At 35.7% G+C, this 57,671-nt stretch carries 60 protein-coding genes, 1 pseudogene and 2 riboswitches; of the genes and pseudogenes, 44 read left to right on the top strand and 17 right to left on the bottom strand.

Annotated elements, in window-relative coordinates; all coding sequences use genetic code 11:
* Positions 1–66: 66 nt before the first annotated feature.
* Positions 67–765, bottom strand: coding sequence for an SIMPL domain-containing protein (locus ACSVDA_RS02830; protein ID WP_485880666.1), 699 nt, complete (start codon positions 763–765; stop codon positions 67–69).
* Between the two features lie 100 nt (positions 766–865).
* On the opposite strand from ACSVDA_RS02830, the gene ACSVDA_RS02825 reads away from it, so the two are divergent.
* Complete coding sequence (locus tag ACSVDA_RS02825) at positions 866–1,111, top strand: YusU family protein (protein WP_320257795.1); 246 nt, start codon at positions 866–868, stop codon at positions 1,109–1,111.
* 153 nt (positions 1,112–1,264) lie between these two features.
* Here ACSVDA_RS02825 and ACSVDA_RS02820 read toward each other — a convergent pair whose 3' ends face one another.
* Together ACSVDA_RS02820 and ACSVDA_RS02815 are read right to left on the bottom strand one after the other, a co-directional pair.
* The gene (locus ACSVDA_RS02820; RefSeq protein WP_320209591.1) at positions 1,265–1,600 is read right to left on the bottom strand and encodes a spore coat protein; all 336 of its coding nucleotides are present in this window, start codon (positions 1,598–1,600) and stop codon (positions 1,265–1,267) included.
* 16 nt (positions 1,601–1,616) lie between these two features.
* On the bottom strand, positions 1,617–1,883 hold the full coding sequence (locus ACSVDA_RS02815; RefSeq protein ID WP_485880665.1) for a hypothetical protein: 267 nt from the start codon (positions 1,881–1,883) through the stop codon (positions 1,617–1,619).
* Positions 1,884–2,451: 568 nt separating this feature from the next.
* Between ACSVDA_RS02815 and ACSVDA_RS02810 the strand changes: the two genes are divergently transcribed.
* Complete coding sequence (locus tag ACSVDA_RS02810; RefSeq protein ID WP_485880664.1) at positions 2,452–3,369, top strand: proline dehydrogenase family protein; 918 nt, start codon at positions 2,452–2,454, stop codon at positions 3,367–3,369.
* 460 nt (positions 3,370–3,829) lie between these two features.
* Here ACSVDA_RS02810 and ACSVDA_RS02805 read toward each other — a convergent pair whose 3' ends face one another.
* The 3 genes from ACSVDA_RS02805 to nagA are packed head-to-tail and all read right to left on the bottom strand — an operon-like array spanning position 3,830 to position 6,476.
* Positions 3,830–4,555 carry a GntR family transcriptional regulator gene (locus ACSVDA_RS02805; RefSeq protein ID WP_485880662.1) on the bottom strand — a complete coding sequence of 242 codons (726 nt, stop codon included), beginning with the start codon at positions 4,553–4,555 and terminating at the stop codon, positions 3,830–3,832.
* Between the two features lie 20 nt (positions 4,556–4,575).
* Positions 4,576–5,304: a glucosamine-6-phosphate deaminase gene (gene nagB, locus ACSVDA_RS02800; RefSeq protein ID WP_485880661.1), complete on the bottom strand. Its 729-nt coding sequence runs from the start codon at positions 5,302–5,304 to the stop codon at positions 4,576–4,578.
* A 20-nt stretch (positions 5,305–5,324) separates the two neighbouring features.
* Positions 5,325–6,476 (bottom strand): N-acetylglucosamine-6-phosphate deacetylase, encoded by a 1,152-nt coding sequence (gene nagA, locus ACSVDA_RS02795; protein ID WP_485880659.1) that lies wholly within the window; start codon positions 6,474–6,476, stop codon positions 5,325–5,327.
* A gap of 620 nt (positions 6,477–7,096) precedes the next feature.
* Between nagA and ACSVDA_RS02790 the strand changes: the two genes are divergently transcribed.
* Entirely contained in the window at positions 7,097–7,828 is a 732-nt protein-coding gene (locus ACSVDA_RS02790; RefSeq protein WP_485880657.1) for an SIS domain-containing protein, read from the top strand.
* A gap of 17 nt (positions 7,829–7,845) precedes the next feature.
* Positions 7,846–9,213 (top strand): N-acetylglucosamine-specific PTS transporter subunit IIBC, encoded by a 1,368-nt coding sequence (gene nagE, locus ACSVDA_RS02785; RefSeq protein WP_485880655.1) that lies wholly within the window; start codon positions 7,846–7,848, stop codon positions 9,211–9,213.
* Positions 9,214–9,496: 283 nt separating this feature from the next.
* Here nagE and ACSVDA_RS02780 read toward each other — a convergent pair whose 3' ends face one another.
* Complete coding sequence (locus tag ACSVDA_RS02780; protein WP_214481091.1) at positions 9,497–9,646, bottom strand: YuzL family protein; 150 nt, start codon at positions 9,644–9,646, stop codon at positions 9,497–9,499.
* 523 nt (positions 9,647–10,169) lie between these two features.
* Between ACSVDA_RS02780 and ACSVDA_RS02775 the strand changes: the two genes are divergently transcribed.
* The 19 genes from ACSVDA_RS02775 to ACSVDA_RS02685 all read left to right on the top strand — a co-directional run bounded on the left by ACSVDA_RS02775 (position 10,170) and on the right by ACSVDA_RS02685 (position 30,507).
* On the top strand, positions 10,170–12,554 hold the full coding sequence (locus tag ACSVDA_RS02775; protein ID WP_485880652.1) for a 3-hydroxyacyl-CoA dehydrogenase/enoyl-CoA hydratase family protein: 2,385 nt from the start codon (positions 10,170–10,172) through the stop codon (positions 12,552–12,554).
* A 157-nt stretch (positions 12,555–12,711) separates the two neighbouring features.
* Positions 12,712–13,887: an acetyl-CoA C-acetyltransferase gene (locus ACSVDA_RS02770; RefSeq protein WP_485880651.1), complete on the top strand. Its 1,176-nt coding sequence runs from the start codon at positions 12,712–12,714 to the stop codon at positions 13,885–13,887.
* Positions 13,888–14,009: 122 nt separating this feature from the next.
* Positions 14,010–15,794, top strand: coding sequence for an acyl-CoA dehydrogenase family protein (locus tag ACSVDA_RS02765; RefSeq protein WP_485880649.1), 1,785 nt, complete (start codon positions 14,010–14,012; stop codon positions 15,792–15,794).
* Positions 15,795–16,524: 730 nt separating this feature from the next.
* Positions 16,525–16,878 carry an arsenate reductase family protein gene (locus tag ACSVDA_RS02760; RefSeq protein WP_485880647.1) on the top strand — a complete coding sequence of 118 codons (354 nt, stop codon included), beginning with the start codon at positions 16,525–16,527 and terminating at the stop codon, positions 16,876–16,878.
* 83 nt (positions 16,879–16,961) lie between these two features.
* Positions 16,962–17,345 carry a glycine cleavage system protein GcvH gene (gcvH, locus tag ACSVDA_RS02755; RefSeq protein ID WP_214481184.1) on the top strand — a complete coding sequence of 128 codons (384 nt, stop codon included), beginning with the start codon at positions 16,962–16,964 and terminating at the stop codon, positions 17,343–17,345.
* Between the two features lie 398 nt (positions 17,346–17,743).
* Positions 17,744–18,091, top strand: a complete 348-nt coding sequence (locus ACSVDA_RS02750; protein ID WP_485880888.1) for a toprim domain-containing protein — start codon at positions 17,744–17,746, stop codon at positions 18,089–18,091.
* A 14-nt stretch (positions 18,092–18,105) separates the two neighbouring features.
* Positions 18,106–18,411: a thioredoxin family protein gene (locus ACSVDA_RS02745; protein ID WP_485880645.1), complete on the top strand. Its 306-nt coding sequence runs from the start codon at positions 18,106–18,108 to the stop codon at positions 18,409–18,411.
* A 544-nt stretch (positions 18,412–18,955) separates the two neighbouring features.
* On the top strand, positions 18,956–19,123 hold the full coding sequence (locus ACSVDA_RS02740; RefSeq protein WP_485880643.1) for a hypothetical protein: 168 nt from the start codon (positions 18,956–18,958) through the stop codon (positions 19,121–19,123).
* Between the two features lie 9 nt (positions 19,124–19,132).
* Positions 19,133–19,489: an SCP2 sterol-binding domain-containing protein gene (locus ACSVDA_RS02735; protein ID WP_485880641.1), complete on the top strand. Its 357-nt coding sequence runs from the start codon at positions 19,133–19,135 to the stop codon at positions 19,487–19,489.
* The gene (locus ACSVDA_RS02730; RefSeq protein WP_485880639.1) at positions 19,482–20,786 is read left to right on the top strand and encodes an O-acetylhomoserine aminocarboxypropyltransferase/cysteine synthase family protein; all 1,305 of its coding nucleotides are present in this window, start codon (positions 19,482–19,484) and stop codon (positions 20,784–20,786) included. Before ACSVDA_RS02735 ends, ACSVDA_RS02730 begins: the two co-directional genes overlap by 8 nt.
* A 154-nt stretch (positions 20,787–20,940) precedes the next feature.
* Positions 20,941–21,049: riboswitch (SAM riboswitch) on the top strand.
* 442 nt (positions 21,050–21,491) lie between these two features.
* Positions 21,492–22,517: a methionine ABC transporter ATP-binding protein gene (locus ACSVDA_RS02725; protein ID WP_485880638.1), complete on the top strand. Its 1,026-nt coding sequence runs from the start codon at positions 21,492–21,494 to the stop codon at positions 22,515–22,517.
* Positions 22,510–23,178 carry a methionine ABC transporter permease gene (locus tag ACSVDA_RS02720; protein WP_214481081.1) on the top strand — a complete coding sequence of 223 codons (669 nt, stop codon included), beginning with the start codon at positions 22,510–22,512 and terminating at the stop codon, positions 23,176–23,178. The genes ACSVDA_RS02725 and ACSVDA_RS02720 overlap by 8 nt, the downstream gene beginning before the upstream one ends.
* Before the next feature lie 12 nt (positions 23,179–23,190).
* Positions 23,191–24,045 carry a MetQ/NlpA family ABC transporter substrate-binding protein gene (locus ACSVDA_RS02715; protein WP_485880636.1) on the top strand — a complete coding sequence of 285 codons (855 nt, stop codon included), beginning with the start codon at positions 23,191–23,193 and terminating at the stop codon, positions 24,043–24,045.
* A gap of 299 nt (positions 24,046–24,344) precedes the next feature.
* Positions 24,345–25,130, top strand: coding sequence for a Fe-S cluster assembly ATPase SufC (gene sufC / locus ACSVDA_RS02710; RefSeq protein WP_214481079.1), 786 nt, complete (start codon positions 24,345–24,347; stop codon positions 25,128–25,130).
* A 17-nt stretch (positions 25,131–25,147) separates the two neighbouring features.
* Positions 25,148–26,461 carry a Fe-S cluster assembly protein SufD gene (sufD, locus tag ACSVDA_RS02705; RefSeq protein ID WP_485880634.1) on the top strand — a complete coding sequence of 438 codons (1,314 nt, stop codon included), beginning with the start codon at positions 25,148–25,150 and terminating at the stop codon, positions 26,459–26,461.
* A complete protein-coding gene (locus ACSVDA_RS02700) occupies positions 26,461–27,681 on the top strand; it encodes a cysteine desulfurase (protein ID WP_320209569.1) in 1,221 nt (406 codons plus the stop codon). Before sufD ends, ACSVDA_RS02700 begins: the two co-directional genes overlap by 1 nt.
* Positions 27,671–28,108 carry a Fe-S cluster assembly sulfur transfer protein SufU gene (sufU, locus tag ACSVDA_RS02695; RefSeq protein WP_485880632.1) on the top strand — a complete coding sequence of 146 codons (438 nt, stop codon included), beginning with the start codon at positions 27,671–27,673 and terminating at the stop codon, positions 28,106–28,108. The genes ACSVDA_RS02700 and sufU overlap by 11 nt, the downstream gene beginning before the upstream one ends.
* A 67-nt stretch (positions 28,109–28,175) precedes the next feature.
* Positions 28,176–29,573, top strand: a complete 1,398-nt coding sequence (sufB, locus tag ACSVDA_RS02690; RefSeq protein ID WP_214481075.1) for a Fe-S cluster assembly protein SufB — start codon at positions 28,176–28,178, stop codon at positions 29,571–29,573.
* 88 nt (positions 29,574–29,661) lie between these two features.
* Positions 29,662–30,507: a DUF72 domain-containing protein gene (locus tag ACSVDA_RS02685; protein ID WP_485880630.1), complete on the top strand. Its 846-nt coding sequence runs from the start codon at positions 29,662–29,664 to the stop codon at positions 30,505–30,507.
* Positions 30,508–30,631: 124 nt separating this feature from the next.
* Here the strand turns inward: ACSVDA_RS02685 and ACSVDA_RS02680 are convergent, their stop codons facing one another.
* Entirely contained in the window at positions 30,632–30,970 is a 339-nt protein-coding gene (locus ACSVDA_RS02680) for a hypothetical protein (protein ID WP_485880629.1), read from the bottom strand.
* A gap of 729 nt (positions 30,971–31,699) precedes the next feature.
* Between ACSVDA_RS02680 and ACSVDA_RS02675 the strand changes: the two genes are divergently transcribed.
* From ACSVDA_RS02675 to ACSVDA_RS02645, 7 genes are all read left to right on the top strand, one after another.
* Positions 31,700–32,236 (top strand): hypothetical protein, encoded by a 537-nt coding sequence (locus ACSVDA_RS02675; protein ID WP_485880627.1) that lies wholly within the window; start codon positions 31,700–31,702, stop codon positions 32,234–32,236.
* A gap of 179 nt (positions 32,237–32,415) precedes the next feature.
* Positions 32,416–32,718 (top strand): YunC family protein, encoded by a 303-nt coding sequence (locus ACSVDA_RS02670; RefSeq protein ID WP_320209560.1) that lies wholly within the window; start codon positions 32,416–32,418, stop codon positions 32,716–32,718.
* A 154-nt stretch (positions 32,719–32,872) separates the two neighbouring features.
* On the top strand, positions 32,873–33,997 hold the full coding sequence (locus tag ACSVDA_RS02665) for an HD-GYP domain-containing protein (RefSeq protein ID WP_485880625.1): 1,125 nt from the start codon (positions 32,873–32,875) through the stop codon (positions 33,995–33,997).
* Positions 33,998–34,049: 52 nt separating this feature from the next.
* Positions 34,050–34,808, top strand: a complete 759-nt coding sequence (gene yunB / locus ACSVDA_RS02660) for a sporulation protein YunB (RefSeq protein WP_485880623.1) — start codon at positions 34,050–34,052, stop codon at positions 34,806–34,808.
* A 63-nt stretch (positions 34,809–34,871) separates the two neighbouring features.
* Positions 34,872–35,065, top strand: a riboswitch (Lysine riboswitch).
* Positions 35,066–35,191: 126 nt separating this feature from the next.
* Positions 35,192–36,793, top strand: a complete 1,602-nt coding sequence (locus ACSVDA_RS02655; RefSeq protein ID WP_485880621.1) for a Na+/H+ antiporter NhaC family protein — start codon at positions 35,192–35,194, stop codon at positions 36,791–36,793.
* A gap of 380 nt (positions 36,794–37,173) precedes the next feature.
* A complete protein-coding gene (locus tag ACSVDA_RS02650) occupies positions 37,174–38,682 on the top strand; it encodes a sodium-dependent transporter (protein ID WP_485880619.1) in 1,509 nt (502 codons plus the stop codon).
* Positions 38,682–38,786, top strand: coding sequence for a methionine/alanine import family NSS transporter small subunit (locus ACSVDA_RS02645; protein WP_485880617.1), 105 nt, complete (start codon positions 38,682–38,684; stop codon positions 38,784–38,786). The genes ACSVDA_RS02650 and ACSVDA_RS02645 overlap by 1 nt, the downstream gene beginning before the upstream one ends.
* A gap of 203 nt (positions 38,787–38,989) precedes the next feature.
* Here the strand turns inward: ACSVDA_RS02645 and ACSVDA_RS02640 are convergent, their stop codons facing one another.
* Complete coding sequence (locus ACSVDA_RS02640; RefSeq protein ID WP_485880615.1) at positions 38,990–39,976, bottom strand: M23 family metallopeptidase; 987 nt, start codon at positions 39,974–39,976, stop codon at positions 38,990–38,992.
* Between the two features lie 482 nt (positions 39,977–40,458).
* Here ACSVDA_RS02640 and lipA point away from each other — a divergent pair, with 482 nt between their 5' ends.
* Complete coding sequence (gene lipA, locus ACSVDA_RS02635; RefSeq protein ID WP_320209554.1) at positions 40,459–41,352, top strand: lipoyl synthase; 894 nt, start codon at positions 40,459–40,461, stop codon at positions 41,350–41,352.
* Between the two features lie 54 nt (positions 41,353–41,406).
* On the opposite strand, the gene ACSVDA_RS02630 is transcribed toward lipA, so the two are convergent.
* Positions 41,407–42,024, bottom strand: a complete 618-nt coding sequence (locus ACSVDA_RS02630) for a YhcN/YlaJ family sporulation lipoprotein (protein ID WP_485880613.1) — start codon at positions 42,022–42,024, stop codon at positions 41,407–41,409.
* Positions 42,025–42,152: 128 nt separating this feature from the next.
* Between ACSVDA_RS02630 and ACSVDA_RS02625 the strand changes: the two genes are divergently transcribed.
* A complete protein-coding gene (locus tag ACSVDA_RS02625; RefSeq protein WP_214481063.1) occupies positions 42,153–42,437 on the top strand; it encodes a YutD family protein in 285 nt (94 codons plus the stop codon).
* 263 nt (positions 42,438–42,700) lie between these two features.
* On the opposite strand, the gene ACSVDA_RS02620 is transcribed toward ACSVDA_RS02625, so the two are convergent.
* Positions 42,701–42,952, bottom strand: a complete 252-nt coding sequence (locus ACSVDA_RS02620; protein WP_320209552.1) for a cytosolic protein — start codon at positions 42,950–42,952, stop codon at positions 42,701–42,703.
* Positions 42,953–43,033: 81 nt separating this feature from the next.
* Entirely contained in the window at positions 43,034–43,300 is a 267-nt protein-coding gene (locus tag ACSVDA_RS02615) for a DUF3055 domain-containing protein (protein WP_485880611.1), read from the bottom strand.
* Positions 43,301–43,466: 166 nt separating this feature from the next.
* Here ACSVDA_RS02615 and ACSVDA_RS02610 point away from each other — a divergent pair, with 166 nt between their 5' ends.
* The 3 genes from ACSVDA_RS02610 (at position 43,467) to ACSVDA_RS02600 (ending at position 45,496) form a co-directional block, all read left to right on the top strand.
* Complete coding sequence (locus tag ACSVDA_RS02610) at positions 43,467–43,910, top strand: DUF86 domain-containing protein (protein ID WP_485880610.1); 444 nt, start codon at positions 43,467–43,469, stop codon at positions 43,908–43,910.
* Positions 43,911–43,996: 86 nt separating this feature from the next.
* The gene (locus ACSVDA_RS02605) at positions 43,997–44,641 is read left to right on the top strand and encodes a helix-turn-helix transcriptional regulator (RefSeq protein WP_485880608.1); all 645 of its coding nucleotides are present in this window, start codon (positions 43,997–43,999) and stop codon (positions 44,639–44,641) included.
* An 81-nt stretch (positions 44,642–44,722) separates the two neighbouring features.
* A complete protein-coding gene (locus ACSVDA_RS02600) occupies positions 44,723–45,496 on the top strand; it encodes a TIGR01457 family HAD-type hydrolase (protein WP_485880606.1) in 774 nt (257 codons plus the stop codon).
* A 209-nt stretch (positions 45,497–45,705) separates the two neighbouring features.
* Here ACSVDA_RS02600 and ACSVDA_RS02595 read toward each other — a convergent pair whose 3' ends face one another.
* A complete protein-coding gene (locus ACSVDA_RS02595; RefSeq protein ID WP_485880604.1) occupies positions 45,706–46,095 on the bottom strand; it encodes a hypothetical protein in 390 nt (129 codons plus the stop codon).
* 208 nt (positions 46,096–46,303) lie between these two features.
* Positions 46,304–46,801, bottom strand: coding sequence for a phosphatidylglycerophosphatase A family protein (locus ACSVDA_RS02590; protein ID WP_485880603.1), 498 nt, complete (start codon positions 46,799–46,801; stop codon positions 46,304–46,306).
* Between the two features lie 321 nt (positions 46,802–47,122).
* Between ACSVDA_RS02590 and yutH the strand changes: the two genes are divergently transcribed.
* From yutH to thrB, 4 genes are all read left to right on the top strand, one after another.
* Positions 47,123–48,133 (top strand): spore coat putative kinase YutH, encoded by a 1,011-nt coding sequence (yutH, locus tag ACSVDA_RS02585; protein WP_485880601.1) that lies wholly within the window; start codon positions 47,123–47,125, stop codon positions 48,131–48,133.
* 304 nt (positions 48,134–48,437) lie between these two features.
* Entirely contained in the window at positions 48,438–49,736 is a 1,299-nt protein-coding gene (locus tag ACSVDA_RS02580) for a homoserine dehydrogenase (protein WP_485880599.1), read from the top strand.
* Complete coding sequence (thrC, locus tag ACSVDA_RS02575) at positions 49,736–50,797, top strand: threonine synthase (protein ID WP_485880597.1); 1,062 nt, start codon at positions 49,736–49,738, stop codon at positions 50,795–50,797. The genes ACSVDA_RS02580 and thrC overlap by 1 nt, the downstream gene beginning before the upstream one ends.
* A gap of 2 nt (positions 50,798–50,799) precedes the next feature.
* Positions 50,800–51,720: a homoserine kinase gene (gene thrB / locus ACSVDA_RS02570; protein WP_485880886.1), complete on the top strand. Its 921-nt coding sequence runs from the start codon at positions 50,800–50,802 to the stop codon at positions 51,718–51,720.
* 261 nt (positions 51,721–51,981) lie between these two features.
* On the opposite strand, the pseudogene ACSVDA_RS02565 reads toward thrB, so the two are convergent.
* Positions 51,982–52,308 (bottom strand): annotated as a pseudogene (locus ACSVDA_RS02565) (NifU family protein).
* A 74-nt stretch (positions 52,309–52,382) separates the two neighbouring features.
* On the opposite strand from ACSVDA_RS02565, the gene ACSVDA_RS02560 reads away from it, so the two are divergent.
* Positions 52,383–52,712 (top strand): YuzD family protein, encoded by a 330-nt coding sequence (locus ACSVDA_RS02560; protein ID WP_485880595.1) that lies wholly within the window; start codon positions 52,383–52,385, stop codon positions 52,710–52,712.
* 283 nt (positions 52,713–52,995) lie between these two features.
* Here ACSVDA_RS02560 and ACSVDA_RS02555 read toward each other — a convergent pair whose 3' ends face one another.
* The gene (locus ACSVDA_RS02555) at positions 52,996–54,063 is read right to left on the bottom strand and encodes an NAD(P)/FAD-dependent oxidoreductase (RefSeq protein WP_485880593.1); all 1,068 of its coding nucleotides are present in this window, start codon (positions 54,061–54,063) and stop codon (positions 52,996–52,998) included.
* 248 nt (positions 54,064–54,311) lie between these two features.
* On the opposite strand from ACSVDA_RS02555, the gene ACSVDA_RS02550 reads away from it, so the two are divergent.
* Positions 54,312–54,548 carry a YuzB family protein gene (locus tag ACSVDA_RS02550; protein WP_485880591.1) on the top strand — a complete coding sequence of 79 codons (237 nt, stop codon included), beginning with the start codon at positions 54,312–54,314 and terminating at the stop codon, positions 54,546–54,548.
* Between the two features lie 295 nt (positions 54,549–54,843).
* Here the strand turns inward: ACSVDA_RS02550 and ACSVDA_RS02545 are convergent, their stop codons facing one another.
* Positions 54,844–55,542 (bottom strand): DUF2225 domain-containing protein, encoded by a 699-nt coding sequence (locus ACSVDA_RS02545; protein WP_485880589.1) that lies wholly within the window; start codon positions 55,540–55,542, stop codon positions 54,844–54,846.
* A 236-nt stretch (positions 55,543–55,778) separates the two neighbouring features.
* Here ACSVDA_RS02545 and dapF point away from each other — a divergent pair, with 236 nt between their 5' ends.
* From dapF to ACSVDA_RS02530, 3 genes are all read left to right on the top strand, one after another.
* On the top strand, positions 55,779–56,633 hold the full coding sequence (dapF, locus tag ACSVDA_RS02540) for a diaminopimelate epimerase (RefSeq protein ID WP_485880587.1): 855 nt from the start codon (positions 55,779–55,781) through the stop codon (positions 56,631–56,633).
* Positions 56,634–56,833: 200 nt separating this feature from the next.
* Entirely contained in the window at positions 56,834–57,196 is a 363-nt protein-coding gene (locus ACSVDA_RS02535; protein WP_320209538.1) for a HesB/IscA family protein, read from the top strand.
* A 277-nt stretch (positions 57,197–57,473) separates the two neighbouring features.
* A partial coding sequence (locus tag ACSVDA_RS02530; protein ID WP_485880585.1) for a transposase family protein occupies positions 57,474–57,671 on the top strand: 198 nt, incomplete at its 3' end.

Genomic DNA, 57,671 nt, shown 5'->3' with positions numbered 1-57,671 from the left:
TCGATTAGTCAAGAAGAACAATTAGTATAGCTATGCTCTTGCTATTTTGAGGACTCGATCAACAGGCTAGTTCTTATAATCAAATTGAGCTTCAATTTCCGCAGTGATGCTAATTTCTCTTGGAAGAATGGAAGTAGATGGATTAATTGTTGTAGACATAAGTGGTTGTTCTTCAGCAAATGTTCTGTACGGAGGGTGACCAAGCTCTTTAATTTTTGTAGGAGTTTGATTTATTTGAGCATGAATCGTTTCTGCAATGACAGCAGCTTTTTGAATGGCATGATTTACAGCAGCTTGTAGAGCCTGCAGGTAGTAGGGGTCAGGATCTGATAATTCAAAACTTAATCTCCCAGCACTGCTAGCTCCATTTTGAAATGCTACATCATAAATTTCGCCAGACATATGGCTGTTTCGAACCGTAATTTTTAACTGGTGTGTAACTTTAAATCCTTCGAGTATGCTTTCGTTATCAACTGTTTTATACTTTGGAAATACGTTATATGCCATTGTTTCAATATCATTTTTGTCAATTCCCAACTCAATTAAAGAACGAATAAGCTGTGTTGACTTTAATGCATTTTGTTGTTGAGCAGTGGTGGCGCTCTGATCCTCAGTAATAACACCTAATTGCATAGAAACTAGATCTGGTTTTACAGTTACTTTCCCACGTCCTTCGACAATAATATGTGGCTCAATTTTGTCATGTTGAGTGTGCCTTTTATTTAGCTGTTTAGGAAAAGGATTGTAATAAGGGTACGAATTCATCGAAACAACCCTTTCTTTTTTAGGAGTAATAAATTGTATGTGGTAAAGTGTAAGATTATAATATAAACAGTTGAAGTATTTGTTCAAAGGGGCTGAGATGGTGGAACAAAAATTTATAGAGCAGTTTGACGGTTTACTTGAAAAATATACTGATTTATTAGTTGGTCAACATACTCCTGATACAATCAAAAAGGTTGAGATGTGGGCGCTTTATACTCATATTGCGAAAAGCATGCCTGCATTGGCTAAGCATTGGAATGAAATGTACCCAGATGCAAAGGAAGAAATGAAGAAGGTCATTGCTGAAATTAAACAATTAAATGAAGAACATCGTACATCCAAGTAGGGCAAACACAAAAAGTTGTGTTTGTCCTACTTTGTTACGATCTGGTTAGCCTGGTTACCGATGTGTTATTCCATAGCCTCAAGTTCTAATAAAAAACAACAAGCACCTTTAAAATAAAGCGCTTGTTGGGGGAAATCGGATGAGAGATTTTTCTTATTGGGTCATATTGTTATACGGGAATTGACTCGTATAACCTTGAAATTGTTGATATGATTGTTGTAGCTTCTGTTGTTCACTGGCTTCGATTTTGTACCAACCTTTTTGGAACATTAGGTTGTATAGTTGTCTTTGACAATTTTGCGTTTCGTTAAAAACATTCTGTATATCTTGATAAAGTGCTTGATGGCTTGCTTCATTCAATGCTGTACAGTAAGAATCCGTCATATATTTTTCAGTTGCAAGCATGTCATTTAAAAAATCACGTTCGTTCATTTCAGGTGTTTGAGGTATCGGTGTTTTTGGGTTTTGAATTTTGTTTTGATTATTCATTTATGAAGTGACCTCCTTATTGCATTGGTTGGGTAGGTTGATTGTTATTTTGTAAATGGGACAAAATTATACCGTAATGTCGTTGATGCATTTGTCCAGCTCGTTCTATAGCTGATATAATTTCTTGATCTTGACATTGTCTAGCAAAGAAATGTGCTTTTTTCATAGCTAATAAATTCCAAGAAAGCATATCAGTTAAGTACATTGAGTCTTTTGTTGATACTACTTGTGGTGGCTGTGGCATTGCCATTGTTTGGTTTTGAGTCATATTTTGTTGCTGCATCATTAATCCCTCCTTATTAACTTCAAAATTTATCGTTCCCTAACGGCTAATAGCTATACAAATTATTATTAACGCTTTTATCGTAAAGTTTGTTGCTATTGTTAATAATAATGGACATTACAATGAGGTTTAATCTTAATGTTGAAAAGATGCCATGAACGTTAGGAAAATTTAGAACGAAAAGCAACAACCATTGTGAAAACAGCCTGATAAACAATTTGTCTTATTTTCGACAAAAATAGCATTAAATTATATTCAAAAATAATAAAAGATGATAAAATAATGCTGGCTAGTAGAAAAAATAAATACAGCCTTCTTAAAAATGCGAGTTTAAAAAGTACGAAGAAGAAATCATGGTGGTAGGCGGGGCTACTAACTGCTTGGAAAAAACACATACGATCATGAATGGTAAAAATACACATAGCTACGAAATGACATTTACTCAAACTCTGAAGAGGAAAGCTCATTTCAGGTTAGCTTGTACAAGTTTATACAACATCTTTTTCCACACTTTTTGAGCACTCTGCTAACTCAAATGAATGCGGTTACAAAAGGAGGTTATTATAAATTGGAACAAGTGATGAAAAACTTTTTCTTATTTTTATCAAAGAATAAACCTATGACAAAATTAGCAAAAAAATACGGTTTGCGTTTTGGTGCCGGTAGGTTTGTTGCAGGGGAAACGATTAACCTTGCTGTTGGTGTAATTAAAGAGCTAAATAATAAAGGGCTAGTTGTAACAATTGACTATTTAGGTGAATTTGTTGATAACGAAATAGAAGCTAACGAAATGGCAGATCAGTCAATTGAAGCAATTAAGGCAATTGGTAGAGAAAATTTAGATTCACAGCTATCATTAAAAATGACTTCTATGGGTTTGGATATATCTGACCAAGTGGTCATGAGAAATATGCGTAGAATTTTACAAGCTGCCAAAGATAATGGTGTGTTCGTTACGATCGATATGGAAGACTATTCTCGATGCCAGAAAACAATTGATATTTTCACAGAGTTAAGAAAAGAGTTTGATAATGTAGGGACAGTTATTCAATCATATTTATATAGAACAGAAAAAGATATGGAAGACTTAAATGAATATCATCCTAATCTACGGCTAGTAAAAGGGGCTTACAAAGAATCCCCTGAAGTAGCATTTCCTGATAAAAAAGATGTAGATGACAACCTTAAAAAAATAATAAAAATGCATTTATTAAATGGGAATTATACTGCTGTAGCAAGCCACGATGATGAGATTATAGAATATACTAAACAGCTCGTGAAAGAGCATAATATACCGAATGATCAATTTGAGTTTCAAATGCTGTATGGAATACGAACAGAACGGCAACTGGAGCTTTCAAATGAAGGGTATAAAATGAGAGTGTACGTACCATATGGAACAGATTGGTATGGCTATTTTATGCGTAGGTTAGCAGAAAGACCAGCTAATGTTGCGTTTGTACTAAAGGGAATGGTTAAAAAATAAAGGTTATGGACTCCTCTTTACCTTTGTATGATTAGTGTACGAATAAAATAGTAGAATGATAAATTATCAAGATACAGCTAGCGTTATTCGATAGAAGGTTTGAGTGAATAAGGCTGGCTATTTTATTATACTTTGGGGTTATATTCATACTAATGTGATAATCTCTAGGGCAGTAGACTCTGAGTCTTATTGTTTAACTCTTAAGCCAATCTCACTTTATCATAGCAAAATGCTTGTTGGAGATTAGTATTAATTGTTGTTTTCCATACTTAAACATTAACACGTACACATATATTATTCGAGGCATCATTTCTTGTTATAAAATGAAGTCAATTGATTATAATCATTTTTGTTTTGTTAATATTGTCACTATAGCAACAAAGATTACGAAAAGAGCCATTCGATAAAGTCATCAACCGTTATTGAATGGCTCTTTTGTTATTTTAAAATAATAATAATGTTAATTTCTCTTCATATTAATAACAAATTTATATCGATCAGCACGATAAACTGATTTAACGAGCTCTAGCGGCTGCCCGTTTGTTAACTTAGTTTGTCTCCGAATATATAATATAGGTGCATTTTTATTTATACCTAAATCTCGTGCTTCATCAGCTCTCGCAATTGACGACTCAATAACTTGCTTTGCAGAATCTATTTGTAAACCTAGTTCATTTTCAATATAAGAATAAAGTGAACGATTGACTATGTCTTCGGTTAAGCCTTTTACCAAATTTGCAGGTATATAGGTTGTTTCAATTGCCATCGGTAAGTCGTCAGCAAATCTTATCCGTTTTATTTCATATAGTGGGTCATGTTCATTTATTAATAATTTGGTTGAAATACTACGGCTTGCTGGAATAAGCTCAAATTTAAGAAGCTTACTCCCTGGTTTCATCCCTCTTTTTTCCATATCCTCAGTAAAGCTTGTTAAGCCTTGTAATGTTTGTTCTATTTTTTTTTCACCAACGAAAGTACCTTTGCCCTTTTGTCTATATAAATATCCTTCATTAACTAAGTTTATAATCGCCTGCCTGATCGTCATGCGACTTACGCTAAATTGTTCAGAAAATTCTCTTTCTGAAGGAATCGCATCACCAGGGGTAAGTTCTTCATTATCTATTAAATTCTTTATATATTCTTCAATTTGATAATAGATTGGTACAGGTGATTCTCTGTCGATCATTTCTAGCTCTCCTTTCGCTATTAAGTTAGTGAAAGCGCTGCTTTATCTGCTATGATTGTAACATGTGGATGATCATATAAGGAAGATGCAGGAAATTCTTCGCTCATATTTTGTTCTACTAATAGTTTATGGACAGCTTTTCGTTTATCTTTACCTGATATAAGTAAAAGTATCTGTTTACTTTCAAGAATAGTTTGAATACCCATCGTAATCGCATATTTAGGAACTTCATTAATATGTTGAAAAAATCGCTCATTTGCATATCGAGTTGATGAGGTCAGTTTTACAATATGCGTACGGGTCTTAAAGGAAGTATATGGTTCATTAAAGCCTATATGACCATTGTGTCCGATGCCTAATAATTGTAGATCTATGCCACCTAATGAATGAATAAGCTTATCGTAGTTGTTGCACTCTGTTTGTAAATCCTTTGCCATTCCGTTCGGAATATGTGTTTGTGAGTAAGGAATATCAATATGGTTAAAAAGATGCTCATTCATAAATGTAAAGTAACTATTTATGTCATTCTTAGCTAAGCCTACATATTCATCTAAATTAACAGTCTTTACATAACGATAAGATGTGTTGTTTTTTTGAAAATCATTAATCATTTGTTTATAAGCACCTTTAGGAGTGCTACCAGTCGCTAAACCTAAAACAAGATCTGGTTCATTTTGAATTTTTGTTATAATATGCTGAGCGGCTTTTATACTCAAATCATGGTAGTCTTCTACTTGAATGATTTTCATGAGCAATTCACCTCGTGTATTTATCTCTCGTATGAGATAACTCCTCGACAGATAGTCATAACTAGATTGTTTTGTTCATCTAAAATAATAAGGTCTGCATCTTTATTTTCTTTTATACTGCCTTTACGTTCAAACACGCCACATTGTTTAGCAGGATTCTTTGAGGTAATTAAGGTTAACTCAGTAAGAGATGCATTTGTGTAAGTCGAGATATTATGCATTGCTTGATCCATCGTTAATAAACTCCCGGCTAATGCTCCTCCATCCAAAGTTGCTTTACCATTTTTTACGTGTACATTTTGACCACCTAGGTCATAGACGCCATCTCTTAAACATTTTGCACGCATCGCATCGGTAATTAGAATTGTTCGTTCACATCCAATGGAACGGTAAGCAAATTCAATCATTTTAGGAGAAACGTGTATACCATCAACAATCATTTCAACAAATAATTCATCTCGCATCATTGCTGCACCTACAACACCTGGTTCTCGATGATGTAAGCCGCTCATGCCGTTAAATAGATGAGTAATGTGAGATGCTCCAACACGAATGGCATCAACTACCTGATCATAAGTAGCGTTTGAATGACCGATGGAAGCAACAACACCATTTGAACTTAAATATTTTATCAAGGCGAAACCATTGTTTATTTCGGGTGCAAGCGTCACAAGTTTAATATTGTTACCTGAAAGCTTTTGCCAGCTTTTAAATAATGATATATCTCCCTCCATAATGTAATCATAAGGTTGTGCACCTGCTTTTTGTGAATTGATAAATGGACCTTCAAGGTGAATACCCAATATTTCAGCTTGACCATCATTCTGAGATTTCATATAGTTACCAACATTACATAATGCCTGTTCTATTTTTGCATGCTGTTGTGTGATTGTAGTAGCTAAATAGCTAGTTGTACCTTCTTGTGGTAATGCTTTCGAAATTGTATCCAGTGCATGTGGAGAGGCGTCCATAACATCAGAACCATGTGCACCATGAATATGAACATCAATCATTCCTGGTAGGCATTTATAAGTGTTAGGAAATTGAATGATGTTAGTGTCAGTCTCATCTATGTGTTCACTGAGTGACTCAATTTTGCCATCAGTAATCTTAATAGTACCTTGTTCAATCGTTCTATCTTCAGCATAAATTGTTAAGCCTTTAATAAGCATATCGAAAACTCCTTATGCTTTTTTCTATATCATATCATGCTAATTATCAGTTGTCTAGACAACTATACATATATGAAAATTGGTATAGACAACTATATATTATAATGATACTATATAGTTGTTCCACTAGGCTACCTGTAGAATATTATTTGTAAGTTTTAGAAAGTTGCTGGAGAGGTTGAATAACTCTCTACCGGTGCAAATTATGAATGCGTTTACAAAATGAACGTTCATGCATCGTGTAAATATCAGAAAATTAAGTTAATTAAACGAGAGCTACAAGATGTTCAATAGTGACCTTACTACGTAATAAAAGAAGGATCTTTTCGTAAACTTTGTTGCTATTTTACTTAAATTGGACTGTATGATGAGTTTCAAGAAAGCTCAATAATTGTAATAGTAGAAAAGATGGCACAAACGATCGACATCTTAGAACGAAAAGCAACAATCAACACGAAAACAACCTTAAGATTGACCACCTAAAGGTCACCTTCTTTGTAAGTTGCACTTTAGACTCAAATCTGTCATTTGGTCATGATTAAAAATATTGGGGGTATGTATAGGGAGAATATAAAAAAGATTATTAAGGAAACGGAGTTTATTTTCTTGGGGGTGGATGTATGCTTACTCAATATTTGGATGAAGTTGATAGATTGCTTAATAAGGTGAAATCCAATGAACAAACGTTAACAAACGCTGCATCAATATTAGCAAATACACTTGAAAAAGAAGGCATTATTCATATATTTGGTTGTGGACATTCACATATCATCTCAGAGGAAATCTTCTATCGTGCAGGGGGGCTAGCATGTGTAAACCCTATACTTATAGAAGATTTAATGTTATTTAAAGGCCCAGTCAGGTCTTCAATGCTTGAAAGGGTTAATAATTTTATAGAAGTTAACCTTGAAAAATATCAAATTCAGCAAAATGATGTTTTTATCGTTGTGTCTACTTCAGGTATTAATCCAGTTCCGATTGATGCTGCGCTATATGCAAAGAGGAAAGGGGCTCAAGTGATCGCTTTAACATCGCTTGATTTTTCAAAACATGTAAAGTCAAGGCATATAGATCGAAAACGCTTGCATGAAGTCGTTGATCTTGTAATAGATAACTATTCTTCTATAGGCGATGCTGTCATGACTGACGATCGACTACAACAACCATTTGGACCAACTTCTACAATTATTAATAGTGCAATTATAAATAGTGTAATCGTAGAGACCATTAATATTCTATTAATGAAAAATATAAAACCACCCATTTTCTTAAGCGGAAACGTACAAGGCTCAGATATCCACAATCGGGATTTAATTAATCAATATAAAGATAGAGTCACACATCTTTTATAGAATTGGGGAGATGAAAAATGTTTAAATTTTTACAAAGAATTGGGAAGTCACTTATGCTACCAATTGCTGTATTACCAGCCGCAGCATTATTACTCCGTTTTGGAGCAGAGGATATATTAAATATACCGTTTATATCTGCTGCTGGTGGAGCATTGTTTGCTAATTTATCACTCATCTTTGCAATAGGGATTGCAATAGGATTATCAAAAGATAATCACGGTGCTGCAGCACTAGCAGGAGCAGTCGGATATTTCGTCTTAACAGATGCAACGCAAGCTATTAATAATGAAATTAATATGGGGGTTCTAGGTGGTATTTTAGCGGGGATTATAAGTGGTCAATTATATAATCGTTATCATGATATAAAATTGCCAGAATGGTTAGCCTTTTTTGGAGGAAGAAGGTTCGTTCCAATTGTCACATCTGTCGTGATGCTCGTAATTGCTTTGCCATTAGGGTTTATTTGGCCACCTATTCAAGAGGGGATTAATAGTTTAGGTGAATGGATTATTGGTGCAGGTGCAGTTGGTGTTGGCGTTTTCGGTTTCTTAAACCGTTTGTTAATTCCGTTAGGGCTTCATCATGTCATAAATACCTTAGTTTGGTTTGTGTTCGGTGAATATGGAGGAGCAACAGGGGATTTAAATCGCTTCTTCGCAGGTGACCCAACAGCAGGTCAATTTATGACGGGCTTCTTTCCAATCATGATGTTTGGACTTCCCGCAGCGTGCCTAGCAATGATAGCTGCTGCAAAACCTGAACGAAGAAAACAAGTTTCTGGCGCACTGATAGGTATTGCTTTAACGTCATTTTTAACAGGTATTACCGAACCGATAGAATTTACGTTTATGTTTATCGCACCACTTTTGTATGTTATTCACGCATTGTTAACGGCGAGTTCAATGGTAGTGACGAACTTACTTGGCATACATGACGGTTTTGGTTTTTCAGCGGGTGTTACAGACTATTTATTGAATTTTGGAATCGCCCAAAAACCTCTTTTATTATTAGTAGTAGGCTTAGTTTATGGAGTAATTTACTTCATCGTATTCTATTTTCTTATTAAGGTTATGAATATTAAAACACCAGGTCGTGAGGATGAGGCAATTGAGGAGGATGCTATCGCATCAGCTGGAACAGGTGATAAATTTACTATAATGGCTGAGAGCTTCCTACAAGATTTAGGTGGTAAAGAAAATATTACTAGTATAGATAACTGCGCCACTCGACTGCGATTAGAGGTGAAAGACAGCAGTGCTATAAGTGAAGCTTCATTAAAGAAGCACGGCGCTCACGGAGTGATGAAAGTGGATGACAATCATATTCAAGTGATTGTAGGAACAAATGTTGAATTCGTAGCAGATGCGTTAAAACGAATGGTATAGTATAGCCAGTTTGGACAGTAAACAGTGTAATTTGGCAAGTAAGTGAGCCAGTTTGGACAGTAAACAGTAAGAGTTGGCAAGTAAAAGTACGCATTTGGACAGTAGACTAAATTTGCTTAGGCAAAGAGCAAGGTTTAATGTTTATTTATTTGACTGAATGTCCATCATTAAGCTTAACCCACTCCATGATTTCACACGAAGGCAATGGGCCTTCGTGTGAATGCCTGTCTTAGTATTGTAATTAACGGACATTCCGCTATTGTATAATCGGCAAAAACCTTTTCTATTCCTCGGGTTGCATATTATGCTTTTTATATTGCTGATTTTGACTTTGAGTTTTTCCACCTTCATTTTCAACCGTAGGACCAGCATTCCCTTTTACACTTGCTGCACTTACTCCCGCTTTTGATGGACTCTTCTTCATACGTGCCATTTCGCATCACCTCCATTTTATTAACGTTTCCAAAGTGAACATTTTTATCAAGATAATAATTATGAGGCTCTTTACATAAGGATGTTTTTGCATTAATTGTTGCTTTTCGTAATAAGCACGCATATAACTACGATATGGGAATTGTTACTTTAAAGGCTTGTAAAAATCATATAATTTACATCAGTTACTTTACTTAATGAACCTTTTATTTACTTTGTAGCTAAATTCAGCAATAATAAGCTATGTAGGGGTTAACACTGATTTATAAAAAATATAATTCTTTCTTCATAGAAAAAATAACACTCAATGCAAAAATAGCCATGTGCTATAGGATGTTGTTAATCTTCTTGTAGAATAATGTTGTATTTTGAAAAAAATTACCTATTTTATTGCTTCTATATTGCGAAAATTTAAAAAATCATTTATATTTATAATTAAAGGAACTCATTCTAGGTATGCAGTATTTTTTTTGACAGTAAAATGAATGAGTATTCATTCAAAGAGTCAGAGGAGGAGAAATGGAATGGTCCAACATATTAAAAAAGCAGCTGTTCTTGGTTCAGGAGTAATGGGCTCTGGAATAGCAGCACACTTAGCTAATATTGGGGTTCCCACTATATTATTAGATATTGTACCTCGAGAGTTAGCAGACGATGAAAAAGCTAAGGGGCTAACATTAGAAGATAAAAGTGTAAGAAATCGGTTAAGTTCTCAAGCAATTAAAAAACTGTTAAAGCAAAAGCCAGCTCCGCTAATGTCAAAGGACAATATTGTGTTAATTGAAGCAGGTAACATGGAAGATGACATGGAAAGGCTTTCTGAATGTGATTGGATAATCGAAGTTGTTGTAGAAAATTTAGAAATTAAGAAACAAGTATTTGAACGTATTGAACAAGTAAGAAAGCCAGGAAGTATTGTAAGTTCTAATACTTCTGGAATATCAATCGAAGCAATGGCAGAAGGTCGTTCCGATGATTTCAAAAAGCACTTTCTTGGAACACACTTCTTTAACCCGCCACGTTATTTAAAACTGTTGGAGGTTATACCTACAAAGGATACTTCTCCTGAAGTTTTATCTTTCATTACGCAGTATGGAGAAGAAAAACTAGGAAAAGGTGTAGTTGAAGCGAAGGATACACCTAATTTTATCGCTAATCGAATTGGAACTTATGGGCTTCACATCACTGTTAATGAAATGTTAAAAGGTGGTTACAGCGCTGGAGAAGTCGATTCGGTAACCGGTCCATTAATTGGTAGACCAAAAAGTGCAACTTTCCGTACGCTTGATGTTGTCGGTTTAGATACATTCGTTCACGTTGCGAAAAACGTATACGATAATGTTGAAGGTAAGGATAAAGAAGTATTTGTTACTCCAGAATTTATGAAAAAGATGGTTGAAAAAGGTTGGTTAGGTAGTAAAACGGGTCAAGGGTTTTTCTTGAAAAAAGGGAAAGATATTTTACAATTAAATCCAGAAACATTTGAGTATGAGCCAAGAACAAAGCTAAAAGCGCCATCTATCGAAATGAGCAAACAAATAAAGAAGCTTCCTGAAAAATTGAAAGCGCTTGTATATGCAGATGATAGAGCTGGAGCACTGCTATGGAATATTATTAGCCCATCACTCTTATATTCTGCTGAACTATTAGGTGAGATTGCAGATGATATCGTTGCTATTGATAAAGCGATGAAATGGGGCTTTGGTTGGGAAATCGGTCCATTTGAAATGTGGGATGCGATCGGTTTAGAGAAATCAGTAAACAAAATGAAGTCTGAAGGAAAAGAGATTCCAGCGTGGATAGAAGAAATGCTTTCAAACGGCATTACATCCTTCTATAAAAAAGAGGACGGTGGGGTTGCATACTTAGACAAAAATGAATACAAGCTGTTAAAGGAAAACGAAAAAATTGTTCATCTTAAGAGCTTAAAAGAGAAAAATGGAGTTATTAAGAAAAATAGTGGTGCTAGTTTAATAGATATTGGTAATGATGTAGCGCTTTTAGAGTTCCATTCTCCGAATAATGCCATTGGATTAGACATCATTCAAATGGTTAATTATTCTCTTGAAGAAGTTGATCGTAACTATAAAGGATTAGTAATAGGAAATCAAGGTAAAAACTTCTGTGTCGGTGCTAATCTAGCAATGATGCTTATGGAAGCACAGGATGATAATTTCTTTGAAATTGAAATGGTTATACGTCATTTCCAACAAGCAATGATGAATGTGAAATATAGTGCTAAGCCAGTTGTTGCGGCACCATTCGCTATGACTTTAGGCGGGGGTACAGAAATTAGCTTACCGACAAGTCAGATTCAAGCATCAAGTGAAACATATATGGGCTTAGTAGAGGTTGGTGTAGGTTTAATTCCAGGTGGTGGTGGTAATAAAGAGCTTTACATTAACCATCTGAAAACGATGCCAAAAGGTGTAGATTTTGATCTGCAAGCTGTCGCAAATAAAGTATTCGAAACGATAGCAATGGCTAAAGTGTCAACATCTGGACCTGATGCTCGAAACTATAATTTCTTATCAGGTCAAGACGGTATTAGCTTTAATGGAGATCATCTTATCCATGATGCGAAACAAGCTGTCATATCACTTTATGATAAAGGTTATCAAGCTCCTAAACGTGAGAAGGTTCCAGTGGTTGGGGAAACAGGTTATGCAACATTATTATTAGGAGCACAAAATATGCATTTATCTGGATATATTTCCGATCACGACTTAACAATTGCGAAAAAACTGTCACACGTTATTGCAGGTGGTAAAGTACCATTTGGAACGAAGGTCGATGAGCAATACTTACTTGATTTAGAACGTGAAGCGTTCGTTAGCTTAATTGGAGAACCGAAAACACAGCAACGGATGCAACACATGTTAGTAAAAGGTAAGCCGTTACGCAATTAATAATAACTACTATGTTCAAAAAGGCTGGAGAAAGTTTAGGAAAGAACATCTATGTAGTTTTGTGGGTCAGTATTTCTTAAATAAGCATAGTTTTTGAACATCGTCTAAAAATGCTTCCACCTATTCGAAAAAATACGGAGAAAAGCGGGGGAATGATGTGAGAGAAGCTGTTATTGTTGCTGGTGCTCGAACACCGGTTGGTAAAGCGAAAAAAGGGACACTAAAAGATGTACGTCCTGATGATTTAGGGGCTGCTGCAGTAAAGGAAACATTAAAACGTGCAGGTAGCTATGAAGGTAATATAGATGATTTAATTATTGGTTGTGCAATGCCAGAGGCAGAACAAGGATTGAATATGGCTAGAAATATTGGGGCGCTTGCTGGGTTACCTTACACAGTTCCAGCAGTTACAGTAAATAGATATTGTTCATCTGGCTTACAAACGATTGCCTACGGTGCAGAAAAAATCATGCTTGGTCACGCAGATACAGTTATTGCTGGTGGGGCAGAATCAATGAGTTTAGTACCAATGATGGGGCATGTTGTTCGTCCAAATGCTAAGCTTGCTGAGAGTGCACCAGAATATTACATGGGCATGGGTCATACAGCAGAACAAGTTGCGATGAAATATGGTATTACGAGAGAAGAACAGGATGCATTTGCTGTGCGAAGCCATCAGAAAGCAGCGAAAGCAATTGCAGAAGGAAAGTTTGCTGATGAAATCGTACCAGTAGACGTAACAATGCGTTCAGTAGGTAAAGACAATAAAGTTCAAGAAAAAACAATTCAATTTTCTCAAGATGAAGGTGTACGCCCGGATTCCTCTGTTGAAGGATTAGCGAAACTTAGACCAGCATTTTCTGTCACAGGATCTGTAACAGCTGGTAATGCTTCGCAAACGAGTGACGGTGCAGCAGCGGTGATGGTGATGGATAGAGAAAAAGCTGATTCATCTGGCTTGAAGCCGATGGCTAAATTCCGTTCATTTGCAGTCGGTGGAGTACCACCAGAAATCATGGGAGTTGGACCGGTAGTAGCTGTTCCTAAAGCATTAAAATTAGCTGGGTTAGAATTAGCTGATATTGGCTTATTCGAATTAAATGAGGCGTTTGCTTCACAATCAATTCAAGTTATTCGTGAATTAGGTTTAGATGAAGAAAAGGTTAACGTGAATGGTGGGGCAATTGCATTAGGGCATCCACTTGGTTGTACGGGAGCTAAACTTACGTTATCTCTTATTCATGAAATGAAACGCCGTAACGAACAATTTGGAATTGTAACGATGTGTATTGGTGGCGGTATGGGTGCTGCTGGGGTATTTGAATTAGTATAGAGTGTTCGGAACAAATAGGGGGTATTTGGTCGGAATCATAAAGCAGTGTTAGTCAAAAGGGGAATGACTAGCACTGCGAATAGAATAAATAACAACACACTATTTTATAGGAGGAAATTAAAATGTCAGATACGACTAAACAATTAGTAAAGGGTGGCAGCTTTTTAGTTGAAGATATTAGTTCAGATGCTGTATTTACACCAGAGGATTATACAGATGAACATGTTATGATCGGAAAAACAACAGAAGATTTCGTTGTTAACGAGGTTGTTCCACAGCTTGATCATATTGAAAACCATGAATTTGACCGTTCGGTTAAGCTATTAAAACAAATGGGTGAGCTTGGACTATTAGGAGCAGATGTTCCTGAAGAGTACGGTGGACTTGAGTTAGATAAAATTAGTTCAGCACTTATTACAGAAAAGATGTCAAGATCAGGCGGCTTTTCAATTACGTTTGGTGCTCATGTTGGAATCGGTTCGTTACCAATTGTATTATTCGGTAGTGAAGAACAAAAGAAGAAGTATTTACCTGACCTAGCGGTAGGTACGAAGATTGCTGCATATGCTTTAACAGAGCCTGGTAGTGGTTCAGATGCATTAGGTGCAAAAACTACTGCAAAACTTAATGCAGAAGGTACACATTATGTGTTAAATGGAGAAAAGCAGTGGATTACGAATGCTGGTTTCGCTGACGTATTCGTCGTATACGCAAAAATCGATGGTGAGCATTTCTCTACATTTATCGTTGAACGTGATTTTGATGGAGTGTCTACTGGACCTGAAGAAAAGAAAATGGGTATTAAATGCTCTTCAACTCGTACACTCATTTTAGAGGATGTACATGTACCAAAAGAAAATCTCTTAGGTGAAGCTGGAAAAGGGCATGTCATTGCCTTTAACATTTTGAATATTGGCCGTTACAAGCTTGGAGTAGGGACAACTGGAGGAGCAAAACGCGGGTTAGAAGTAGCACTTCAATATGCTAACCAACGTCAACAGTTCAAAACACCAATATCTAAATTCTCTTTAACGCAAGAAAAATTCGGTACGATGGCATCAAAATTATATGCTTCTGAAAGCTCTGTCTATAGAACAGTTGGTTTATTTGAAGATCGTATGGGTGCTCTTACACCAGAACAAGTTAAAGACGGCAGAGAAGTAGGGAAAGCAGTTGGCGAATATGCGATTGAATGTTCTCTTGGGAAAGTGATGGGTTCTGAAACACTTGACTATATTGCTGACGAAGCAGTTCAAATTCATGGTGGATACGGCTTCATGGCTGAATATGAAGTAGAAAGAGCATACAGAGATTCTCGTATTAATCGTATTTTTGAAGGAACGAATGAAATCAATCGCTTACTTGTACCAGGCACATTTTTACGTAAAGCAATGAAAGGCGAGCTTCCACTATTACAAAAAGCACAAGCTTTACAGGAAGAGTTAATGATGATGATGCCTGAAGAGGTTGGTGATGAGCCACTAGAACAAGAAAAATATTTAGTGAAAAATGCGAAGAAAATAGGCATCATGGTAGCTGGTTTAGCTGCACAAAAGTTTGGTCCAAAGCTTGAAAAAGAACAAGAAATTTTAATAAATATTGCAGATATTGTCAACAACTTATATGCAATGGAATCAGCTGTCTTACGTACAGAAAAAGCAATCAACAAAACTGGGCTAGAGAAAAACAACCAAAAACTTTTATATACACAAATTTATTGCCAAGAAGCATTTAACGAAATCGAAGCACATGCAAAAGAAACACTAGTTGCAACAGAGAAAGGTGATACACTTCGCATGATGTTATCATCACTACGCAAGTTCACTCGTTATACTCCGATTAACGTAATTGCTAAAAAGCGTGAAGCTGCAGCAGTACTAATTGAAGCAGAACGCTATACAGTTTAAAAACATAGAACTGTTTGCTTTTACTTAAAAAAAGCTCCTGAAATATGGGGGCTTTTTTTAACGGCTATATTTATATACTAAGAAACTTACACCTGGCGTGTTCTCTTCTTTTTATTGATATACAACGTTTAAATCGTAACTATGGCAACAAAGTTTACGAAAAGAGCTTCCATGAAGGGGATTTTCGCAAGGATTGTTGCTTCTCGTAATATGGGCTAAACAGCATATAGCTAACGTTCGTGGCATCTTTTCTTTTGTAAAATGCAGGCTGAAAATATATCAAGCGATTTCTTATGATAAAGGTTTGGTGATAATAACAGCAAAGTTTACGAAAAGAGCTTCCATGAAGGGGATTTTCGCATAAGTTGTTGCTTTTCGTAATAAGAGCTAAGTGCGAATATAACTAACGTTAGTAGCAGATATACAATCACTTCATGTGGTTCATAATTTGTTAACAATAGCAACATTTTTTAAGTCAGGAATCTTAATATGAAAGATTATTTGTACTATCCAATATGGCCTAGTTACTTGCGAAATTAAGAATAATTTTCTCAAGAAGAATTGCAGGAATAACAAAATAAAAGACGAATAAAACTGAGAAGGTAATAACAAGTCAATTCTTGATTATGCATTTAATTAAAAATATGATAATATTCATTTGAAGAGGGGAAATTTGACTAAGTTTCTCGTTTGCAAACCCTCTAAAAAAGTCGTTGGGTGGTGAAATTATATGGTATCTTTTTATTGGTATCCTAAGTGTGGAACATGTCGTAAAGCAAAAAAATGGTTAGATGAACATCATGTTTCTTATGAAGAATTACATATTGTTGATAATCCCCCTACGAGAGAAACAATCGAAGATTTATATCATAAAAGTGGATTGGAACTAAAGAAGTTCTTTAATACGAGCGGGAAAAAGTATCGTGAGCTTGGATTAAAGGATAAGGTCAAAACTGCTTCAGAGGCTGATTTATTAGATATTCTAGCAAGTGATGGCATGTTACTCAAACGTCCTATCGTGACGAATGGAAGTGCTGTGACGGTAGGGTTTAATGAAAAGCAATTTGAAGACACTTGGGGGTAGTCATTGATAATTAGAAGGTACTGTTAAAACGGTCATCTTTTAATATATATAAAATGATTATAAATGTTGGAGGGATTGTTGAAATGAATACACCGAAGGAATTGCGTTATTCTGAAGAACATGAGTGGGTACGTATTGAAGGAGATCAAGTCCGCATAGGAATTACTCATTTTGCTCAATCAGAGCTTGGAGATATTGTTTTCGTTGAATTACCAGAACCGGGTGATGAACTAGAAATCAATGAACCATTTGGCAGTGTTGAATCTGTGAAAACAGTATCTGAGTTATATGCTCCAATTAGTGGCAAAGTATTAGAAGTTAACGAAGACTTAAACGATACGCCTGAGTTCGTAAACGAATCTCCATATGAAAAAGCTTGGATGGTTGTAATCAAGCCTGCAGATATGAGTGAAGTTGAAAGCTTAATGTCAGCTGAACAATATGAGGAAATGACAAAGGAAGATTAAGTCATCTTCACCAAAATAAAGTACGATATTGGGAATGCTTTTTGAAACAGTGGGGTAACAACTCCACTGTTTTTTCATAGACAATATGGCGATTATGGCATAAATAGGCCCTATCATAAGGCTGCTTTAGTATTGTGAAGATATGAGCACTTACACATTTAACATTCGTGGCATCCTTCTACATTTGCGATTTTTGAGATATCATCATACTGGCTTTTATTAGTAAAAAGTTATGTAAAGAGACTTAACAAAAATCTCATAAACTTTATTTGTAAGATGTATTAGGAATCTTTTTTAAGAAGAAAAGATACTGCATGTAGATTCTTAGTTTGAATAATATAATTACTAATGTGAAATTAGTTATGAAGTTCATGAATTGTTCAGCGAGGGTGATGTCGATGGCGATTATTGAGATTAATAAAGTAATTATTGTTGAGGGGAAAACTGATAAAGAGCAAGTAGAAAACGTCTTAAATGAACCAATAGAAATCATCTGTACAAATGGGACGCTAAGTGTAACTAAATTAGATGAAATTATTGATTCAACATTTCATCAAGATGTATTTATTCTTGTTGATGCTGATGAAGCTGGCAATAAGCTCCGTATGCAATTTAAAAGAGAGTTTCCTGAAGCGCAACATATTTATATTGATAAAGTGTATCGTGAAGTTGCAGCTGCTCCGTTACAACATATTGCAGCAGTTTTATTTCGTGCAAATTTTAATGTGAAAAGACAATTTTTATAAGGGGTTTAAGCATTATGCAGCAATGGACAGACCAAATAAACAAGGTTTTACAAGCTTCAGGTTTAAAAGGAGTATATTTCTTTACGCCACTTTGTGGAACGTGTCAATTAGCAGAACGAATGCTTAGTGTTGTAAAAGAAATTGTACCTTTAATAGAGTTTGGTAAAGTGGACGTAAACTATGTTCCTGACCTGGCAGAACGGTACGAAATTCAAAGTGTACCGTGCTTGCTCATATTTAAAAATAATATGGTCATTAAGCGAATCTATGCTTTTCAATCTGTAGACGTATTATATAAGCACTTAAAGGACCTAGATTAACATTTGTTCTCTATTAAAAAAGTATAGTAATGGTGGTGAGAAGGTTATTCTTATTTACAGGCTTTAGAGCCATTTTCCTTGAGGTCACTTATTTAATTATATGAAGGGAAAATACGCCTCAGGTGGCTCTAGCGCTTGTTAGGGAAGATGATGGCCTTTTATCTAGGTCAGCTTCCATACTCCTCCGGCAATTTCAAAAAAACATATTCCGTTGTGGGAAACCCGAAGTTCGTTGAGGGAGTGAACGTCCAGAAAGAGATAGCTCATCATTACTTTTAATTTCTTGAAGGAGTTTGCTTTGAAATATCGAAAATTTTAAAATAATAAAAATATTTCGTTAGCCTTAAGCGTTTACAAAATGTTTAGCGTTACGTGTTGTTTCACGTGTCTATAAGAAAAAACGTGACCTCAATTGCTAAGGTTCAGTTGATAGAGGATGTAATTGTATTTGACTCTTTTGGCTGTCCAGCTAAAGAGCCTATTCAATTTAGATAATTAACACGTTAACTAAATTGAATAGTTTCCTTTATATGGAGCGGTTCCGATGCTTGTAGAAGGTGATCTCAACATTTGCACATTTTCTTATAATCCAAAGGAACGAGGGGAGGGAGATGTTATCGAAAATATATTACTTGTTGTTTGTACTAGGTTGTATGAATCGGTGAAGCACTTCTATACACATGTAGAACAACAGGTCATATGTTTATCGTAACTAAAATGTATGGAACTTAATATACTTCTTAACGAGTTTAATAATAGGTTCGTTCAAAATTCACACTTAAACCTACTTCTACCTAACCATGCAATCATTGTTAATTTTGAATGTAATAAAGAGAAAGTCCAAGTTGTGTTAACAGCACGGGGAATGGAGTTGAGCAAATGGCAACAAAGTCATGCAGACGTTTCATTAGGTGCTGAACCCCAGCAGTTTTACGAATTGTTATCTGGTAAAGAAAAGTTACAAAAATTGATAAATCGACAAAGTATCATTTCCGAAGGGAAATTCAGATACATTCTTTTGCTAGAATCATTATTTGCTTTGAATATTAAAGGAGAAGGGGAAGAAAAAAATGCGTAATGAGAAAGATTATCGTTTAGAAACATTGAGTGTCCATGGAGGATTAGAAGCTGATCCGGTGACAGGTGCAAGAGCAGTACCAATCTATCAATCAAATGCATTCAGGTTCAAGGATACGAGCCATGCTGCTAATTTATTCTCACTCCAAGAAGAAGGATATATTTACTCAAGAATACACAACCCTACTGTAACTGTTTTGGAGGAAAGAGTAGCATTGTTAGAAGGTGGAATTGGTGGGTTAGCATTATCAAGTGGAATGGCTGCTATAACGACTGCGATTCTTAATCTAGCAGGAGCAAATGATGAAATTGTTGCAGCATCTACTTTATATGGTGGAACGTATAATCTATTAGCTAATACTTTGCCGAAATATGGTATCACAACTCACTTCGTTGACCCTTCCAAACCTAAAAATTTTGCAAAGGCCATTTCTTCTAAAACAAAAGCGATATTTGCTGAAACAATTGGTAATCCAAGCTTACACGTATTAGATATTGAGAAGATTGCTTCAATAGCTCACGAAGCTGGAATTCCGCTAATCATTGATAATACATTTGCTACTCCTTATCTATGTAGACCGATTGACTATGGTGCTGATATTGTCATTCATTCTGCTACAAAGTGGCTTTTAGGAAATGGAACGACTTTAGGGGGAATAATCGTTGATGGAGGCAAATTCAATTGGAATTCTGAGAAGTTCCCAGACTTTATAACCCCTGACCCTAGCTACAATAATCTTATATACGCAGAAGCACTTGGAGAAAGTGCATATATCGTCAAAGCTAGGGTGCAATTATTAAGAGATTTAGGTGCTTCATTAAGTCCATTTAATGCTTATCAATTTAACCTTGGCCTAGAAACATTACATGTACGGATGAAAGAACATATTAATAATGCCAGGAAAGTCGTTGAATATTTAGCGAAACACCCTGCTGTAGAGTGGGTTTTGTATCCTGACCATAAAGATCATCCTGCAAAAGAACTTGCTAAAAAATATTTACCAAAAGGTAGTGGGTCCATCGTTGTGTTCGGCATTAAAGGAGGGAGAGAAGCAGGCGCTAAAGTAATTAATCATGTGAAGCTATGGTCGCATGTAGCAAACGTAGGTGACGCTAAAAGCTTGATTATCCATCCAGCAAGTACAACACATCAACAATTAAGTACCGAGGGCTTAAAATCTTCAGGTGTAACAGAAGATTTGATAAGATTGTCAGTTGGAATTGAGAATATTGACGACCTATTAGAAGACTTAGAGCAAGCAATAGAGACAGCGACAGGACTAACTCAAAATAAATAATTAGGGTGAATTGATATGTGTTTTGGATGTAAATTCCATAAAGATATTCATTGACACATATAAATGAGCGTGATAGAATCACAACTATACTTTTTAAAAGAGATTAATTTTGAAATGTAATTTTAAAAATGAATAAGTAAAACATTGATATATACTCTTATCAAGAGAGGTGGAGGGATGTGCCCTATGAAGCCCGGCAACCATCAACGGTGAAGTTGAAATGGTGCCAATTCACACGAAGCGTATGCTTTGATAGATGAGAGAAAGGAATATAATTAAGCCTTTCTGCTCATATGTGCGGAAAGGCTTTTTAATTTTGTTGTTGAGCTATTCTATTAGGTTGATTACGCATTAAATGTTGCTGTTCGTACAAAAATATAAACATGTACTCATTTGGTATTCGTAATATCTTATCTTTTACACATGCTGTTTTCATAATGATTGTTGTAGTTCGTATGAAGAAGTAAACAAATATACAACTATAGTTCATGCCATCTAATCTTTTGAAAATAAACAACAACTATAGTTGCTAAATTGTTAACGATAGAAATAAATTTTACGAAAAGAGCCTTTGATAAAACAATGATAATGGATAAAACGACTATCTAGCTGCTAGAAGAGCTAAATTTGGCAGATCGTTTAGGTTGCAACATAAAACATACTAATCATATACGGATAATATGATTAAGGAAGTAGGTGAGCCTTTTGATAAAACTATCTGGGGTAAAAAAAATATATCAATCTCAAGAAGGAGAAGTAGTTGCTGTAGATAATGTCAATGTGAATATTGCTAAGGGTGAAATATTTGGCATTATTGGTTACAGTGGTGCAGGGAAAAGTACACTCATTCGTTTGTTAAACCAGCTTGAAGCAGCAACAGAAGGAACGATTACGATCAATAATTATAATATGAACTCTATTAAAGGCGATGAATTACGTAAATCACGACAAGAAATTAGTATGATCTTTCAGCATTTTAATTTGCTTTGGTCAAGAACTGTACGGGAGAATATATCATTTCCATTAGAAATTGCTGGCATTCGTAAAAAAGAACGCTTGAAGAGGGTGGATGAGCTAATCAAGCTCGTAGGGTTGGAGGGAAGAGAAAATGCGTATCCTTCACAACTAAGTGGTGGCCAAAAGCAGCGTGTTGGAATAGCTCGCGCTTTAGCAAATCGCCCGAAGGTATTGTTATGTGATGAAGCAACTTCAGCACTTGATCCACAAACAACAGACTCAATTCTTGAACTGCTTGTGGATATTAATAAAAAGCTAGGTCTCACAATTGTGTTAATCACTCATGAAATGCATGTGATTCGTAAAATCTGTCATCGTGTAGCTGTAATGGAAAATGGCAGCATTGTTGAACAAGGTGAAGTTTTATCGGTGTTTCAGCAACCGAAAGCTTCAATAACTAAGAAGTTTGTTAAGCAAATTACAGAACCAGAAGAAGCGACAGAAACAATTGAGCATATTTTAGAAAGCTACCCTGAAGGCAAAGTTATTAAGCTGTTGTTTGTTGGGGATGATGCTGAACAACCTTTAATAGCAGAATTAATCCGTCAGTTTAAAATTGGCATCAATATTATACAAGGAAAGATCTCGCATACACAGCACGGTGCATACGGCACATTGTTTATTCATATGACAGGAACCGCTGAAGAGATAAACCGCTCGATCACATATATAAAGGAAAAACATGTGGCAGTGGAGGTGATACAGCATGGTTAGTCAATTATTTGTAAATGTTAATTGGGAAAAAATGTGGGAAGCAACATTTGAAACGCTATATATGACTGTAACATCGGTGATTGCAACATTTGTTTTTGGTGTTATATTAGGGCTCTTACTTTTTTTAACATCGAAGGACAACCTATTGGAACATAAGCTGATTAATACAATCATCAGCAGTTTTGTAAACATTTTTCGTTCAATACCATTCATAATTTTAATCATTTTATTAATTCCATTAACAAAATTCATGCTTGGGACAATTAGAGGAGCAAATGCCGCTTTACCTGCTCTTGTAATTGGAGCAGCACCTTTCTATGCAAGAATGGTAGAAATTGCATTGCGAGAGATTGATAAAGGTGTTATTGAGGCGGCACGGTCTATGGGGGCGAAAACAAGAACAATCGTTTTCAAGGTGCTGCTACCTGAAGCACTTCCTGCACTCATATCAGGAATTACAGTGACAGCAATTGCTCTAGTTGGTTATACTGCCATGGCTGGAATTATCGGTGCGGGAGGACTTGGGAATTTGGCTTATTTAGAAGGTTTTTCTCGTCGTCATACCGATGTTGTTGTTGTAGCAACCATTTTTATTCTTATTATAGTGTTTATCCTCCAATACATTGGAGATTTTATAACATCAAAAATAGACAAAAGATAGGAGAAGATCATCATGAAAAAAATATTTGCAATCGTAAGTACATTACTCGTAGTTTTTGCTTTGGCAGCATGTGGAACAAGTGAAAAAGAAAGCTCATCAGAAAAGAGTCAAACTAATCAATCTTCAGAAGAGAACAAGCAATTAGTAGTTGGAGCTTCGAATGTACCGCATGCGGAGATTTTAGAACAAGTACAACCGATATTAGCTGACAAGGGAATTGATTTAGTTATAGAAACATATCAAGATTATATTTTACCTAATGAAGATTTAGATAGTGGTGACCTTGATGCTAACTATTTTCAACATATACCATATTTAGAATCGCAAATGGCTGATGTAGGCTATGATTTCGTGAATGCAGGTGGCGTTCATATTGAACCAATCGGAGTATATTCACAAAAATATAGCAGCTTAGATGAATTACCAGAAGGCGCTGTAATTATTATGAGTAATTCAGTGGCTGATCATGGGCGCATTTTAACAATGCTAGAATCACAGGGGTTAATTAAGTTAGCAGATGATGTTGAAAAAGTAGCAGCAACACTTGATGATATTGTAGAAAATCCAAAAAATTTGGAATTTGAAGCTGAAATCGACGCTGCACTATTACCTGAGTTTTATAATAATGACGAAGGTGATGCTATTTTAATCAATACAAACTATGCGATTGATGCTGGATTAAATCCGTTAGATGATGCTATTGCAATTGAAGGCTCTGATTCTCCTTATGTAAATATTATTGCTGTGCGTAGTGGTGATGAAAAAAATAAGGAAATTGTCGAGTTAGTTAACGCTTTGCGTTCAGAAGAAATCCAAAATTATATTATTGAAGAATTTGAAGGAGCAGTTGTCCCTGTTTCGGAATAAGAAATAAGAAGAAAAAACCAGTGATTTCACTGGTTTTTTCTTCTTATTATCGTATAATGAGTTTGATGTGTATTTTGGATGTTTTTTGTTTTTTATGCAAACAATATATGTCGAAGACAATCTTTACTTATCTACATATAATGAAAGAAAATACTTTTTAAACTTTTTTATTTAAAAAGTATAGCTATGGTGTTAAATGGTTGCTAATACTTTTCATTTGTTATAAGATTGTAATGAGAATAAAATGAGAATGAAAGTATTTAAACAAATAGTATAGAAGATAAATTGGAGGTATAGTAATGGCAGCATCAACATTAACAATTAGAGATCTTCATGTTTCTATTGACGGTAAAGAAATTCTAAAAGGGGTAGACCTTGACATAAAAGGTGGAGAAATTCACGCGATTATGGGACCTAATGGTACAGGTAAATCAACCTTATCTGCAGCAATCATGGGTCATCCAAAATATGAAGTAACGCAAGGTAGCATAACACTGGACGGTGAAGATGTGCTGGAAATGGAAGTAGATGAGCGTGCGCGTGCTGGTCTATTCCTTGCTATGCAATACCCAAGTGAAATTAGTGGTGTAACAAACGCAGACTTTTTACGTTCATCTATTAATTCTCGTCGTGAAGAAGGCGATGAAATCTCATTAATGAAGTTTATTCGTAAAATGGATAAGCAAATGGACTTCTTAGAAATGGACCCAGATATGGCACAACGTTACTTAAATGAGGGTTTCTCAGGCGGTGAGAAAAAACGTAATGAAATTTTGCAATTAATGATGCTTGAGCCGAAGATTGCAATTTTAGATGAAATTGACTCAGGTCTAGATATCGATGCGTTAAAAGTTGTTTCCAAAGGTATTAATGAGTTGAGAAGTTCTGAGTTCGGTTGTTTAATTATTACTCACTATCAACGTCTATTAAACTATATTACTCCAGACAAAGTACATGTAATGATGCAAGGCCGTGTTGTTAAATCAGGTGGTCCTGAGCTAGCTCAACGTCTTGAAGCAGAAGGCTATGACTGGATTAAACATGAGCTTGGAATTGAAGATGAAACAGTAGGCCAAGAAGCGTAAGCGTTAGGAGGATGGACATGTCAACAATTGATACGAAACATGCATTCGATCAGGATTATATTAGAGGCTTGTCAAAAGAACTAGGTGAACCTGAATGGTTACTAGATCTCCGCTTACAAGCTCTTGCGAAATATGAAGAGTTACCTCTGCCAAAACCTGATAAAACTAAAATAGATAAATGGAATTTTACTAATTTTAAGAACCACCTAGTAAATAGCGAAAAATATACATCGTTAGACGAACTTTCAAGTGAGGTAAAGGCACTCATTGAAAGTGAAAAAGATGATAAAAGCCTATATATTCAACGTAATAATACTGCTGCATTTTTAACGCTACCACAAGATTTAACAGCGAAGGGTGTTATATTAGCTGATATCCAAACTGCAGCACGTGAACATAGTGATCTTTTACAGAAGTATTATATGAACGATGGAGTAAAGATTGATGAGCACCGACTAACAGCATTACATGGAGCTTTAATGAACGGAGGAGTATTCGTTTACGTTCCGAAAAATGTAGAGGTTGATACACCGATACAGGCTGTATATGTACACGATGATGCGGACGCTACATTAATGAACCATGTGATTATTGTTGCTGAAGATAATAGCTCGGTCACTTATGTAGAGAACTATATTTCTACTACGGAGGTTAATGACGGAGTTGTTAACATTATTACGGAAGTGTTTGCAAACACTAATGCCAAAGTAACGTACGGTGCCGTTGATAATCTAGCACAAGGTGTTACGACTTACGTAAATCGCCGTGGAGTATCTGGTCGAGATGCGAAAATTGAGTGGGCATTAGGCCTGATGAATGATGGAGATACGGTATCGGAAAATATTACCCATCTTATTGGTGATGGATCTTACGGAGATACTAAAACTGTGGTTGTTGGCCGCGGTGAGCAGACTCAAAATTTCACAACGAGTGTAGTGCACCATGGGAAGCATTCTGAAGGTTATATTTTAAAGCATGGTGTTATGAAAGAGGCAGCTTCCTCTATCTTTAATGGCATTGGAAAGATTGAGCATGGGGCTTCAAAATCTAATGCAGAACAAGAATCACGCGTTCTTATGCTTAGTGAAAAAGCACGCGGAGATGCAAACCCGATTCTATTAATTGATGAAGATGATGTTACAGCTGGACACGCTGCATCTGTTGGTCGAGTTGATCCAATTCAACTATATTATTTAATGAGTCGTGGGTTGCCGAAGGAAGAAGCGGAACGTCTCGTTATTCATGGCTTTTTAGCACCTGTTGTTAACGAGCTTCCAATTGATTCGGTTAAAGCACAGTTAGTTGAGGTAATCGAAAGGAAAGTAAAATAATGAATATCCAAGATATTCGTGATATGTTCCCGATTCTAAACCAAGAGGTTAATGGAAACAGCTTAGTTTATCTGGACAGCGCTGCGACTTCACAGAAACCAACATCTGTTATTGAAGCACTTGATCAATATTATCGCCAGTACAATTCTAACGTGCACCGTGGTGTTCATACTTTAGGTACAAAGGCTACAGATGGCTATGAAGGAGCGCGGGAAAAGGTTCGAAAATTTATTAATGCAAAAAGCACTGAGGAAGTTATTTTTACACGCGGTACAACTACTGCACTTAATACAGTTGCAGCTAGTTATGGGCGTGCCAACCTTGCAGAAGGTGATGAAATTGTCATTACCTACATGGAGCACCATAGTAATATTATTCCTTGGCAACAGCTTGCAAAAGCAACTGGAGCGACTTTGAAATACCTACCGTTACAGGAAGACGGCACAATCTCCTTAGAGGATGTAGAAAATACAATAACAGATAACACGAAGATTGTATCGATGGTATACGTTTCCAACGTGTTAGGTACAATAAACCCTATTAAAGAAATTACGAAAATTGCTCATAAGCACGGTGCTGTTATGGTTGTTGACGGAGCCCAAAGTACTCCGCATATGAAAGTAGATGTCCAAGACTTAGACTGTGACTTCTACGCCTTTTCTGCTCATAAAATGTGCGGACCTACAGGAGTAGGAGTATTATACGGAAAAAAACATATACTTGAACATATGGAACCAGTTGAGTTCGGTGGAGAAATGATTGATTTCGTTGACTTATATGAATCCACTTGGAAAGAGCTACCTTGGAAGTTTGAAGGTGGAACACCGATTATTGCAGGTGCGATTGGCTTTGGAGCAGCGATCGATTTTCTTGAAGAAATTGGACTAGATAAGATTGAAGCACATGAACATACATTAGCTCAATATGCTTTACACAGACTATCTGAGGTCGATGGATGTACTATATATGGGCCAAGCAAACGAGCTGGGTTAGTTACGTTTAATGTTGATGATGTACATCCACATGATGTAGCAACGGTATTAGATGCTGATGGAATTGCAGTAAGGGCTGGACACCATTGTGCTCAGCCATTAATGAAATGGTTGAATGTTTCGGCTACTGCACGTGCTAGCTTCTATATATATAATAATGAAGAGGATGTAGATCGTTTTGTATCTTCATTAATTAAAACAAAGGAGTACTTTAGCAATGTCTTTTAATGCCAATCTTGACCAGCTATACCGTCAAGTGATTATGGATCATTACAAAAAACCACGTAATCGAGGTGCTATTGAAGAAGATAGCGTAACAGTGGATATGAATAATCCAACATGTGGTGACCGGATCCATTTAACAATGAAAGTAGAAGATGGAAAAGTTGTTGATGCAAAGTTTGAAGGGGATGGCTGTTCAATTTCAATGTCGTCTGCGTCAATGATGACGCAAGCGATAAAAGGCCAGCCAATTTCAAAGGCAATGGAACTTTCAAAAATCTTCTCAGATATGATGCAAGGCAAAGATTATGACGATGATATCGATTTAGGTGATATTGAAGCTTTACAAGGAGTTTCAAAATTTCCAGCGAGAATAAAATGTGCAACACTTGCATGGAAGGCTATGGAGAAAGGTTTACAAGGGAAAGAGTAACTGTGAGGACATGAAAATGTCCAACTTTCTCATCTGATGAACATTTTGTTAAAGGAGGCTGCGATCAATGGCAAAAAAAATGCCTGAAATAGGTGATTATAAATACGGTTTTGCGGATAAAGATGTGTCAATTTTCCGTTCAAAACGAGGTTTAACAAAAGAGATTGTTGAAGAAATTTCTCGCATGAAGGAAGAGCCACAATGGATGCTCGACTTTCGTTTGAAGTCGCTAGAGCATTTTTATAATCAAGCGATGCCACAATGGGGTGGAGATTTAGCGAGCTTGAATTTTGATGACATCACATATTATGTGAAGCCATCTGAAAAATCTGAGAAATCTTGGGATGAAGTTCCAGACGAAATTAAAACAACTTTTGATAAACTAGGTATTCCTGAAGCAGAACAAAAATATTTAGCTGGAGTATCTGCGCAGTATGAATCTGAAGTCGTTTATCACAATATGAAGGAAGACCTTGAAGATCTTGGAATTGTGTTCAAAGACACTGATTCTGCTCTAAAAGAAAATGAAGATATCTTCAGAGAGCATTGGGGGAAAGTCATTCCACCAACTGATAATAAATTCGCTGCATTAAACTCTGCAGTATGGTCAGGCGGATCGTTTATTTATGTTCCACCTGGAGTTAAGGTAGATACACCTTTACAAGCATATTTCAGAATCAATTCTGAAAATATGGGACAGTTTGAACGTACGCTTATCATTGTTGATGAAGGTGCACACGTTCATTATGTAGAAGGTTGTACGGCACCAGTTTATACAACAAATTCATTACACAGTGCTGTCGTAGAAATTATTATTAAGAAAGATGCATATTGTCGTTATACGACGATTCAGAACTGGGCAAATAATGTCTTTAATCTTGTAACAAAGCGTGCGGTATGTGAAGAAAATGCTACGATGGAATGGATTGATGGTAACATCGGTTCGAAGCTAACAATGAAATACCCAGCAGTTATTTTGAAAGGTGCAGGCGCAAGAGGGATGACATTATCGATTGCGATCGCTGGTAAAGGACAACATCAAGATGCTGGAGCGAAAATGATTCACCTTGCACCTAACACATCGTCAACGATTGTATCTAAATCGATTTCAAAGCAAGGTGGAAAAGTAACTTATCGTGGAATTGTCCATTTTGGTCGTAAAGCAGAAGGATCAAGATCTAACATCGAATGTGATACGTTAATTATGGATAATAAATCTACTTCAGATACAATTCCATATAACGAGATTTTAAATGATAATATATCGTTAGAGCACGAAGCAAAGGTTTCAAAAGTGTCTGAAGAACAGTTATTCTATTTGATGAGTCGTGGTATTTCTGAGCAAGAAGCAACAGAAATGATCGTAATGGGCTTTATCGAACCATTTACTAAAGAGCTCCCAATGGAATACGCTGTTGAAATGAACCGTCTGATCAAATTTGAAATGGAAGGTTCAATCGGATAATTATGTAATCGTTAAAGAACTCACATTTATTTTGTGGGTTCTTTTCTTAATATGTGTTGTTCATCGTTACATTTAATAGGAGGTTATTATGATTTACATCGGTCTTACAGGCTGGGGTGATCACGATAGTTTATATCCAAACAAAGCTTCCTCACGTGATAAGCTACATCATTATAGTGCTCATTTTCCAACCGTAGAGTTAGATGCGTCCTTTTATGCTATTCAGCCACTACATAATATGGAGAAGTGGGCAAATGAAACACCGAACTCCTTTCAATTTATTGTTAAAGCATATCAAGGGATGACCAGGCATTTACGAGGGAAAGTACCATTTAATAACGTAGAAGAGATGTTTAATGACTTTAAAGAATCGTTGATACCTTTAATAGAAAGAAAAAAACTCGCTATGGTACTATTTCAATTTCCGCCTTGGTTTGATTGTAAAAAGGAGCATGTTGAATATTTACGTTATTGCCGTGAAAGGATGCAGGAGATTCCGTGTGCCCTTGAATTTAGGCATCAATCATGGTTTGTTGATCATTACCGACATAAAACGATCCAGTTTATGATTCAAGAAGGTTGGATACATAGTATATGTGACGAACCCCAAGCGGGAGAAGGTTCAATTCCAACGATCCTTAATACAACAAATGAGCAAAAAACACTCGTCCGTTTTCATGGCCGTAATGTCCATGGCTGGAATAAACCTAGTTCTAGTAACTGGCGAGAAATTAGATATTTATACCGATATAATGATGTAGAGCTGAAGCAGTGGATAAAAAACCTACATCTACTAAAGAAGAATTCTGAAAATATATATGTATTGTTTAATAATAATTCTGGTGGAGACGCAGCTGACAACGCCAAGCAGTTAATTTCAATGTTAGAGATACAATATAATGGTTTAGCATCAAAACAGCTGGGTTTATTTTAGAAGCTGAGTTCAACAACCATATATACAGATAACGTAGCTTCCAGGATGGTGAAATAGACTAGCACTATGAAAATTACCCATGAAGGTCATTTTTACTTTCATGGGTAATGTTCGCTATCCCTATTCATTCATCAATTTTCTCGAATAAGGCATACTCATCGTTATTGATTTTTGCAATCATAAGAGTGGGGTCTTCCATGACAGAATAAATGACTGTTCCTTCTTTTAGATGATTAGAAACTAAGTGATTAACAGGGTGGTACTCTTCCTCGATTTGTTTCTCAATTGCACCTACTTTTTCATTAATTGTATACGAGACTGTTACTGATGGTTCGACAAGTAAAAAGCCATCTCCATCTAACGAAAACATAGATCCATAACCACAAAGGTCATAAGAAGCAGCTTGGCTACATCCACTCACGATAAACAATATGCCGAACAGTACCAATATCCCCTTCTTCATTCATATTCCTCCTCTTATATCAGTCGTTATGCTTCTATTCATATTCATGCTTGTACCGTTTCATTCACAAAATAATATTTACAATTGCTAAATGTAGGGATCTTGTTTAAAAAATAAGTTCAATGCTGCAAAAATAAGAGTGATTAAAAAAGATGCCACGACTTGTAATTGTGTACGTGTTTAATTACTTAGTACGACAAACAACAATAGAAGCGCAAGGAGCTTATCGTAAGGCTCTTTTCGAAAACTAAGCTGTGTAATCATTACAAAATATACAGCTACAAAAGGTTTAGTGAGAATATCTACGTTATATAAAAAGAAAAGATGCCACAACTTGTAATTGTGTACCTGTTTTATTACTTAGTACGACAAACAACAATAGAAGCGCAAGGAGCTTATCGTAAGGCTCTTTTCGAAAACTAAGCTGTGCAATCATTACAAAATTTACAGCTATACGAGGTTTAGTGAGAATATCTATGTTTATATAAAAAGAAAAGATGCCACGACATAAATTAAAATACGTGTTTAATTACTTAGTACGATAAACAACAATAGAATCGAAAACACTTTCCGTAAAGGAAAAGAAACGAAAACAGATTATCGACTTGTTTATTTTGTTTAGAGAAAGTCTGAGCCTTTTTCTTGAGAGGTAGGCATTAGCGTAAACATGATGAAGAGAAATATCATACCATGTAGCATAATACAAGATATTAGGAGTGATATTTCAGTATGGTTAAACATATAAGCACTTCCAGCTGTTGTGGTAAGACCGCGAAAGGTGATTGTAATATTAGTATCGAGGATTGTTGTTTATGTGAAATAAACGGTTGTATCGTTCAAGATTGTATAGATCCAAATACAATGATGCCAGTAGTAGATCAATACGAGTGTTCAACATGCGCAGGTGATTGGTGTATTAATATTCAAAATGACTCGATATATTGTGATCCAAATAATCCAGGCTCAAATAATAACCAAATAGAAAACTGTACAATTATCGCAAGATTATTATCACCTACAGGTGATGTAGTTAAAGAAATTAGAGTATTCCCAGGGCAGAAAAAGTCGATTATAGCAAAGAATGTGTGTGCGCTTGAAATACAGGGTGAACAGGCTAGCTTTGTGAATTCATGTGTTGATGGTGCTCCTAACGATGTGTGTGTGAATATAATGCCAAATTCTATACAACCTACATGTAACCAAGTAAGAGGTTCATATGAAGGCACAGTAAGAATGCTTGCTAATCCTCCAGCATGTAACTGTTAACTGTTAACTGTTATTTCGTGGTGGCTAGTTCAGTTTTAAAGAGGTTAATGACGTTCTAATAGTGTATAAAGACTTAATTTCGGTTTGTAACAAGGTTATGCACATTAAAAAAAACATTTATACCGTTGGATTTTTCCTTTTCATGGAGTGATATAAGGGGGAGAGGGGGAGTTTTCGCAATGATAACAATGACACCAATCATAATTGAAAATCAACAATTTACTGCCATTACTGTAAAGCTTCCTAAGACGAATTTCATGGCAGTAACGAATGATAAAGGGTATATAATGTGTGGTGCGCTTGATGTAGCCTTGCTTAATGAAAAGCTTAAAGAAAGAGGAATCATAGCTGGGAGAGCAGTCGGGGTAAGGACAATTGAACAATTACTAGAAGCGCCTTTAGAATCGGTAACACTCGGTGCAGAAAAGTTAGGCATTATAAGTGGCATGAAAGGAAAAGAAGCGCTTTTGAAGATGGAATAGTCTGGTAAACTATATGTTTAGCAGACTATTTTTTAAGTAAATTTTGTTTAATGATTCAGTTTTTGGGAGGAGGGGACTATGTAAACGTTTAAAATAGTGTATACTTTTACATAGGATCTTGAGTATCCATCACTATAATTGTGAGGAGTATTTTATGAGACTAGTATCAGTAGATTCATTACAACAAGGCACGAAATTAGCTAAGCCTATATACAATGATTTTGGACAAACATTGATTAATAATGATATTGAGTTAACTAACCGAATGATTCAACGTTTAAAACAGTTAGGTATAACTTTTGTATACATAAATGATGACCGAACAAATGATATTAACCCAAAACAAGCAATTTCTATCGATTTACGGAAGGAAGCCATAAAAGAAATTGAACATACGTTTTTAGAGGTTAAAAATTCTAAACAATTTTTGAAATCATCAGCATTTAATGAAGCTTCACAACGTTTCAAAAAAATTGTTGATCAATTACTTCAAGAATTAAAGTCAAATAAAGATTTATTCACACTTTTAGCAGACATCTTCTCATATGAACACTATATTTTTACCCACTCGTTAAATGTAACAATGTATTCGCTAGCGATTGGTCTAGAATTGAATTTAACAAATAAAGAATTAGAGACAATTGGTATTGGTGCATTACTTCATGATATTGGGAAATTGATGGTACCTAAGAATATATTACTTAAGCCAGGTAAATTAACAGATGAAGAGTTTGAAGAAGTGAAGAAGCATACGGAATATGGATTTGAGGCACTTCGCAAGATTGATACAATACCATTGGTAGCAGCTCACTGCGCATATCAACATCATGAAAGGCTAGATGGATCTGGATATCCAAGGGGCATAAAAGGAAATGAAATTCACTATCTTGCACGACTCATCGCTGTTGCTGATGTATTTGATGCAGTAGCATCTAATCGCGTATATCGAAAGGCTATGCTTCCCCATGAAGGACTGGAGATTTTATATTCTGGATCTGGAACTCAATTTGAAAAAAATATCGTAGAAGCTTTCCGCAAAGCTGTAGCGATTTACCCAAATGGCTTAGGTGTTGTTTTAAGTGATGGTCGAAAAGGTATTGTGGCAAAACAAAACCCAAATAGTAGTGATCGTCCAATTATTCGTATATTAGAAGAAAAAGGTCAAAATCTCACTTATCCGTATGATATTAATTTAAGTAAAGAGTTGCACATTGTTATCGTTGATTGTGAAACGCGAACATTTACAAGTAATCAGGAGAAATTAATACCAAAATTCTAGCGTTAAATCCCCCTTGTCTGCATACATATAGCTTGTAAGGGGGGATATTGTTTTGTCACTATACAACCGCCGTTTTCGAAAAAAAGGGCCGCTACCCTTTCGGTATGTTTTTTTATTAACGTTTGTTTTTTTTATCTTTTCTACTGCTACTGGTTTATGGATTATTAATAAGGGAATAACACCAACGTTGATGGATGTAGCTGAAAAAGAATCAGAACGAATTGCTACATTAGTCATAAATAATGCAGTAAATAAGCAGATCAAAGAAGGAATGGAGACAGAAGGACTAACTAATAATGTAACTACAGATGAGGATGGCTATATTTATATTACTAACATCGATACTGGAGTTATTAATAGTATATCAGCACAAATAACAAATAGGGTTCAACAAAACCTTGCGAAAGTTCGAAAAGGTAACGTAAATGAATTAGAGGTACCGGATGTAGATATCGAAACAGAAGGTGATGAAGAGGGAAATGGTGTTATCTTCAATATACCACTAGGGCAAGCAACTAATAATGCTTTGTTAGGTAATTTAGGACCGTCCATACCAGTTCTTTTTTATATGGTTGGTAGTGTGAAACCGAATGTAATATATGAAATGGAGCCCTGGGGGATTAACAATGTATTACTAATTGTGAAAGTAGAATTAGAAGTAAATGTGCAGGTGGTCATTCCGTTTGCTACTGAAACAGTTCCAGTAACGACGGATGTCATTTTAGTAAGTAAAGTCTTTCAAGGTAAAGTACCAGATTTTTATAATGGCGGTGGCGATACTCCACCTTCTATTGAGATTCCTATGAATTAAGCTTGTTTTAACTACATTTTATTGATATAATTATTTCAAACTGAATAATTAACCTTATCTGATCGATGAGGTAGAGGATGCAAAAAGTATGATTAGGCTATGTAAGGATGACAACGATGATCATAGCTGAAAGGATTTTTTGCCGAAGTAAAAATAATTTGTCGAAAATATTTTTGCTGGGGTTACCTTGAATAAGGGTAACACTGTCATTATGGAAAGCATCGTTGCATATTTCATAATGGAGGGCTACTGATCGTGATGGAGGATAACATAACATTACAAAGAGTAATGATAGGTTATTTTCTATCATTACTCTTTTTGTGCTTGTTTCATTTTATTTAAATTAGTAGCCCTCCAAAAAAAATTTTTAGGAGGTTATTTAAATGAGTGGAACAATTTATTCGCTAATTCCACCACTGTTGGCAATACTTATGGTTATTGTCACGAGGAGAGTTCTACTATCATTAGGGGTAGGGATTGTGTCTGCTGCTCTACTTCTTCATGAATTCTCTATTACCGAAGCTGGTAAGTCAATGTGGGGTAGTTTCTCAGCAATTTTTGTATCAGACGGAGCTCTTAATACTTGGAATGTGTATATTATTTTCTTTTTACTATTATTAGGATTAATTACTGCATTTATTTCTATTTCAGGTGGTAGTAGAGCTTTCGGAGAGTGGGCATTAAAACGTGTAAAAACTAGAGTAGGGGCACATTTAGTTACTGCATTTTTAGGGATTATAATATTTATTGATGATTATTTTAACAGCTTGGCAGTAGGGCAAGTAAGTAGACCCCTTACAGATCGTCATCGCATCTCTCGGGCAAAGCTAGCTTATTTGATCGATTCGACTTCAGCGCCGATATGTGTAGTATCTCCTGTATCAAGTTGGGGAGCATACATTATCGGTATAATAGGTACGATCCTAGCGGCACATAGTGTTGCAGATATAACACCGTTTGCTGCATTTGTACAAATGATTCCGATGAATTTTTACGTTATCTCAGCGATAGCAATGGTGTTTATAGTTAGCATTTATAATGTTAATTTAGGTGTTATGAAAACGCATGAGCAAAGAGCTATTGATACTGGGAATGTTGTTGACCCAGACAAAAAAGAAGTACCTGGTGAATTGAAAGAAAATTTACCTGTGAGTGACAAAGGCTCAGTTTGGGATTTAGTACTCCCTATTTTAGCTTTAATTGTAGGTGTAGTCGTAGCGATGATTTGGACAGGTTGGGCAAATGTTGCTGAGGGAAATGCTGTTACTGCACTAGCTATATTTGAAAATACAGATGTAACTGGTTCATTGTTATACGGTGGTTTATTCGGTCTGTTAGTTACTTTAATTATGTTTATTAGACAGGCTACGATTTCTCAGAAAATATCTTTTGAATTAATTCCGAAAGGTATTGTTGGAGGGATTAAATCAATGCTTCCTGCAATTTGGATCTTATTATTAGCATGGATGATTGTTGATCTAATTGGCCAATTAGAAACAGGTGTATATTTAGCGGGACTTGTGGAAAGTTCGAACTTAAATATTGGTATGATACCAGTTATTATGTTTCTGCTTGCTGGTATTATGGCGTTTTCTACTGGTACATCATGGGGAACGTTCGGCTTAATGCTTCCAATTGCTGGACAAATTGCAGCTACAGTAGATATAGCAATATTGTTACCAGCTATGTCTGCTGTCTTAGCTGGCTCAGTATTCGGAGACCATTGTTCACCAATTTCAGATACAACGATTTTATCTTCAACAGGAGCTGGAAGTCATCATATTGACCATGTATTGACTCAGCTTCCATATGCTATCATTGCAGCAGTAGTAGCTTCGATAGGATATTTAGTATTAGGATTTACGAATAGTACATTAATAGGGTTAGCTGTTGTACTCTTAATGTTAGTTGGTATATTTATTTTTGCCAAGCAGAAACAAAGTAGTAGTTCTCAGGCTGTAAATGCCGCATACAATAATAAATAGAATTGCAAGTGAGCCAAAAGGATCAGCTTAAGCACTCATTGAAAGTATAAGGGTTAGGTACTCTAATATATTATACAAAATAATGAGTTTTAAGAGCTGATCCTTTCTTTTTACAACGAAATTTTCCTTAAAAAGCTTATGAATAATAGTATTTGAGCATACTCTACCAATGGTTTGTTTTTATCCATTATTTTGAAATATCTTTTTTGTAAAAAAACAAATAATGTTTTGACAAATGTCATTAGAACTAGCTATACTATGAATAGATTATATTAAATAATCAGAATATATAAAACTTTCCGTTTAAATTTAGTGGAGTTAAAATCATTCTTTTTTACTAGATACGGAGAGGTAAAATATTAAAAGGAGGTAATGCAAATATGGATAATCGTCCACAGTGGGGAACGCGTGCTGGATTTATATTAGCTGCAGTAGGTTCAGCTATCGGCCTAGGTAATATTTGGCGTTTCCCAGCAACAGCGTATGAAAATGGGGGAGGAGCATTCTTTTTACCGTACTTATTCGCCTTAATAACTGCCGGTATTCCACTTCTTGTTATGGAATTTACAATCGGCCATAAATATCGTGGCTCAGCCCCTCTATCATATGCAAAAGTAAGTAAAGGCTCAGAATGGCTTGGTTGGTGGCAGGTTGCAATAGCCTTTGTCATTTCAACGTATTATTCAGTTATCATTGCCTGGGCAATGAGCTATACTGTATTTGCCTTTAACCTAGGCTGGGGGGATAAACCAGTTGACTTTTTAGTTGGTGATTATCTACAAGTTACAGACGCAGGAAGCTTTGGAAGCCTTGTGCCAGGAGTCCTTATACCTCTAATTATCGTCTGGGTTGTAACGCTAGGGGTATTATTTGCGGGAGTTAAAAAAGGTATCGAGATTGCGAATAAAATATTTATTCCAGCACTCGTTGTATTATTTTTAATTATCGTTATCCGTGCAGTAACTCTTGAAGGAGCAATTACAGGTCTTAACGCGTTCTTTAAGCCTGATTGGAGTGCTCTTTGGGATGGTACGGTTTGGGTCGCAGCATACGGACAAATTTTCTTCAGTTTATCTATTGCGTTCGCGATCATGATTACTTATTCTAGTTACCTTCCGAAAAAATCGGATATTACTAACAACGCATTTATTACAGGGTTCAGTAACTCATCATTTGAATTATTAGCTGGTATTGGAGTATTTAGTGTATTAGGGTTTTTGGCTACAGCTCAAGGTGCTTCTGTTGATGAAGTAGTTAGTGGTGGAGTTGGCTTAGCCTTTATGGTATTCCCTGAAATAATTAACTCGTTCCCAGCATTGAACGAAGTGTTCGGAGTATTGTTCTTTGGATCATTAGTACTTGCAGGATTATCATCATTAATATCAATTACTGAGACGTATATTGCTGCTGTACAAGATAAGTTCAAGTTGTCGAGAACAGCTGCTGTATTTTTTGCTGGAGGTCTTTCAGCGGTTATCTCATTGGTTTTTGCAACACAAGGTGGATTGAATTTCCTTGATGTAGCAGATGCATTCATTAATAACTTCGGTGTAGCATTAGCAGGATTGTTTGAAGTTATATTAGTCGCTTGGATTGCAAGAGATTTGAAAAATCTTCAAAATCATGCAAATGCCATTTCAGATATCAAGCTAGGTCTATGGTGGAAAGTTTGTTTAGGAGTTATTACTCCAGTCGTCTTAGGATATATGATGTTTGAGAACTTAAAGACGAACTTGATATCAGAATATGGAGACTATCCAAGAGAATTCATTTTTAATTGGGGTTGGACAGTTGCAATAGGCGCAATGCTTATTGGTGTCATATTCACATTTAAAAAATGGGATAGTAAAGCTTTACAGGTGAAAAAAGATAAGGAGGTATCTGGGTAATGGATGGTAGTGCAATCGTAATGATGGTCCTAGGTATTCTTATCATTTGGGGTGGTTTAGCAGCAAGTGTAACAAATGCTATTTTAAAAGCGAAGAAAAAATAACTAAGAAAAAGCATCGACAATGTAACTGTCGATGCTTTTTTAGTCGGATGCAAACCTATTGCACTTATGCCATCAGCTTACGAAGACAAACGTGGTGCTCGCTCTTTTTGTCCAGCTCCGCATCTTAGTTTTGAGTTAGAAGACAAAAAACGAATCAGTGGATAGGCCTCCTACTTTTCTCGTAGCAATCTGCTAAGTTTTGCTTATTTATTTCGTTCTTGGCGTTCCCATGCTTTTAAATGTGGATATGGATCAAATGACCATTCGATATTTCCATTGTCTTTATACATTCCATAATGCAAATGGGGTGGGAATTTTCCAGCAGTTCCTGGTGGTCCATAACCTGTGCTACCGACAGAGCCGATGACCTGACCTGGCTCTACAACTTGACCAACCTTAATATTATCTGCAAAACCATTTAAATGTGCGTAATAATGATACGTATTAGAAATGTCACGAATTCCTATTCTCCAGCCACCGAGCCTATTCCACCCCTTGATTTCAACAACCCCATAACATGTAGAGCGTACGGGTGTTCCATAATTTGCAAAAATATCAGTTCCTTCGTGGCTTCGCCTTCCTCCCCAACTCCTAGCGTATCCCCAAGTACTTCTATAACTGTAATTACTATTTAAAGATACTGGAAATGCGTGTTGAGTAAGATCGAGTTTCCCATATGTTTGATACAATTTGGCATGACTTAATATTACATCGACAGATATATCACGTTTATAATAATCCCACAATGCTATTTTGATACTTTCATGGTCTGTTCCACTAGCTAAAAAGTGTTGAGTAAAGGTATATAGAACATCTTCCCCGTTTTGCTGATCAGCTAACCCGTCACCATCTCCATCCATTCCTATCCCGCCAAATAATTGAATGGAATAAATATCTTGATCAGCTTTGTTTGGATTTAAAGGACCTGTCCACATATCTGAATTGATATAAATACCTATTATCCCTTCGTCATCAGGTATGTCCCGCCTAATTCGTCGTACATTACGTTCATATTGATCAACAGCAGCCAAATAATACCACGGGATTTGTGTGACTGCTTCAAACTTCTTGTATAGTCCCATTCGTTCACTGTAAGTTTGTTGTACATTTTTTTCCTCAGCATGAACGACATACGTTTCAGTAAAAAGGATTGCAAAAATGATTAATAATACCATATAAATACGTTGCACGAAATTTATTTCTCCCTTCTATTAAAGGTGTTGAAAAGTGAGGAAAAAAATTTGAGTTTGTTCGCTATATCACTCATATCCATTACCGCACAAACTTGAGCGCTTAAAGCTAAGTGTCCTCATGTTAATTCTGTTCGTGAAGCTCCTTTGATCATTCTCTTAGCTACTTAATGTTAGTTTGTAGCTAAGTAGTATTTTAATAATAAAAATCGAGTAGAAATTCTTGGTAATTCTTTTTTCTTGTTCGTTTCTTGAGAAATGTGGTAAAGTGACAGAAGAAATAACATTGATGAGGCTTCTTTGTTTACTTTGTTGCTCATTTGTAAACTACAGCTAAATGAAATTTAATAAATTGTCATGAACTAGTGGGATATGGATCTTTGTGCAACAAGCAATAATCAATGCATAAAGCTAGAAATTTGGATACACACATTGTTTGGATATATAATTAAGAAGATAGCTATAAATTGGAGTTGATAATATTGGCTAACAAACAAGAATATAAACGTAAACCGGAATGGCTGAAAATAAAATTAAATACGAACGAAAATTATACAGGCCTTAAAAAAATGATGCGAGAAAAGAAGTTACATACTGTATGTGAGGAAGCGAAGTGCCCAAATATACACGAATGTTGGGCTGAGCGAAGAACGGCGACATTTATGATTTTAGGAGATATATGTACGAGAGCGTGTCGTTTTTGTGCAGTAAAAACAGGCTTACCTACAGAGCTTGACTGGCAAGAGCCTGAACGTGTAGCTGATTCTGTCCAGTTAATGAATTTAAAGCATGTGGTCGTTACAGCTGTTGCACGTGATGATTTAAAAGATGGTGGAAGTGAAGTGTTTGCAGAAACTGTTCGGGCTATTAGAAGGAAAAGCCCACTTACATCTATAGAGGTGCTCCCTTCCGATATGGGAGGAAAATATGATAATTTGAAAACATTAATGGATGCACGTCCTGATATATTAAATCATAACATTGAAACAGTTAAGCGATTATCTGATCGAGTAAGGGCTAGAGCAAAATATGAGCGTTCTTTAGAATTTTTAAGAAGAGCGAAAGAAATGCAGCCAGATATTCCAACTAAGTCAAGTATTATGATTGGTTTAGGCGAAACGAAGGAAGATCTTATAGAGGCTATGGATGATTTACGAGAAAATCAAGTTGATATTCTTACAATTGGTCAATATTTACAACCTTCAAAGAGTCATTTACCTGTTGTAAAATATTATCACCCTGATGAATTTGCTGAATTTAAAGAAATTGCGTTAAGTAAAGGTTTTAGTCATTGTGAGTCAGGCCCGCTTGTTCGTTCTTCATATCATGCCGATGAACAAGTTAATGCAGCAGCAAAGAAAGCACAGGAAGCATAAATATTTTCTAAAAGAAGTCCAGCTACAATGCTGGACTTTAGTGTATAATGAACTTTATTTTGACATCATATTTGGAGATGTCAATTTGTTAGAATTAAAGTCTGTTCCTTGAGGATATGTCAACATTTTCTTAATGGTTTCTTTAAGTGATTTATCAATACTACTATTAGATGCGTCTAAGGCTCCATACCTTTCAATTTCTTTGCTTATTTCTAGATTATCTGCAACAATAATATCGTAGTACCCTGGAACAACTGACGTTGCAGTTCTCTTGACTTGCTCGGCAGTTAAGTCTCTATCATCAGATTCAGTTTGATAAGCGATTAATACTTCTTCATCAGTTACGAGTGTGGCTACATCTGAAACGTTCGGTAGCTGAGTGCATAACTTACCAATTACGTCAGCTGCTTGTTCTTTATCTAATTTTGCCATCTGATCATATGTTGTATCTTTTCCAGGTATAGGGTTTTTCTGATGTCTCACATATCCATAACGAGTAGGCTCTCTATCGTTTCGCAAGTTTGTTTCATTATATAAATCGTTGCGATCTGTAACATTAACTGTTGTACCGTTTCTTTCATAAAGCGCTTGTTTTTCTTCTGCATTGGTTGCACAAGCTGTTAAATAAAAAGCACTTGATATGCTGACTATCAGTATCATCGTTTTGTTCAATTCAAACACCTCCTCATATACTAACATTGTGCAATTGAAACGGTTTTATAAGAGTAATCGAATGGTAATTCTATAATTTTTATGGTAAAAATAAGGTAAGAACTTCTTTTTCTGCGGAGGTATATATAATGATTTGTATTAATAACCATTGTTTTGAATTAGTAGAAAATATAAAAGATGGATTTAAAGAAGAGGATTTCCGAGCAAGATATTCAGATATTTTAAATAAGTATGACTACATAGTTGGGGATTGGGGCTATAATCAATTAAGGTTACGAGGCTTTTTTGAAGATCAAAATCAAAAAGCAACATTTGATACAAAGATTAGTTCTATTTCAGAGTATTTATTTGAATATTGTAATTTTGGCTGTGCGTATTTTGTCTTGAGAAAAGTAAAGAATAAAAAAAAGTAAGCTAGTATCAATACTATTCTAATGAAGTATTAGAGATCAACATACAACTAGCCTTAAGTTATACCTTTTGTATAGGCTGTTTTCCCATTCATTGTTGCAAAAATCTATAAAAATCATATCGTACACATCAGTTGTTTAAAGTAAGTGAATAATGCAACAAAGTTTGTAAGACCCTTTGTTTAAAAGACCTAGCTTTGTGATATTGTAAAAATAGAAATAAAGTTTACGGTAAGTGTTTGTCTTTGTCATAACACATGAGCACTTTATTTATCATGTGGAGGGTGTGCACCAGGAAATTTGCGAGGAATATCATGATGTAGTGACTTAACCTCATAGTTAAATGCACTATAATAACGTTGACTTGGCTCCCATGAGGAGCTTTTATTCTCAACTCGCTCTTCTTGTCCCCGAGGTGAGCCATAAGGACCTTCAGGGAGTTGTTCTGGCACTATATAATTTTTCATTGCTTCAACATTTTTAAAATCTGAGTAAGATTCATTCTGATTATTATTCATGATAATTACACCTACTTTTTGGAATAATACCAACAGCTTAAAGTTAAATCTATTGGTATTATTCCCAGTGAACAGACTGAATTATACAATCTCTTCTAAAAATGAGCGCAATTCCTGTGCGTCTTCTTCACTAAGCTGATAAGCCCCCTCAAGAAACCCAGGCTCATCCAAATCGTCTTGACCTATAATAGCAAATTTATTACTTAGTAAGTTTAAGACAAGGTGCTTACCGTAATATTTATCTGATTTAATAATTGCCAAATCAAAACGCTGATGCTCTCCCATGAAGCTCACAAATCTTGTTGTTGTTTGTGCAGTTTCATCATATAAAAAGAAACGTTCACTCATATGTACCCCCTCCTTACTATTAGTATATTATATCGTATGAATCAACCACGCAACTTTCTTATGAGTATCTGAACATTTAGGAGGGAAGCAGCAACAATATCGGATCTTATGATGTGGTAGAATAAGGGTAAATAAGTGCAAGTTTGTAAGTTGAAAGGAGACTCATATGTATTTTGTTGATAGACAAAAAATAGAAGCAACATTAGTCTTTTTAGATAATCATGTCCAATTAATTGAAAGTAAAAAAACATTCAATGGGCAAATTGAACAATTGGCATTGGAACGAATAGTACATATTATGATTGAATCGGTGCTAGATGTAGGTAATTTAATCATTGATGGATTCATTATGCGAGACCCAGGAAGTTATGAAGATATAATAGATATATTAATTGATGAAAAAGTCGTTTCCAAAGAAGATGGTGAGGCACTTAAAAATTTAATTCGTTACCGTAAAATGGTTGTCCATGATTATTTACATATAAACCATAAACAATTAATAGCTGAAGTACAGAAAAACATAGCCTGTATTAAAACATTTTCGTCGTCTGTTCTAAACTATTTAGCTAATGAATTAGGTCCAGTAACCGCATTTAGAAGTGAACGATAGCATGCTATGCTAGCCTGCTGTTTGCAACGTATTAATTGTTATAACATGTAAAATCGTTTACAATAAGAAGAGGATGGTGAAAGTACATGCAAAATAAATCCTCTTCAACACGTGATGAAATTTTAAGGTTGCTTAAATTTAAAAAGCGACTGACTGTTATTGAACTTGCTAATGAGCTTGGAATAACAGAAATGGCTGTTAGAAGACACTTAAATACATTAGAAAGAGATTTATATATACAATCTACACTTGTACGTCAAGCGATTGGTAGACCTATACATGTCTATCAATTATCAGCTAAAGGTGAAGAACTATTTCCTCGAAATTATAAATCAGTTACCTTAGAATTTTTGGAAGATATTCATAAAATGGGCGGACAAGAAATGATTCATCAACTTTTCCAAAATAGATTAGAACGATTGACGAAAAGATATGATACTCGATTGAATAATAAAACATTTGAGGAAAAAATTAACGAACTTGCTTCTATTCAAAATGAAAATGGATATATGGCAGAAATTGAACAAAAAGACGATGACGTATTTTACATTAACGAATTTAATTGTCCCATTTCCGAAGTTGCTGAGCACTATGAACAAGCATGTGCTTGTGAATTACAACTATTTAAAGATGTACTTAAAACTGATGTGATTGCATGCTCTTGTTTAGCAAAAGGCGATGATTATTGCCGTTACGAAGTAAAAAAGCCATCAGAAAATATAAAAAAATAAAGTAAACGCTTTCTATTTTTTATAGAAAGTGTTTTTTTTGATAAGATAAGAAAGCACAATGACTATTTAGGAGAGTGTAACATGTTAAAGAAATATGAAGGCTATTTAATTGATTTAGATGGAACGATGTATAGGGGAAAAGATAAAATTGATGCAGCGAGTGATTTTGTGAAAAAATTATATAAGAATAATATCCCCTATTTATTTGTAACGAATAATTCTTCTCGAACGCCAGCACAAGTAGCACAAAAGCTTAGAGATTTTGATATACCGGCTACAGAAGAGCAGGTTTTTACGACTAGTATGGCAACGGCTAACTACATATCAGAACAAAAAGAGCATGCAAGTGCATACGTAATAGGAGAGGAAGGAATTCAAACAGCATTAACTGATCAAGGAATTGAATTAAAGGATAACAAACCTGATTTTGTTGTAGTAGGGATTGATCGAAGTATTAATTATGAGAAACTTGCATTAGGTTGTCTTGCTGTAAGAGATGGAGCAACTTTTATTTCAACAAATGGTGATATTGCGATCCCAACTGAGAGAGGGTTATTACCAGGTAACGGTTCACTAACATCTGTTATTACTGTTTCAACTCAAGTTGATCCAATCTTTATAGGTAAACCAGAAAAAATAATTGTAGACCAAGCCCTAAAAGTACTTGGTGTGCCTAAAGAAAATACTTTGATGGTTGGGGATAATTACGATACAGATATTCTAGCAGGTATGAATGCTGGCATGGATACGTTATTAGTTCATACTGGTGTGACGACTAAGGAATTATTAAAAGGGTATAAGCAGCAGCCAACACACGTCATCAATACTTTGGAAGAATGGATGGAACATATTTAATTCGGCAAAAGGGGACGATCTTTCATTAAGCAATTTAGTTATTGGCGAGGAAAATTAACAATTTAAATTTACCGCAAAATGTTCAATAAAATATATTCAACGCATAAAAACTGCACGTCAAATTGTTAGATACTGTTTAACAATTTGGCGTGATTCAATTCTTAAGCACTTTAACATTTGGTCGATAATTTTTTTACTCATGCACGGTATTAACCTTCAACGATTGCAAGGTATTTCAAGGTTGCCTCTTCGGTTTCAACAAGTAAAATATCTCCTCTTTCTTTGGTTGAGAAAATCTTTGCTCCGATAGGAAGTTTATTCGACATTTCATTGATGAAATCTGTATTAGTATCATTTCTTTCTTTTATTTCACCGATTTGGACATCCTTTGTTAATGATAATTCCTCTACCCAGTCAACCTTAGTTGCGTAGATAACCCCATCAAACTGAAAAATGTCAGCCTTAGGGTCTAAGGTTAAGACTTCTTCTGCATCGATACTGTCAATTGTTACTTCGGTTGTACTTCCGTAATTAGCACAGCCTGTCATAATAAATAGGAGCAATATTATTAAAACAATGAATAATCTTTGTACACTCATATTGGATACCCCCTTTATCCAATTAGACGAGAATTGATGAAAAAAGTTCCAATAATAGCACTTGCAGGGGGGGACAGTTTACACATTTAGCTCCAAGTGCCATCGACTCGAGGTCATAAGCCAATCCGTCAAGGTGGTTAAAAAGCAACCATCCAGCCGAATTGTCTTATGCTTGTCGTCGATAAGCGGGCACCTTCCGCTTTTCTTCTTACTCTGTGTTTGCGTATCTGTGGGCAAGTCGACTTGAGGCAGCTGCGGCAATAGCTCCTACGATATCGTCTAAAAATGTATGACATTTCCCTGAGGATTTATCATTTAAATCTTTAAGTATGCCAGGTTTTTCTTTGTCAATATATCCATAGTTAGTAAACCCGATTGAACCATATACATTGACAATTGATAAAGCGAGTATTTCGTCAACCCCATATAACCCTTCATCTTCAGTGATTGTTGAAAGAAGTGGTTCTTCAAGTAAGCCTTTTTCTGCAAGAATGTCTAATTGAATGCCTGTCAATATAGCATTTTGTACTTCACGTTTAGATAAAACACGTTCAATATTATCTATACATACTTGCTTCGTTAAATCTGGATGATATTTCACTTGTAGAAAATATACAAGGTCAGCAATATCATCGATTGTAACACCTCTTTGAGTTAATAGATCTCTAGCGCTCGTTTCGACTTGATTGCTTTTATTAATTTCCATTATAGTCACCTGATTCCTAAGTGTTTTTTTCTTACAGTTAAGCGTCTCATATTGAATGTAGTTGTTTTTAACACTACCCATGAGATACACGAACAGAAACCTTCATGTTTTATGGAAGTTTTCATCGATGGCTCTAGCTCTCACTTTTCTTATATTTTACTAGTTCATTGTTAAGAATGTGAAAAATATTGCCAGATTGTTTTCTATATCATAAAGGAGCATTGTAGATTATTCAAGTAATTAGCAGCATACATATAAGTAACTTAGCTAAGTTATCACATTATGAAATTGCCTATATTATAGTGAAGAAAGGAGAATAAAATGAACAAAGAGCAAATATATGAATTTTTTGGAATATCTGTGAATGAGAGCTTTTCAAATCCAGGTAGTTTCTTATCACTTAGAAATAACCGTACGTCCTATGTTGCAGTCCGTGTTGATCACCTTGAAGATGATGAAATAATGGAGCTCGATCAGTTTAGTAAGTATTTTGTTCAAAAAGGAGACCAATTCACTGCAACGTTCGTGCCTTCTAAGAGTAAACTATTGTTTGCCCTTATTAATGACCAAAGGTATGCTTTGTTACAATATAAAAATTATCCGTACAGAAAACAAGTACATATAGCAAAGGAACTTGCCAAATTTCATCATATAGGTCGTGGGTTTCCATATTCAGTAACGAGAACTGCTAGGATTGGACAGTGGAAATACTTATGGGAAAAAAGACTTGATCAAATGGAAATATTCTGGGGGAGAAAAATAAAAGCAGAAAATCTAAATGCTTTTGATGAAAAATTTCTATGCTCATTTCCATACTACTTAGGTATAACAGAAAATGCTATTCAATTTCTTGTTGATACAGAATTAGATGAACAGCCATATCCAGTAGATTCTGCAACAGTATGCCATCAACGGTTTACAGAAAATACATGGTCGCATCAACAGCTAGTAAGGTTTCCTACAGATTGGGTTTTTGATCATCCGTCAAGAGATATTGCTGAGTGGTTGCGACATCAGTATTTTAAAGCTGGTAAGTTTGACAACCGTACAATTCCTCAATTTATTTATCATTATGGACGTTCCAAGCAACTATCTCCTTTTTTTATTAGAATATTGTTTGCTCGCTTGCTATTTCCGATACATTATTTCGATTGTATTGAAGAATATTATCGTAATTATAAACAAGAAAATGAAGAAAGGAATATAAAAGCTATAGATACGATCTTACAAACAACAAAGCAGTATGAGCATTTTCTTAAAGAAGTGTATGATTACATGTCGTATGTAAACCAGCAAGGATCTTTAAAGAAAATGGAATGGTTATATAATTGATGTTTTTATAAAGTTTCATTTTGTAAACTTTGTTTTTGCTACTAAGTGATAATAACTAGATAAAGGTTGTAGTCTTAACAAGTACTTTGAAGAAAATGGATTACGACTAAAGGCAAGTTGTATAAATGTCTATAATTTAGTACAATTTACAACAACCAATCACAAAAAAACAGCCATTATAAAAGTATGCGGTTACATTTTTACATTTAAAAAAAGGCTTGTAATCATATGTAATACTCTCTATAATGTCTTTTATATATAAACAAATGTTTCTTTGGAGAAAACAACAAACGAGGTGGGGAGTATGGTACAGTCAATTTCAGTTGGCCTATTAGGTCTAGGAACAGTAGGCTCCGGTGTTGTGAAAATTATTGAAAACCATCAAGACCGTCTTATACATCAGGTAGGCTGTCCGGTGAAAATTAAGAAAATTGTTGTAAAAGATGTGAATAAAGATAGGGATGTTAAGATAGATGCATCTGTGCTTACGACGAATGTTGATGATGTGATTACTGATCCTGACATCGACGTTATCATCGAAGTAATGGGTGGAGTAGATGAAACCCGTTCACACATTTTAGATGCACTCAGAAATAAAAAAAATATTGTTACAGCAAATAAAGACCTTATGGCGTTATATGGCTCAGAATTGTTGACAGTTGCTGCGGAAAACGGTTGTGATATTTTCTATGAAGCGAGTGTCGCTGGTGGAATTCCAATTTTACGAAGCTTAGTAGACGGTCTTGCTTCAGATCGAATAACTAAAATGATGGGAATTGTAAATGGGACAACGAATTTTATTTTAACGAAAATGAATAAATTTGGTAGCCCTTATGATGAGGTGCTAGCAGAAGCACAACAATTGGGATATGCCGAAGCAGATCCAACTGCAGATGTTGAAGGATTAGATGCCGCTAGGAAAATGGCAATATTAGCTACCCTCGGCTTTTCGATGAATATTGATTTAGAAGACGTTTCAGTGAAAGGTATAACAGATATTACGGAAGAGGACCTTCAATATAGTAAGCAATTAGGATATACAATGAAGCTTGTTGGTTTGGCGAATAGAAGTGGTGATCGAGTTGAAGTTAGTGTCCAGCCGACTCTACTTCCGGAATCGCACCCGTTATCATCAGTAAATGACGAGTACAATGCCGTATATGTTTATGGCGAAGCAGTAGGAGAAACAATGTTTTATGGCCCAGGGGCTGGTAGCTTACCAACAGCTACTGCAGTAGTTTCAGATTTGGTTGGAGTAATGAAAAACATGAGACTTGGTATTAATGGTAATAGCTTTATTACTCCACAATATGATAAGCAACTTAAAGCGGCTTCAGAAATTCTTTCAAAATACTTTTTACGTATACATGTGAAGGATCAAGTTGGAGCTTTTGCGAAAATAACTGGTCTATTTACAGCAAGAGATGTAAGCTTTGAAAAAATATTACAGTTACCTTTAAAAGAAAGTGACTTAGCAGAAATCGTATTAGTGACACATCACGCTTCATTACAAGATTATGAGCAAATTTTGCAGCAATTACGGGATTTAGATGTTATATATGAAGTGAAAAGTTCATATCGCATAGAGGGAGAGAGTGTATAATGGCTTGGAAAGGATTATTACATCATTACAAGGAATACTTGCCAATTACTGACAACACACCATTGCTAAGTTTACATGAAGGTAATACACCATTAATCCGAGCTGACAATCTCTCAAAGGAGTTAGGAATTGACCTATACGTAAAAGTAGAAGGTGCAAATCCAACTGGTTCATTTAAAGATCGAGGGATGGTAATGGCTGTAGCAAAAGCAAAAGAGGAAGGCAGTGACACAGTGATTTGTGCTTCCACTGGAAATACTTCAGCCGCAGCTGCCGCATATGCATCCCGTGCTGGTATGCGATGTATTATAGTTATTCCTGATGGGAAAATTGCGATGGGGAAACTTGCTCAGGCAGTCATGTATGGGGCAGAGATATTTTCAATTGAAGGAAACTTTGACCATGCGCTAACAATGGTTCGTAAGCTTAGTGAAATTGCACCAGTTACGCTTGTGAACTCGGTGAATCCATATAGAATTGAAGGACAAAAAACGTCAGCATTTGAAATATGTGACCAATTAGGTTCTGCCCCTGATGTGCTAGCTATTCCTGTTGGTAACGCAGGAAATATTACTGCATACTGGAAAGGCTTTAAAGAATACAATGAAAAGCATAAGACAGGTTTACCACAAATGAGAGGTTTCGAAGCAGAAGGATCAGCTGCGATTGTAAGAGGTAAAGTAATTAACAACCCAGAAACTATTGCTACAGCGATCCGAATCGGTAATCCAGCTAGCTGGGATTACGCAGTTGATGCAGCTAAATCATCAAACGGTAAAATTGATGAAGTAACAGATGATGAGATATTAGCAGCATATCGTCTGTTAGCACGTAGTGAAGGCATCTTTGCAGAGCCTGCATCTAGTGCCTCAATAGCAGGGGTAATAAAACAGCTAAAGAGTGGAGAAATGAATAAAGGAAGCAAAGTTGTGGCTGTTTTGACTGGTAATGGCTTGAAGGATCCAAATGTTGCCATTGATTCTACAGAAATTAAGCCTGTCGTGTTGCCAAATGATGAGAAAGTTGTATTTGACCATATTCAAGGAGCTGTTCATTCGTGACTATGAATGAACGGATCGAGATAAAAGTACCAGGCAGTACGTCGAACTTAGGCCCAGGGTTTGATTCTATCGGCTTAGCTGTTACACGCTACTTAACACTTGAAGTACAAAGAAGTACACAATGGTTATTTCATTCGCTCACAGACGAGTTAAGAGATATTCCGACGGGTAAAGATAATCTCATATTTCAAGTTGCGCAAAAAGTAGCTGATATACATGAAAAAGAGTTAACTCCATGCTATGTAGAAGTTTCTGGTGAAATTCCACTTGCTAGAGGGCTTGGTAGTAGCGCAGCTGCCATTGTTGCAGGAATCGAACTAGCGAATGTGTTATGTGATTTGCATATGACAAATGATGAAAAGCTTAGATTTGCTAGCTTATATGAAGGGCACCCTGATAATGTTGGTGCATCCATTTATGGAGGGTTAATTATCGGTAGCCACCGTCAACATGAAACTGACATTATCGCAGTACATGATTTTGATGTCGATATCGTAGTCGTGATACCTGGATATGAATTGAAAACTGCTGAAGCTAGAAGTGTCCTTCCAAGTGATTTTGCATTCTCAAAGGCTGTTGAAGCAAGCTCAATTAGTAATGTGTTAATAAGCTCTTTATTGACTAATAATTGGACGCTTGCGGGAAAAATGATGGAGCTAGACCTGTTTCATCAACCATATCGATCAAAGCTCGTTCCTGACATAGACGAAATTAGCTCTTGTGCGAGAAGAAACGGTGCCTTTGGTACAGCATTAAGTGGAGCTGGACCAACAATTATTTGTTTTGCTGAAAAAGGTAAAGGTGCAAATCTTCAAAAAGCCTTACAAAGTAGCTTTTCTCAACATAAAATAGAATTTCTTTCTGTAGACAATCAAGGGAGCACGGTAGTTCAAACATCGAAGGAAAAGGAAGAAGTGAACTGACTTTTCTGTAACTAACCATAAAAGCTCGGTCTTGTCTTAATAAAAGCTTCTTTTCGTAAAATTTTGTTGTTATTTATAAAAAATTGCAACACAGAGAGGTCGTTAGAAGAAAAGATGCGATAAGATCATATGTATCTTCCGTGTTTATATTTTACTATGAACAACAATAATCAATTTAAAAACTCTACAAAAAAAGCGAAACCTCCATCCAGGAAGGTTTCGCTTTTCATATTGATGACTAATATGACATATTATATCAGGTTAGAAAACCTGTTCTACTTCAACTACACCTGGTACTTCCTCTAGAAGTGCACGCTCAATACCTGCTTTTAATGTAATTGTTGAACTCGGACAACTACCACATGCACCTAATAAACGTAACTTTACAATACCGTCTTCTACGTCAACTAATTCACAATCTCCTCCGTCGCGTAAAAGAAATGGGCGAAGTTTATCTAAAACTTCTTGTACTTGTTCTTCCATAACTAATTCAGCCAAGATTATCGACTCCTTTCCTTATTATCTATTATAAACAGTGTAATGAAAAAAATCTATCGTACGAACTTGGATATTTACCGATTGAGTTATAGAAAAAGTTTCGTTAGCAATCGTTTTCTTGTACAATAAGATAAGAACACTGAAAAAGAGGAGTGTCTTACCTTATGACTATATTACAACAAGTAGAAGTTTGTGTATACGGTACGGAAGTATTATGTCCTAGTTGTGTAAACTTACCATCTTCGAAAGAAACATATGAATGGTTGGATGCTGCAATAACGAGAAAATTTCCTAATCAGCCATTTACAATATCATATGTTGATATATACGCTCCCCCTTCAAAGGAAGACAAACAGAGCTTCGCTACTAGAGTGATAGAAGAGGATATGTTTTATCCAGTAGTTGTTATTAATGACAATATTGTTGGTGAAGGAAACCCTAAATTAAAAGCTGTATTTGAAGAAATGGAGAAATACGGCTATCAACAAGGATAACAAGCATATGACTAAGTGAATGCAAACCAAAGTTCATAAACAAAGTAATGTTCGCATTAATAAGATTAATAGCAAAAAATACAGTGAAAAGACGGGTAACAACCCGTCTTTTCTTGATTAATGTACCGATGTAATCTTGCATAGCATAGTCAGCCATTGAAGACGTTTTATTAAAATCAGAGGCAAAAAAACCTCTGATTTTAATATGCTCGGGGATGGTCAACCTGCTTGTGATATTCTTAAAGTAGCTCGAGGTATGCTCAATGAGTATCTGAGTCCGAGTTTAACCTCTGTGATTTTTATACATCCACAGAATTCCTGATTTTAATAGGCGAGGAACTCTTCCCATTAGAGGTCTATCTGCAAGTAAACCGAAACCATGTTTTTTACCTAGAGAACCTAGAACACCCTTTAATTTAATTGGTGGGAATTCACTTGGTGGTTCTTCATTATTCCAGCGCTTAAGAAGCACTTGAACGATTTGTTCAGCTTGCCCTTCAGCTAGTTGTGCACTAGGTGCGTGTGGCAGGCTGGCACAATCACCAACTACATAGACATTTTCATTTTCAGGAATGTTATGCTGGTTCGTTAATACTACGCGTCCTTGTGCATCTTTTTCGGCAGGTAAAGCTTGAACGACTTTATTTGGCTGAATGCCTGCTGTCCAAACAATTGCATCACTTGCGATGCCTTCATCATGATTATATAAGGCATTTTCTTCTACTTTCGTAATACAAGCATTATTAATTAACTCTATGTTATGTTCTAAAAACCATGACTCAACATACTTACTTAAACGTTCAGGGAACATTGATAAAATGTGTTTTCCACGGTCGAATAGTTTGATGTTTAAATCAACACGGCTTTCATGTAATTCACTCGCTAACTCTACGCCGCTTAGTCCTGCACCTACAATAGAGACAGTGGAACCTGCTGGTAAGTTATTCAGCCTTTGGTAAGTGTCTCTTGAATTATCAATTGTTTGAATACTGTAAGTATATTCTTGCGCTCCAGGAACGCCATGATATTTGTCTTCACAGCCTAAACCAATGATTAAATCATCATAAGATAACGGTTCTCGATCTTGAAATTCAACTGTTTTATCTTCCAAATTAATGTTCGTAACTTCTCCATATAAGAGGTTCAACCGATCGTGCTCAGGAAAAGATACTCGCACGTGCGTATCTGAAATGGTACCGGCTGCCAGAGCATAGTATTCGGTTTTTAAGCAATGATATGGAATGCGATCAACTAGAGTAACTTGGACATCATTTGGTAGTTCGTTGGGTAAAAGGCGATGAAGGATACGCATACCACCGTATCCGCCACCAAGAATGACAAGGTTTTTCATTGTTGACTTCCCCTTTGTTAAAAAAGTAAGAGATTACGAAAGGTACTTCATAAATTTTCTATAAAATATATAATGTTATACATATTAATATGGTTAATAACTAAATAATGATGAAACCATAAAAAAGTATAACTAAATTACGACAAAATAACAACAAATATTCCATATTTCTTGACAAAATTTGAGCAATATTGTTGACGAAACAGCAAAAAATGAGTAGCATATAAAATCAATGAGAGGTGAAAAAAATGAAGCCTATTATTGAATTTTGTGTTAGTAATTTAGCTAATGGTGGTCAACAAGCACGTGAAAAGCTTGAGAAGGATCCTAATTTAGATATCATTGAATATGGATGTTTAGGCTATTGTGGTAAATGTGCCCAATCCTTGTTTGCACTTGTCAATGGAGAGATTGTTTTAGGAAAAGATGCTGATGAACTCGTAAATAATATATATCAATATTTAGAGGATAATCCGATGTTTTAATGAGACTCTTTTCGTAAATTCTGTTGCTAATGGTACTAAACTGAGATTTAATATGACTGCCGTCATTTTATAGAAGGAAAAGTGCTTTGTAATCTAAGTTGTTTTCGTATTTAATTCTTCGTACAAAATAATATATATGTGGTAACAGAATAAGCAAAGTGCACTCATTTATTAGTGCACTTTTTGTGATTACTATTTTGATTGGTCATGCTATAGCTTCCTTAACTTGATAACCTAATTGCCTAATCTGCTTTAATCAATCATGCTCGAAGACATAATCGAACAACAGTCTGTCCTAATCGAGAGTAACCATTTGTCGATCATGGCGGATTTCATACCACCGCTCTCTCGTCATGCTAATAATGCCGTATTCAATCGTGTTATTTTGCTGTTCAAGAACTTTTGAAAAATATCGAATAGCTTGCTCATCATTACCAATCCTTCGGTTCAATTCTCCAATCATATACAAGATACGAATTTCAGACATTTGGGTAAAGTTAAAGTCGTCGGTCATATACGACTGAATATACTCCTGTAGTGCTAATTTCATAAAACGTTTTTCTTGTTTTTGGTTTGTTAATTTACGATATAACCAAGCTGTACGAAGATACATCCCAGCAATTGTTATATGTTTTTCTTTCTTAAGTAATGCACTATATATTGCTAATTTATATGTATCAATCGCATCTTTCTTTGTCCGAATCCCACAGTAATTTTTACCTGCCCAGTTGTCACAAATATTTTTTTTAATCGTTTCTATCGTTAAAGGCGGGAAAACCTCTTCAAACTTATTTGAACTAGAAAACCCACAATGAGGGCACACACAAATGTAATAAAGTGAAGGATCGTATGCTTCATTTTTATATTGAGGACAGAAATCTGACTCATGAAGAGAAATTTTCGTATAACGTGATCTAACCTTTTGAGTAGTATAAGTTTTTTTACATAGCAAGCATGTAGGTTTATAATCATAGAATGGAGGGATCGTATTCATCTTGCTTCCTTCCTAACTAGCAGTTTATATTTCCTGAGTACAAAATCATATTTATTTAATTATATCGTAAAATATATGAAATTAGTACTACTAATGCTGAGTCGAAAGAAACAAAAAGAAGTCCTTCAAATAAAATGAAGGACGATATCATACGGGGGATAATTCCAGTATGAACAAAAAATGAGTACAATATACATGAAGACTAACGGAAAAAAATATATGGAGGGTATGTTGCAATGAATCAACTGACTTTCACTAAAATGCATGGTCTAGGCAATAATTATATATATGTAAATATGTTCGAGGAAAAGCTTAAAGAGTCACAAATAGCTGAGCTTGCTATAAAAGTTTCTAATGTGAATACAGGAATTGGCTCAGACGGAATGATTTTAATATGTCCGTCAGAAGTAGCCGCTGTGAAGATGAGGATTTTTAATAATGACGGTTCAGAAGGGAAAAACTGCGGAAATGGTCTCAGATGTGTTGCGAAATATGTGTACGAACATAAAATAGTGAGTGACAAGGCATTTCCCATCGAAACACTATCAGGTGTTGTATATGCGCAAATTCAAGAAGAGGAAGGCAAAGTCATTAGTATAACGATAGATATGGGTAAACCACAATTAAAACGGTCTCAAATTCCTATGGTTGGTGATGATAAGGAAATTGTTGTAAGTGAGAAAAATATCTTTGCTGGTGAAGAGCGAGAAGTGACACTTGTCTCTATGGGGAATCCACATGCCATTTTTTACGTTGAACATATTGATGAGGCTCCATTAACGTCGGAAGGACCATTAATTGAGAAGGATGCCAGGTTCCCAGAAGGAATTAATGTTGAATATGTTGAAGTCGTTAATGATCACGAACTTCATTTCCGAGTTTGGGAAAGAGGATCAGGTATTACTCAAGCTTGTGGAACAGGTGCATGCGCAGCAGTAGTCGCATCTGTATTAAATAACAAGACGATACGTAACAAAGAAACACTTGTACATTTAGCAGGTGGGGATTTACGCATCACATGGACAAATGAAGGGAATGTCCTAATGACAGGACCTGCTGAAACTATATGTATGGGCACGTATTACTACTAGAAGATATATCAATTTCTACCTTTATAATCCCATGTTATGATAGGGCTAATTATTTGTATAGCCAAAAGGGGAAAGGTATACTAAAAGAAAAATAAAGTACAATAGTCAACTTTCTACACATTGAAGTTTAGAGTTGAATCGACTTGGGCGGCTATAATGCAAAGCTAGACAAGTAAAATCTCAGATTGGAGGGAAGATGAATGAGTGATATTTTAGAAATAACTGAATCAGCAGCACATCAAATCAATGCGATGAAGAAAGAAAATGAAGAAGAAGGAGCTCTTCTTCGCATTGGAGTCCAAGGTGGCGGATGTAGTGGACTATCGTATGGCATGGGCTTTGAACATGAAGTAGCCGAAGGTGATATCCAATTTGAACAACACGGGATTCAAATGGTCGTTGACGAGGAAAGCGCACCAATATTAAAGGGAGTAAAAATTGATTACAAACAGTCTTTAATGGGTGGGGGCTTTACGATCGATAATCCGAACGCCATCGCCAATTGTGGCTGTGGTTCATCGTTCCGTACATCAACGAATGAGGGCACACCTGAAGAGTGTTAGATGATAAAAGGAGATCAGGGCTCTAGATGTTGCATGTTGAGGTATTAAAAACAACCCCTATAACGAGAATTGAAGGTTGTAAAAATAACAGGCTTCTTAACGGTAAACCTTTAACTGTTGAGAGGCCTTTTCTATAGCATTGAAGCAACGAAAATGGGTTCTATAATAAATGTTGGGGTTTATACACAATTTGAGTGCATAAAAAAGAGCACGATATCACCCATTCTTTTATACTTGAGTTGTCGAGAAACAAGTATGAAATGGGGATACGTGCATTATGAATTCTAACATAGTTTTACCAGGATTTGAAGAAGTGGTTATCAAGTATACAGAGTTTATAGAAGATAAATTTTGTTTTCATGTGGAGATTCCAGTGATAGGTCACACTTGCCCAAACTGTGGGACCCTAACATCAAAGATACACGATTATAGAACCCAAAAGATCAAACACTTAAAAATGTTTGAACGACAAACC

Source organism: Cytobacillus sp. Hm23 (assembly GCF_051842895.1).
Classification (GTDB): Bacteria; Bacillota; Bacilli; order Bacillales; family SM2101; genus Nanhaiella.
This window is presented reverse-complemented; position numbering and strand designations above follow the sequence as displayed.

Bases quoted from the DNA above. Each gene is read 5' to 3' on its own strand.
- ACSVDA_RS02830 (WP_485880666.1), bottom strand. From the start codon at position 765: ATGAATTCGTACCCTTATTACAATCCTTTTCCTAAACAGCTAAATAAA.
- ACSVDA_RS02820 (WP_320209591.1), bottom strand. From the start codon at position 1,600: ATGAATAATCAAAACAAAATTCAAAACCCAAAAACACCGATACCTCAA.
- ACSVDA_RS02815 (WP_485880665.1), bottom strand. From the start codon at position 1,883: ATGCAGCAACAAAATATGACTCAAAACCAAACAATGGCAATGCCACAG.
- ACSVDA_RS02805 (WP_485880662.1), bottom strand. From the start codon at position 4,555: ATGATCGACAGAGAATCACCTGTACCAATCTATTATCAAATTGAAGAA.
- nagB (WP_485880661.1), bottom strand. From the start codon at position 5,304: ATGAAAATCATTCAAGTAGAAGACTACCATGATTTGAGTATAAAAGCC.
- nagA (WP_485880659.1), bottom strand. From the start codon at position 6,476: ATGCTTATTAAAGGCTTAACAATTTATGCTGAAGATAGAACGATTGAA.
- ACSVDA_RS02790 (WP_485880657.1), top strand. From the start codon at position 7,097: ATGCTTACTCAATATTTGGATGAAGTTGATAGATTGCTTAATAAGGTG.
- nagE (WP_485880655.1), top strand. From the start codon at position 7,846: ATGTTTAAATTTTTACAAAGAATTGGGAAGTCACTTATGCTACCAATT.
- ACSVDA_RS02780 (WP_214481091.1), bottom strand. From the start codon at position 9,646: ATGGCACGTATGAAGAAGAGTCCATCAAAAGCGGGAGTAAGTGCAGCA.
- ACSVDA_RS02775 (WP_485880652.1), top strand. From the start codon at position 10,170: ATGGTCCAACATATTAAAAAAGCAGCTGTTCTTGGTTCAGGAGTAATG.
- ACSVDA_RS02765 (WP_485880649.1), top strand. From the start codon at position 14,010: ATGTCAGATACGACTAAACAATTAGTAAAGGGTGGCAGCTTTTTAGTT.
- ACSVDA_RS02760 (WP_485880647.1), top strand. From the start codon at position 16,525: ATGGTATCTTTTTATTGGTATCCTAAGTGTGGAACATGTCGTAAAGCA.
- gcvH (WP_214481184.1), top strand. From the start codon at position 16,962: ATGAATACACCGAAGGAATTGCGTTATTCTGAAGAACATGAGTGGGTA.
- ACSVDA_RS02750 (WP_485880888.1), top strand. From the start codon at position 17,744: ATGGCGATTATTGAGATTAATAAAGTAATTATTGTTGAGGGGAAAACT.
- ACSVDA_RS02745 (WP_485880645.1), top strand. From the start codon at position 18,106: ATGCAGCAATGGACAGACCAAATAAACAAGGTTTTACAAGCTTCAGGT.
- ACSVDA_RS02740 (WP_485880643.1), top strand. From the start codon at position 18,956: ATGCTTGTAGAAGGTGATCTCAACATTTGCACATTTTCTTATAATCCA.
- ACSVDA_RS02735 (WP_485880641.1), top strand. From the start codon at position 19,133: ATGGAACTTAATATACTTCTTAACGAGTTTAATAATAGGTTCGTTCAA.
- ACSVDA_RS02730 (WP_485880639.1), top strand. From the start codon at position 19,482: ATGCGTAATGAGAAAGATTATCGTTTAGAAACATTGAGTGTCCATGGA.
- ACSVDA_RS02720 (WP_214481081.1), top strand. From the start codon at position 22,510: ATGGTTAGTCAATTATTTGTAAATGTTAATTGGGAAAAAATGTGGGAA.
- ACSVDA_RS02715 (WP_485880636.1), top strand. From the start codon at position 23,191: ATGAAAAAAATATTTGCAATCGTAAGTACATTACTCGTAGTTTTTGCT.
- sufC (WP_214481079.1), top strand. From the start codon at position 24,345: ATGGCAGCATCAACATTAACAATTAGAGATCTTCATGTTTCTATTGAC.
- sufD (WP_485880634.1), top strand. From the start codon at position 25,148: ATGTCAACAATTGATACGAAACATGCATTCGATCAGGATTATATTAGA.
- ACSVDA_RS02700 (WP_320209569.1), top strand. From the start codon at position 26,461: ATGAATATCCAAGATATTCGTGATATGTTCCCGATTCTAAACCAAGAG.
- sufU (WP_485880632.1), top strand. From the start codon at position 27,671: ATGTCTTTTAATGCCAATCTTGACCAGCTATACCGTCAAGTGATTATG.
- sufB (WP_214481075.1), top strand. From the start codon at position 28,176: ATGGCAAAAAAAATGCCTGAAATAGGTGATTATAAATACGGTTTTGCG.
- ACSVDA_RS02685 (WP_485880630.1), top strand. From the start codon at position 29,662: ATGATTTACATCGGTCTTACAGGCTGGGGTGATCACGATAGTTTATAT.
- ACSVDA_RS02680 (WP_485880629.1), bottom strand. From the start codon at position 30,970: ATGAAGAAGGGGATATTGGTACTGTTCGGCATATTGTTTATCGTGAGT.
- ACSVDA_RS02675 (WP_485880627.1), top strand. From the start codon at position 31,700: ATGGTTAAACATATAAGCACTTCCAGCTGTTGTGGTAAGACCGCGAAA.
- ACSVDA_RS02670 (WP_320209560.1), top strand. From the start codon at position 32,416: ATGATAACAATGACACCAATCATAATTGAAAATCAACAATTTACTGCC.
- ACSVDA_RS02665 (WP_485880625.1), top strand. From the start codon at position 32,873: ATGAGACTAGTATCAGTAGATTCATTACAACAAGGCACGAAATTAGCT.
- ACSVDA_RS02655 (WP_485880621.1), top strand. From the start codon at position 35,192: ATGAGTGGAACAATTTATTCGCTAATTCCACCACTGTTGGCAATACTT.
- ACSVDA_RS02650 (WP_485880619.1), top strand. From the start codon at position 37,174: ATGGATAATCGTCCACAGTGGGGAACGCGTGCTGGATTTATATTAGCT.
- ACSVDA_RS02645 (WP_485880617.1), top strand. From the start codon at position 38,682: ATGGATGGTAGTGCAATCGTAATGATGGTCCTAGGTATTCTTATCATT.
- ACSVDA_RS02625 (WP_214481063.1), top strand. From the start codon at position 42,153: ATGATTTGTATTAATAACCATTGTTTTGAATTAGTAGAAAATATAAAA.
- ACSVDA_RS02620 (WP_320209552.1), bottom strand. From the start codon at position 42,952: ATGAATAATAATCAGAATGAATCTTACTCAGATTTTAAAAATGTTGAA.
- ACSVDA_RS02615 (WP_485880611.1), bottom strand. From the start codon at position 43,300: ATGAGTGAACGTTTCTTTTTATATGATGAAACTGCACAAACAACAACA.
- ACSVDA_RS02610 (WP_485880610.1), top strand. From the start codon at position 43,467: ATGTATTTTGTTGATAGACAAAAAATAGAAGCAACATTAGTCTTTTTA.
- ACSVDA_RS02605 (WP_485880608.1), top strand. From the start codon at position 43,997: ATGCAAAATAAATCCTCTTCAACACGTGATGAAATTTTAAGGTTGCTT.
- ACSVDA_RS02600 (WP_485880606.1), top strand. From the start codon at position 44,723: ATGTTAAAGAAATATGAAGGCTATTTAATTGATTTAGATGGAACGATG.
- ACSVDA_RS02595 (WP_485880604.1), bottom strand. From the start codon at position 46,095: ATGAGTGTACAAAGATTATTCATTGTTTTAATAATATTGCTCCTATTT.
- ACSVDA_RS02590 (WP_485880603.1), bottom strand. From the start codon at position 46,801: ATGGAAATTAATAAAAGCAATCAAGTCGAAACGAGCGCTAGAGATCTA.
- yutH (WP_485880601.1), top strand. From the start codon at position 47,123: ATGAACAAAGAGCAAATATATGAATTTTTTGGAATATCTGTGAATGAG.
- ACSVDA_RS02580 (WP_485880599.1), top strand. From the start codon at position 48,438: ATGGTACAGTCAATTTCAGTTGGCCTATTAGGTCTAGGAACAGTAGGC.
- thrC (WP_485880597.1), top strand. From the start codon at position 49,736: ATGGCTTGGAAAGGATTATTACATCATTACAAGGAATACTTGCCAATT.
- thrB (WP_485880886.1), top strand. From the start codon at position 50,800: ATGAATGAACGGATCGAGATAAAAGTACCAGGCAGTACGTCGAACTTA.
- ACSVDA_RS02560 (WP_485880595.1), top strand. From the start codon at position 52,383: ATGACTATATTACAACAAGTAGAAGTTTGTGTATACGGTACGGAAGTA.
- ACSVDA_RS02555 (WP_485880593.1), bottom strand. From the start codon at position 54,063: ATGAAAAACCTTGTCATTCTTGGTGGCGGATACGGTGGTATGCGTATC.
- ACSVDA_RS02550 (WP_485880591.1), top strand. From the start codon at position 54,312: ATGAAGCCTATTATTGAATTTTGTGTTAGTAATTTAGCTAATGGTGGT.
- ACSVDA_RS02545 (WP_485880589.1), bottom strand. From the start codon at position 55,542: ATGAATACGATCCCTCCATTCTATGATTATAAACCTACATGCTTGCTA.
- dapF (WP_485880587.1), top strand. From the start codon at position 55,779: ATGAATCAACTGACTTTCACTAAAATGCATGGTCTAGGCAATAATTAT.
- ACSVDA_RS02535 (WP_320209538.1), top strand. From the start codon at position 56,834: ATGAGTGATATTTTAGAAATAACTGAATCAGCAGCACATCAAATCAAT.